We start from the raw sequence: 57671 nt of genomic DNA, 5'->3' as shown, positions 1-57671 counted from the left end.
CACGGTGCGCTGCTCCACCAGTTTCAAGGCGCGCTGGCGTTGGCTGACCAGTACGTAAAGCAAGGCACTGAGCAAGAGACTGAGCAGCACGCCCATGGTCAGGATCATGCTCATCGAAGAGTGGTTGGCCTGGTCGAATACCTTACTGGCACGCAGGCTCAGGATGTAGACATGGTCGCCCAGGGTGATCCGGCGCGCAGCGGCCAGGCCGCTGTCGCCCACCGAATTACTGGAGGCATACAGCACACGTTCCTGATCATCTGAGGTGTCGACGATCTGCATCACCAGATTGTCGCGTGTCGACTTGGGCAAACCCTCGGCCACCAGCTGACGCATGCTGATCACCGCCATCACAAACCCGTAGGGCTCGGCGTCCGGGGTTTTGCTCACCGGCGACACTAACAACACGCCGGCTGCGTAGGCGGGCTCCACCCCCACCAGTTGCATCGGCTGGGACACTGCCGGCTTGCGACTTTTTTGCGCACGCTCAAGGACCGATCGGCGCAGGGGCTGGGCCAGCAGGTCAAACCCCAGGGGTGAGCCCAGCAGGCTCTGGGTCTGGCTGTACAGCACCGGGACGTACTCATCGCGCTCGGGGGCCGCGGCCAAATTGCCCGCCGCATTGAGTTCACGGATCACAAAAGGGCTGCCGCGCTGTCGGGAGATCTCTTGCTCAAACGGAGCGCGTTGCTCGCGAAATACCCGGGGCGCCCACGCATAGGCGCGGGTATGCAACAGCAAGGGCTGGGCGAAGCCGTCGAACTCTTCGCGAGAGACATCAGCGGAGTTGATGAAGAAACGCCGCAGGCTGCCCAGGCGTTGCTCCTGGTCCTCGAAACGCTCCTGAATGCGTGTAGAACGTTCATTGACCAGCAACTGGAAACGCTGGCGCACCTGTTGCTGATAAAGGTCGGCAGCCGCCCACGCGACAACCGCCGTCAGCGCGCAGCCTGCCAGTAATACCACCAATGCCACCAGCCAAGCCGACGCCTGCTCACTGATAAAGCCTAGGATTTTCGGGCGGGCAGCGGGTAAAGGCATAGGCAACACTCACAACGCCAGCGTGCGGGGGTGTCACTTTGGCTAGGGATTAAGTTATAGCCATCGGTCCGGAATTTGACCAGCGTAAAAAAGCCGCAAACCTGGAAAATTCAGGTTTGCGGCTTTCAGGTGCACTGCGCTGCGGCAATCAGCGCGCGGTGATTTTCCAGGCCCGGTGGATCTTCGCGTTACGTGCGAAATCCGGGTCGATGGTCTTGTCGCTGATTTCCTCGACCGCATAGCGTTCGCTGAGGTTGTCCTCCAACTGGAACTTGCGGAAGTTGTTGGAGAAGTACAGCACGCCGCCCGGTGCCAGGCGGGCCATGGCCAGGTCAAGCAACTGCACGTGGTCACGCTGCACGTCGAAGATGCCTTCCATGCGCTTGGAGTTGGAAAAGGTCGGCGGGTCGATGAAGATCAGGTCGAACTCATCGCGGCTGGCCTCCAGCCAGGCCATCACATCACCCTGCTCCAGGCGGTTCTTGTCGGAGAAACCGTTGAGGGAGAAGTTGCGACGCGCCCAGTCCAGGTAGGTCTTGGACAGGTCGACGCTGGTGGTGCTGCGCGCGCCGCCCTTGGCCGCGTGCACACTGGCGGTGGCGGTGTAGCAATACAGGTTGAGGAAGCGCTTGCCGGCGGCCTCTTTCTGGATGCGCAGGCGCATCGGACGGTGGTCGAGGAACAGACCGGTGTCCAGGTAATCCGTGAGGTTGACCAGCAACTTCACGCCGCCTTCGCTGACTTCGGTGAACTTGCCCTGGGCGCTCTGACGCTCGTACTGCTTGGTGCCGCTCTGACGCTCGCGACGCTTGACCACGACGCGGCTCTTGTCGATGTTCAGCGCCTGGGGAATGGCCGCCAGCGCATCGAACATGCGCGCGGAGGCTTTTTCCGGGTCGATGGATTTCGGCGCGGCGTATTCCTGCACGTGCACCCAGTCGTGGTACAGGTCGATGGCCATGGAGTATTCCGGCATATCGGCGTCGTACACGCGGTAGCAATCCACGCCTTCGCGCTTGGCCCACTTGCCCAGCAACTTGAGGTTTTTCTGCAGGCGGTTGGCGAACATCTGCCCGCCTTCACTCAAGCGTGCCTGCTCGACCACAGGAGCCGGGGCCGGCTTGATCGGGTTACCGTTCTTGTTGTACTGGCGCTCTTGCGGCTCGGCCGGGGCTTGATCGTAGGCGGCTTGCTCACGTTCGGCCTGACGCTGCTCGGGCGTGCGGCGCTCGCCCGTGACGAATTGGTCCGGGTTGACCTTGATCAGCAGCAATTTGCACGGCAAGGCACCGTTCCAGAACGAATACTGCTTGTGGCTGCGGATCCCCATGCGCTTGCCCAGGTCCGGCGCGCCGGTAAACACCGCCGCTTCCCAGCCCATACAGGCCTGGCGCAGGCGCTCGCCGAGGTTCTGGTAGAGGTACAACAGGCTGGCTTCATCACCCAGACGCTCACCGTAGGGTGGGTTGCAGATCACCAGGCCTTTCTGGTTCTGGTCCGGGCGCGGCTCGAAGGTGCCGACTTCGCCCTGGTACACCTTGATCCAATGGCTAAGGCCTGCGCGTTCGATGTTATTGCGTGCCGGCTGGATAAGACGAGGATCAGCCTCGTAGCCCCGAATCCACAGCGGGGTTTTGTTCATGCCGACGGCGGCACGTTCAGCGGCCTCGGCATGCAGTTTCTTCCACAACGCCGGGACGTGACCCAGCCAGGTGGTGAAGCCCCACAGTTCACGATTGAGGTTGGGCGCCATGTCGGCAGCGATCATCGCGCCTTCCACCAGGAAGGTGCCCACACCGCACATCGGGTCGGTCAGCGCGCCGCCCTCGGCGGCAATGCGCGGCCAGCCGGCACGGATCAGGATCGCGGCCGCCAGGTTTTCCTTCAACGGTGCGGCGCCCTGCTGCAGGCGGTAACCGCGCTGGTGCAGGCTGTGGCCGGACAGGTCGAGGGACAGGATCGCCTCGCCACGGTCCAGGCGCAGGTGAATACGCAGGTCCGGGTTGATCTTGTCGATGGACGGGCGTTCGCCGGTCGGGGTGCGCAGTTTGTCGACGATCGCATCCTTGACCTTCAGCGCGCCGAAGTGGGTGTTGTCGATACCGGAACCATGGCCACTGAATTCCACCGCCAGGGTGCCATCCGGGACCATGTGGTCAGCCCATTCGATATCCAGCACACCGTGGTAGAGGTCTTCGGCGTCCTTCATCGGGAAGCGCTTGAGTACCAGCAGCACACGGTTGGCCAGGCGCGACCAGAGGCACAGGCGGTAGGCGGTTTCCATATCGGCCATGCCGCGCACGGCCGAGGTGTGCTCGCGGGCGTCCTCAAGGCCAAGCCCGACGGCTTCCTCGATCAGCAGGCCTTCAAGGCCCTTGGGGCAGGTGAGGAAGAGTTCAAAACGGTCCGACATGGGCATTCCAGGCTTTTCAGCAATAAGTGAACGGGCGACGCATCGCCGGCTCGGTTTTCAATCAAGCACTTTTCTCGAAGAGTGCTCGCGTGGCACGAATGTGCCGTTCCACCCCGGCTGCCGGGCTTTTGGGCCTTGAATTGACGGGGCAGATAAACAATTGGCTGTAACAGAAAGTAATATTCCGACCCTTCGTCGAATAATAACCGACTGCAACGGGCGGACATTCTCACTAAAGGATTAAACCTATCCGCTTCGCAAGGCACATCATAGCTGGCTTTTCCCGATAAATGGGGCGAAAAGCCATCCCAGCTTATGGCTATAGCATCGTTATCGTTACGTGCTTATGACAAAACGATCATTGAATCCATGTGACCTATTGGTTAGAACTCAACACAGGTTGGCGCCGTAACGACGCCGACACATTGGCTCGCCACGCCGGCAGCGAGCCCACCAACGGCAGAAAAACTCTGCCCGGCCTCGGATGAGGCTGAAGGATATCAAGACAGTCAACAAGTGAGGGAAACACCCTATGAGAAGACTTAAGCGTGATCCGTTGGAAAGAGCATTTTTACGCGGATATCAATATGGCGTTCATGGAAAATCCCGTGAGCTTTGCCCTTTTACTCTACCGTCGGTACGCCAAGCCTGGATCAATGGCTGGCGAGAAGGACGCGGCGACAACTGGGACGGTATGACTGGCACTGCGGGCATCCACAGACTCAACGAACTTCACGCCGTCGGCTAATCAGGGCACTTAATTCCGACACGACACTTTTGAAGCTGTAATGACTTAACCACGCACGCCCCATTCGGGCGGCGGGCTTCGGCCCAGGGGCTCCTTATGGAGCCCTTTTTATTGCTGCTCTTGTAGTGAGCGGGCTTGCCCCGCGCTGCGGTGTGTCAGGCGGCTCAAACTTACCTGACACACCGCCGCGCGGGGCAAGCCCTAATGCCAGTCAGTTAAGCGATAGAACGGACGATGAATAACTTGTGGGAGGGGGCTTGCTCCCGATGAGGGTGTGCCAGCCAGCAGTTTATCGACTGACCCACCGCTATCGGGAGCAAGTCGAATCGTCGCACCGCCCCTCCCACAGTGACAGCGTTAAGCCTTAACTGACTGGCATTAGGGCGAGCCCGCTCACTACAAAGAGCGCGGTGAGCTCAGCGCGACGCAAGCCCGCTCGCCGCGATCGCATCCACCGCCTCGCGAATCAGCGCCGGCCCTTTGTAGATGAAACCGGAGTACAACTGCACCAGGCTGGCGCCGGCCGCGATCTTCTCGGCAGCATGCTTGCCTTCGGTGATACCGCCCACGGCAATGATCGGCAAACGCCCGGCCAGCTCAGCCGCCAGCACCTTGACGATATGCGTGCTCTTGTCCCGTACCGGCGCACCCGACAGGCCACCCGCCTCATCCCCATGCGCCAGACCCTCAACACCGACGCGGCTGAGGGTCGTGTTGGTCGCGATCACCGCGTCCATGCCCGAGTCCATCAGGGCCTGAGCCACCAGCACGGTTTCTTCATCACTCATGTCCGGGGCAATCTTGATTGCCAAAGGCACGCGCTTGCCATGACGCACCGCCAGGTCTTCCTGGCGCTGGCGCAAGGCTTCGAGCAATTGCTTGAGGGAGTCACCGAACTGCAGGCTGCGCAGGCCCGGGGTATTCGGCGAACTGACGTTGACGGTGACGTAGCTGGCATGGGCGTAGACCTTGTCCAGGCAGATCAGGTAGTCATCCACCGCACGCTCCACGGGCGTGTCGAAGTTCTTGCCGATATTGATCCCCAGGACGCCCTTGTACTTCGCCGCCTGCACCCGCGACAGCAGATGATCGACCCCCAGGTTGTTGAAGCCCATGCGGTTGATGATCGCCTCGGCTTCCGGCAGGCGGAAGATGCGTGGCTTGGGGTTACCCGGCTGCGGGCGCGGGGTCACGGTGCCGATTTCGACAAAGCCGAAACCCAGCTGCGCAAAACCGTCGATGGCCGCGCCGTTCTTGTCCAGGCCCGCAGCCAAGCCGACCGGGTTAGGGAACTCGAGCCCCATCACCGACACCGGCACTTTCGCCGCAGCCTTGCATACCAGGCCATTGAGACCCAGGCGGCCACCGGCACCGATCAAGTCCAGGGACAGATCATGGGAGGTTTCCGGGGAAAGTTTGAACAACAGCTGGCGGGCCAGGGTATACATGGGCGGGCTAGACTCGGATGGCGGCGAAAGGTGGCGGCGATTATAGCCGGGGTCATAGGCCGCATGCGAGGCGTGCGGCCCAATCGTCAGTAGCGATTGGCGACCAACGCCTCATAGCGTGCCCAGATCTTCTGTGCGTATTGCAGGCGCAATGCATCGCGCTTGGCCCCTGCCCCCGCGCCCACGTTGTAGGAGCCGACGGCCGTCCAGTTGTAGCCGAAGCGTTGGATAAACTCGGCGAGTATCGAGGCGCCGACCTCGACAGACAGGCAAGGCTCATTCAGCAGCCGCTCTTCGGTGATGCCCAGCTTGCGCAAGCGCGGCAAATGGATGCTGTTGATCTGCATCAAGCCGATATCACGCGTGCCATTACGGTTGGCGTAGTTCATCGCCCCGGCACGATAACCCGACTCGACGGCAGCAATGGCCTGGAGCAACTCCGGTTCGAGGTCATAGCGACCGGCAACCTCCTCCCAGCAATAAGCCAACGCCGTCTGGCTGCCCATCAACAGGCTAAACAACACGGCTTGGCCCCACCGCTTATACATGGCTCAACTGCCCACAGCCCGGACACACGTGCGTCAATCGCCCACGCTCAGACCCTTCAACCTGCACCGGACAGGTAAAACGATAGCCTCGGCCGTAGATCGTCTTGATAAACGCCTTGTCGCCGCGCAAATGCTTGCGCAAGGCATAGATGCAGCGCGTCAGTGACTCCTCAGCCACTTCCCCGCGGGGCCACACCCGCTCCAGCAAACGGTCCTTGGTCACCAGCGTGCCGGCCGAGGCCAGCAGCAATCGCAGCACCTGCCCTTCCTTGGGTGGCAACTGAATATCTGCCTCCCCGCCTGTCAACCGGCCATCAGGGTGCAGGGTCCAGTGAGCAAAGACGAGGGTCTGCGTCGCGTGCTCAATCATCACGGGCATGCGCACCTCTGCATCCGACTACTGACATTCCAATCCTTATTTCCTGTACCGGCTCGCCGCCAACCTCACGACTATAAAAACCTGTCTTACAGCCCGCGTTAGGAAAAAACCCATTCGAACGGCGCTTTTTGGCCACTACCGGTAAGACAATTCGCTGCCGAGCGAATAAACAACGCAGGTTCACGGAGGCGGCTCGCGCCCGGGTCGGACAAACGCACGCTGCACGCGCTCATACTGCACCGCAGTCAAGGGCGGCGGCCCAGACGCCGGCGTGGGCTCACCTTGAGCCATGCCCACTCGCCAGACCGAAATCTCATTCGGTCGCTTGGGGACATCCAGTTCGGCAACCAGCTTTTCGATCAGCCGCACCTGGGCAGGCGTGCCCTTGATCAACAGGCTGTTGGTATCCGGGTAGGCGGTCAGGGCAAGGCTCCCGTCGGCCAGTAACCTTTTCTGCTCGCTGGACAACAGCGCCTGAATCATTGATGCCATCCCTGGCGAACGCACCGGGTTGGCGCCGGCCCCGTACTGACGATCCTCCACATGCGTGTTGAACACCTGCACCACTGCCAATGAGAACTTACCCAGGCGCACATCTCGGCGTGGCCGGTCCATCAATTGGGCCAGCCGCAACACTTGCTCGACATAGTTCGGCGGCCCCGACACATAAAACGTGCGCGCCCCGTTCTCACGCAGGGGATAGCGCGACTCATCCAACCCCGTACGCCGCATTGCCCGACGCATCCCGTCGACAGCAATATGGCGCAGCCCTACCGCCAGGCTTCTCGCCTCTGCGGCAGCGTAGACGTATAGCCCTTGCCCATCGCTATGCCAGATCAGGTCTTCCTGCCGGGCCAGCGCCTCCAGGGCCTGTTGCGGCGCGCTGAAATCGAACGCCCCGCTCACCCGTCTGCCAGCCACTTCCCGAGTGGTCACGACAGGCAAGCCCAGTGCCACCGACAGCTCGCCCAACAGCGCCTGCAGGCTTTCATCCCTGGCCTGATAAGCCTCGGCCCAGGCCGCGAAACAGCCCAGCAACAGCACCGCGCACAACAGCCCGTTGCGCAACCGGAGGCGGAGCCTCGTTGCAGGGGAATCAGCATGCACCTTGGGTTTTCCTCGGCAGAGCGGCGTTAAGAGGCGGCCATACTGAAAGGCAGGCAGCGCTCAATCTTGATGAAAAACTGACGGCAGCCCGTGGCATGTGCCTTGCTATGCACTCTGTATCTGAGCGCGCACCAACGACGGAGCGGGCTTACGGACAAAGGCGTCGTTACCCTGCAATGGCCTGCGCGGCCATCTGTAGGAACGGCGCTTTTTTGTGAGAGAAAAAGGTAGGTGTTGATGAAGAGTTCAGATCCGCTGGCCTGGGTCAACGGCAGCGACGCTCCGGAAAAAAGCAGCCTCGACCTGGGCTTCATGGCCTTGACCGATTGCGCCTCCCTGGTGGTCGCCGCCACTCAGGGGTTTGCCCAGCCGTATGGGCTCACACTCAACCTCAAGCGCCAGGCATCCTGGGCCACTCTGCGCGACAAACTGGTCAGCGGCGAGCTGGACGCCGCCCACAGCCTGTACGGGCTGATCTATGCGGTACACCTGGGCATTGGCGGCGTAACGCCTACCGAGATGGCCGTGCTGATGGGGCTCAACCAGAACGGTCAGAGCATCAACCTGTCCCACGATTTACAGCAGCAAGGCGTGGTCACTCCTGAGGCATTGGAACGCCACGTGCACCAAGGCCGAACAAAACTGACCTTCGCCCAGACCTTTCCCACAGGCACCCACGCCATGTGGCTGTATTACTGGCTCGCGAGCCAGGGCATTCATCCCCTTAAGGATGTCGACAGCGTGGTCGTACCGCCGCCGCAGATGGTCGCGCACCTGCAAGCCGGGCGAATCGATGGTTTTTGTGTCGGCGAACCCTGGTGCGCCAGCGCGGTACAACAACGCCAGGGCTTTACCCTGGCTACGACCCAGGCGATCTGGCCGGACCACCCGGAAAAAGTGCTCGGCTGCACCCAGGCTTTCGTCGATCAGTACCCCAACACGGCGCGTGTGCTGGTGATGGCCATCCTGGAAGCCAGCCGCTTCATCGAAAACAGCCAGGAAAACCGGCGCTCCACCGCACAGCTGCTCAGCGCCCGCGACTACCTCGACGCACCGCTCGATTGCATAGAGCCGCGCCTGCTCGGTGTGTATGACGATGGCCTGGGCAACCGTTGGCAAGATCCCCATGGGTTGCGCTTTTTCGCCGAGGGCGAGGTGAACCTGCCGTACCTGTCCGACGGCATGTGGTTCATGACCCAATTCCGCCGCTGGGGCCTGCTGCGGGAAGACCCCGACTACCTCGGCACGGCGCGTCAGGTGCAGCAACTGAAGCTGTATCGCCAAGCCGCCCAAGCGGTGGGCGTGCACGCGAACAACGAAGACATGCGCAGCAGCCAGTTGATCGACGGCAAGGTCTGGGACGGCTCCGATCCCGCCGCTTACGCTCGCAGCTTCCGCCTGCACGCCATGGCCGAACCTGCGAACCGCCAGGCTCTGCGCTGACAGGAGGTGCCCGATGTTGCGAATCCTGTTGATCAACGACACCCCGAGCAAGGTCGGCCGGCTCAAGGCCGCACTGACCGAGGCCGGTTTCGAGGTGATCGATGAGTCCGGCCTGACCATCGACCTGCCCGCGCGCGTCGAAACGGTGCGCCCGGATGTGATCCTGATCGATACCGAGTCGCCCGGCCGCGATGTGATGGAGCAAGTGGTGTTGTTAAGCCGCGATCAGCCACGGCCGATCGTGATGTTCACCGACGAGCATGATCCGAGCGTGATGCGCCAGGCGATCAAGTCCGGCGTCAGCGCCTATATCGTCGAAGGTATCCAGGCCCAGCGCCTGCAACCGATCCTCGATGTGGCCATGGCGCGTTTTGAGAGCGACCAGGCCCTGCGCGCCCAGCTCCAGGCACGGGACCAGCAGTTGGCCGAGCGCAAGCGCATCGAACTGGCCAAGGGCATGCTGATGAAAATGAAGCACTGTAATGAAGAAGAGGCCTACACCCTGATGCGCCGCCAAGCCATGAGCCGCCAGCAAAAACTGATTCAGGTGGCGGAACAGATCATCGCCATGAGCGAGTTGCTTGGCTGAACTGGCGCAGCTCTTGCTAAGCATTCATCACAGGTAACCAACGGCGGTTGCCCCTCCACGACAAAGACGTCGCCCACCCGGTTTGCCCTCGCAAACCCGGTGGCGGCGTTTTTTCGTTTTGGCCCCAGCGCATGGGGCGGATGGGGCGGCCACGGTCGGCAGCTCCATCACTCGGCCTTCTTACAGACTCCCAACCGTTGAGGTGCGTGATGAAATCAAGCTTCTGGAAATCCGGGCACACCCCGACCCTGTTCGCCGCGTTCCTGTATTTCGACCTGAGTTTCATGGTGTGGTACCTGCTCGGCCCGCTGGCGGTGCAAATCGCCGCCGACCTGCACCTGACCACCCAGCAACGCGGCCTGGTGGTGGCCACGCCGATCCTGGCGGGCGCGGTGCTGCGCTTTGTCATGGGCATGCTGGCCGACAGGCTGTCGCCCAAGACCGCCGGGCTGATTGGCCAGGTGATTGTGATCAGTGCCTTGTTCGGTGCCTGGAAACTGGGGATCCACAGCTACGAACAAGCCTTGTTGCTGGGCGTATTCCTGGGCATGGCCGGTGCGTCGTTTGCAGTGGCGCTGCCCTTGGCGTCCCAATGGTACCCTGCGGAACACCAGGGCAAGGCCATGGGCATCGCCGGCGCAGGTAACTCCGGCACGGTGTTCGCCGCCTTGCTGGCACCGGTCCTCGCGGCGGCGTTCGGCTGGAGCAACGTGTTCGGCTTTGCGCTGATTCCGTTGGTGCTGACCCTGATCGTCTTCGCCTGGCTCGCCCGCAACGCCCCCGAACGCCCGAAACCCAAAGCCATGGCCGACTACTTCAAGGCGCTGGGCGACCGTGACAGTTGGTGGTTCATGTTCTTTTACAGCGTGACTTTCGGCGGTTTTATCGGCCTGGCCAGCGCCCTGCCCGGCTACTTCAACGACCAGTACGGCCTGAGCCCGGTGACCGCCGGTTACTACACCGCCGCCTGTGTCTTCGGCGGCAGCCTGATGCGTCCGCTGGGCGGTGCCCTGGCTGACCGTTTCGGCGGGATTCGCACCCTGCTCGGCATGTACAGCGTGGCCGCGATCTGCATCGCCGCGGTGGGCTTCAACCTACCCAGTTCCTACGCTGCATTGGCGCTTTTCGTGTGCACCATGCTCGGCCTCGGTGCCGGTAACGGTGCGGTGTTCCAGTTGGTGCCCCAGCGCTTTCGCCGTGAGATCGGCGTGATGACCGGCCTGATCGGCATGGCCGGCGGCATCGGTGGTTTCGCCCTGGCGGCGGGCATGGGGGCGATCAAGCAAAGCACCGGCAGTTATCAGATGGCGCTGTGGTTGTTTGCTAGCCTTGGCGTATTGGCCTGGTTCGGCCTGTACGGCGTCAAACGGCGCTGGAGGACCACCTGGGGCTCGGCTGCCGTGACCGCCGCGCGCGTCTGATGAGCCTGCAACTGAGCGTCGCCCAGGCCAGCGCCATCGGCCCACGGGCGGAAAACCAGGACGCGCTGCGGGTGGTCACTCCCGTGGCGGAGTTGGCCGCAAGCAAAGGCTATTTATGTGCCATGGCCGATGGCGTCAGCCAATGTGCCGACGGCGGCCTGGCCGCACGCTCGACCTTGCAGGCCCTGGCCTTGGACTATTACGCCACGCCGCAAACCTGGGGCGTGGCCCAGGCGCTCGAACGGTTACTGCTCGCCCAGAATCGCTGGCTGCAAGCCAACGGCGGCGGCCAGCCGTTGCTGACTACCCTCAGCGCCCTGGTGTTTCGTGGGCAACGTTTCACCCTGGCCCATGTGGGAGACTGTCGGGTGTATCGCTGGCTCGACGACCAATTGTTGCGCATCAGCGAAGATCACGTGTGGGAACAGCCGGGCATGCAGCATGTGCTCAAGCGTGCTCTCGGCCTGGATCAACACCTGGTGCTGGACTTTCTCGACGGCGAACTGCGTGCAGGCGAATGCTTCCTGCTGCTCAGCGATGGCGTCTGGGCCACCCTGGGCGACCACAGCATCCGTACCATCCTGCGTGAGCAAAGTGATCTCGATACGGCGGTCAACACCCTGGTCAACGCCGCGCACCTGGCCGGCAGCCTGGACAATGCCAGCGCCCTGCTGGTGCGTGTCGACCAACTCGGCGGCGCCACGCTCGGCGATGCGTTGGTGCAGTTGCAGCAATGGCCGTTGCCGCCGCTGCTGAAAGCCGGGCAACGGTTTGAAAGCTGGCAGGTTGAAGGGGTGCTGGCACAAAGTCGACAGTCCTTGCTGTACCGGGTGCACGACGCCCAGCAGCAGCCGTGGTTACTGAAAACCCTGCCGCTGGACTGCGACGATGACAGCGACGCGGGCCAGGCTCTGCTGTCGGAAGAATGGTTTTTGCGCCGGGTGGCCGGGCGCGCCTTTCCTGAAGTACACGCAGCCGGCGAACGTCAGCATTTGTACTATGTGATGCGTGAATATCCGGGGCAGACCCTGGCCGAGCTGTTCCGGCGCCAGGGCCCTCTGCCCCTGGCCCAATGGCAATCCATTGCCGAGCGTTTGCTGCGCGCGGTGGGCCTGTTGCACCGGCGGCAGATCCTGCACCGCGACATCAAGCCGGAAAACCTGTTGCTGGGCGACGATGGTGAGCTGCGTGTGCTGGATTTCGGCTTGGCCTACTGCCCGGGGCTGTCGGAAGACCGCGCCCACCTGCTGCCCGGCACGCCAAGCTTTATCGCGCCCGAGGCGTTTAACGGCGAACGCCCTACCGCCCAGCAGGATTTGTATAGCGTTGGCGTCAGCCTGACGGGGCACTACCCCTACGGCGAGATCGAAGCCTTCCAACGCCCCCGATTCACCCAGGCCATCAGCGCCAGCCGCTATCGCCCTGACCTGCCGGACTGGCTGCCGCTCAGCCTGGAGCGAGCCGTGGCGGCGTCACCCGCGCAACGTTATGAAACCGCCGAAGAATGGCTGCTGGTGCTGGAACAGGCCGAGCGCCGTGAGTTGAGCGTGCGGCCACGCCCGCTGCTGGAGCGTGAACCGCTGAAAGTCTGGCAAACCCTGGCAATGCTCTCGTTGCTGATCAATCTGGTGCTGGGCTACTGGCTGCTGCACCACTAGAGGGCGATTCCTCCTCGCCGATCGACAGTAAACCCAATAAAACCGGGGGTGGGCCAACTTGGCACAGCCACTGCATTAACTGATTCAAGAACATACATATAGCCCGCCCTTCAACGTTGAAGGGCGAGCTTCCCGAGAGAACGGGACCGGACAAAGGCGTCCTCGCTAGATCACTGGCGGGGGCGCCTTTTTTGTTTGCGCACGATTTGTCGAGCCATTGCGGAGAACGACATGAAAAAACTCAAATTGGTCATGATCGGCAACGGCATGGCCGGGGTTCGCACCCTGGAAGAATTACTCAAACTGAGCAGCGAGCTGTACGACATCACCGTGTTCGGCGCTGAGCCGCATCCCAATTACAACCGCATCCTGCTATCGCCGGTGCTCGCCGGTGAACAGACCTTCGAAGAGATCGTACTCAACGACCTGAGCTGGTACCTGGACAACGACATCAAGCTGCTGCTCAACCGCAAAGTGGTGCAGATCGATCGCGTCAAACGCATCGTCATCGCCGAGGACGGCACCGAGGCCGAGTATGATCGCCTGCTGATCGCTACCGGTTCCACGCCATTTATCCTGCCGATTCCCGGCAACACCTTGCAGGGCGTGATCGGCTATCGCGACATTGCCGACACCCAAGCCATGATCGACACCGCCAAGACCCACAAGCACGCGGTGGTCATCGGCGGCGGCCTGCTCGGCCTGGAAGCCGCCAATGGCCTGATGCTGCGCGGTATGCAGGTGACCGTGGTGCATATCGGCGAATGGCTGCTGGAGCGGCAACTGGACAAGACCAGCGGCCAGTTGCTGCAAACCGAACTGGAAAGCCGTGGCCTGGTGTTTCGCCTGTGCGAACAGACCCAGGCCCTGCACGACGCCGGCAATGGTCGCGTCGGCTCGGTGCAGTTCAAGAACGGCGACATCATCCCGGCCGACCTGGTGGTGATGGCGGCCGGCATCCGCCCCAACACCGAACTCGCGGAAAAATCCGGCATCCCCTGCAACCGTGGGATTCTGGTCAACGATACCCTGCAAACCTATGACCCGCGCATCTACGCCATCGGCGAATGCGCCAACCATCGGGGTACCGCTTACGGCCTGGTCGCACCGCTGTTCGAACAGGCCAAGGTCTGCGCCAATCACCTGGCCCAACTCGGCTTTGCCACCTACAAAGGCTCGGTCACGTCGACCAAGTTGAAAGTCACCGGTATCGACCTGTTCTCCGCCGGCGATTTCATGGGCGGCGAAGGCACCGAGACCATCACCCTCTCCGACCCGATTGGCGGCGTGTACAAGAAACTGGTGATCAAGGACGACATCCTGGTCGGCGCCTGCCTGTACGGCGACACCGCCGACGGGGGTTGGTATTTCCGGCAGATCCGTGAGAACCACGCCATCGGCGAGATCCGCGATCACCTGATGTTTGGCGAAAACGCGCTGGGAGACGTCGGCCATCAAGGCCAGGACAAGGCCATGAGCATGGCCGACAACGCCGAGGTCTGCGGCTGCAACGGCGTGTGCAAGGGCACCATCGTCAAGGCGATTCAGGAACACGGGCTGTTCAGCGTCGACGACGTCAAAAAACACACCAAGGCAGCCAGCTCCTGCGGTTCCTGCGCCGGGCTGGTGGAACAGATCCTGATCAACACCGTGGGTGGCGCCGCCGACGTCAAACCCAAAAGCGAAAAAGCCATCTGCGGTTGCAGCGACCTCAACCACGGACAGATCCGCCAGGCCATCCGCGACCAGCACCTGCTGACCATCGCCGGCACGATGAGCTACCTGAACTGGCGCACGCCCAACGGTTGCGCCACCTGCCGGCCGGCGTTGAACTACTACCTGATCTCGACCTGGCCCGGCGAGGCCAAGGACGATCCGCAATCGCGCCTGATCAACGAACGTGCCCACGCCAACATCCAGAAAGATGGCACCTACTCCGTCGTCCCCCGGATGTGGGGCGGCGTGACCAATCCGTCGGAGCTGCGCCGTATCGCCGATGTGGCCGACAAGTACAACGTACCGATGGTCAAGGTCACCGGCGGCCAACGCATCGACTTGCTTGGCGTCAAGAAACAGGACCTGCCTGGTGTGTGGAAAGACCTCGACATGCCCTCGGGCCACGCCTATGGCAAATCCATCCGCACCGTGAAGACCTGCGTCGGCAGCGAGTTCTGCCGCTTCGGCACGCAGAACTCCACACAGCTGGGCATCGAGCTGGAGCACGACCTGTTCAATATGTGGTCGCCGCACAAGGTCAAGCTGGCCGTCTCCGGTTGCCCACGCAATTGCTCGGAAGCGGGCATCAAGGACGTCGGCATCATCGGTGTCGACTCCGGGTGGGAGATGTATATCGGCGGCAATGGCGGGATCAAGACAGAAGTCGCGGAGTTCTTCGTCAAGCTGAAAACCGCCGAAGAAGTCCGCGAGTACAACGGCGCGTTCCTGCAGTTGTATCGCGAAGAAGCCTTCTACCTGGAGCGCACCGTGCACTACCTGCAACGGGTCGGCATGGAGCACATCAAAAAAGCCGTACTGGAAGACCCGGCCCGACGCCGAGCGTTGAATGAGCGCCTGCAATTTTCGCTGTCGTTCGAACAGGACCCGTGGAAGGAGCGCCTGGAGCAGCCCCAATTGAAAAAGGAGTTCGAGGTCATCCCCGTCAAACAGCTGGAGGTGTCGGCATGAACTGGCTGGATATCTGCGCCCTCGATGAAATCAACGCCCTGGGCTCGCGCATCATCCAGGGGCCTAAAGGCGATATTGCGATTTTTCGTACCAGTGACGATGAAGTCTTCGCCCTCGACGACCGCTGCCCGCACAAGGGCGGGCCGCTGTCCCAGGGTTTGATCTACGGCAAACGCGTAGCCTGCCCGTTGCACAACTGGCAGATCGACCTGGCGTCCGGCGAAGCCCAGGCGCCGGATATCGGCTGCGCCCACCATCACCCCGCACGCGTGGAAAACGGCCGGGTGATGCTGGCCCTGCGGGACGCAGGTTGATGAACCGCCAGGTTACCGCGTCCACCTGCTGTTATTGCGGGGTGGGTTGCGGCGTGCTGATCGAGCATGACGGCGTACAGATCCTCGGCGTGCAAGGCGACCCGAGCCATCCGGCCAACTTTGGCAAGTTATGCAGCAAGGGCGCCAGCCTGCACCTGACCGGTGACCTGGCTGCTCGCGCCTTGTACCCCGAACTGCGCCTGGGCAAAGACTTGGCCCGTGCGCGCACCGATTGGGACACGGCCCTGGAACACGCCGCCAACGTATTCGCCGACACGATCGCCGAACACGGGCCGGACAGCGTGGCGTTCTACATTTCCGGGCAATTGTTGACCGAGGATTACTACAGCTTCAACAAACTGGCGCGGGCGCTGGTGGGCACCCACAACATCGATAGTAACTCGCGGCTGTGCATGTCTTCGGCAGTGGTCGGCTACAAACGCAGCCTGGGTGCCGACGCACCGCCGTGCAGCTATGAGGACCTGGAAAACAGCGACTGCGTCATGATCGTCGGCAGCAATATGGCCTACGCGCATCCGGTGCTGTTCCGACGCTTGGAAGAAGCCAAGGCGCGGCGCCCACAGATGAAAGTGCTGGTGATCGACCCACGGCGCACAGACACCTGCGACCTGGCTGACCTGCACCTGGCGATTTTACCGGGTACGGATGTGGCGTTATTCCATGGGATCTTGCATCTGTTGCTGTGGGAAGACTGGATCGACCGCGACTTTATCCAGGCCCATACCGAGGGGTTGGCACCGCTGAAGCGGCTGGTGCATGACTACACGCCGCAGATGGTCACGCAATTGTGCGGAATCAGCGTTGAGCAATTGCGCCTGTGCGCGCAATGGGTGGGTACCTCCAGCAGTTTCCTGTCGTTGTGGTGCATGGGGCTGAACCAATCCACCGCCGGCAGTGCGAAAAACAGCGCCTTGATCAACCTGCACCTGGCCACCGGGACCATTGGCCGGCCGGGCTGCGGCCCGTTTTCCCTGACCGGCCAACCCAACGCCATGGGTGGCCGCGAGACCGGCAGCCTGGCGAATCTGTTGCCGGGCCATCGTGAAGCGGCCAACCCGCAGCATCGGGCTGAAGTCGCCGCGTATTGGGGGGTTGATTCATTGCCGCAGCCAACCGGATTGACCGCGATCGAACTGTTCGAGCAGATCCAGGCCGGCAAGATCAAGGCGTTGTGGGTTGCCTGTACCAACCCCGCACAATCGCTGCCGGACCAGAACCGCGTACGCGCAGCCTTGGCCGCTTGCCCGTTCGTGGTTCTGCAGGAAGCTTTTCGCACCACGGAGACGGCCGCTTATGCCGACCTACTGCTGCCTGCGGCCAGTTGGGGAGAAAAGGAAGGCACCGTGACCAACTCCGAGCGACGTATTTCCCACGTCCGCCAAGCCATCGTCCCACCGGGAGAAGCACGACCCGATTGGGCCATTACGCTGGATTTCGCACAGCGCCTGGAAAAGCGCTTGCGGCCGGGCTTGGCCAGCCTGTTTGCGTTCGAACAACCGGCGCAGATCTTTGATGAATACAAAGGGCTGACGCGCCATCGTGACCTTGACCTGTCGGGTGTCAGCCATGCCCTGCTCGACCGGATCGGGCCGCAGCAGTGGCCGTTTCCGACGGGCGCGCATGCCGGAACAACGCGCCTGTACAGCGATGGCGTGTTCCCAACCGATAGCGGGCGCGCGCAGTTTGTCGCTGATCCTTACCGCGCGGCCAAGGAGCAACGCGACGCCCGCTTCCCGCTGACCCTGATCACCGGCCGCCTGCGCGACCAGTGGCACGGCATGAGCCGCACCGGCACGGCGGCCCAGTTGTTTGGGCATGTCAGCGAAGCGTTGTTGGGCCTGCATCCCGATGAATTGCGCCGCCATCGCTTGAAGGATGGTGATCTGGTCAGCCTGAAAAGCCGCCGTGGCAGCGTGATCGTCGCGGTCAGCAGCGATGACAGCGTGCGTCCGGGCCAGGCGTTCCTGCCCATGCATTGGGGCGACCGCTTTCTCAAGGGTGGCGTCAACACCCTTACGCAGCCGGCGTTTGATCCGTTATCGAAACAACCGGAACTGAAGCACAGTGGGGTGCGCCTGGAAGCGGTGCAACTGCCGTGGCAGTTGTTCGCGCTGATCGAAGGCAATGTGCAGCAACACTTTGAGGCGCTGCGCCCGCTATGCGAGGACTTTGCCTACGTCAGTTTGACTCTGGTCGGACGTGAACGCCCGGCATTGCTGGTGCGCGCCGCGCATGGCGAGGCGCCCGACTTGTCGCTGCTGACCCGTATCGACGCACTCCTCGGCCTCAATGACGGCCCTGTCATGGCTTATGACGACCCACGCCGCTCGATCGGCAAACGCGTGAAGATCGAGCAAGGCCGCATCACCGCCCTGCGCCTGGCAGGGGAAACCCTGGCGCGGCACTGGTTGCAAAGCCTGTGGCTGGAAGGTCGCGCCGATGATCAATTGCGGCGATGGCTGCTGGCTCCATTAAGTGCACCGCCCGGGGGTGCGGCGGCCAGCCTCAAGACCCTGTGCAACTGCAAGAACGTCAGCGAAAGCGCGGTATGTGCCGGCATCGCCCGCGGCCTGGGCCTGGAAGGGCTCAAACAAGCGCTGGGCTGCGGCACCCAATGTGGTTCCTGTGTACCGGAAATCAAACGTCTTTTGGCCGGCAACCCGCAGCCATTCGCCATTAATGTGTGAGGAGAAGAACATGAACGCAAAAGTCTGGCTGGTGGGCGCAGGGCCTGGCGATCCGGAACTGTTGACCCTCAAGGCGGTGCGGGCCTTGCGTGAGGCGGATGTGGTGCTGATCGATGATCTGGTCAACCCACAGGTGCTGGAGCATTGCCTGGATGCGCGGGTGATCACCGTCGGCAAGCGCGGTGGCTGCCGTTCGACGCCACAGGATTTTATCCATCGCCTGATGCTGCGTTATACGCGCCAGGGAAAATGCGTGGTGCGGCTCAAAGGCGGCGATCCATGCATCTTTGGCCGGGGCGGTGAAGAAGCGGTGTGGTTGCGCGAGCGCGGCGTCGATGTGGAGTTGGTCAACGGGATCACGGCAGGGCTGGCGGGTGCGACGAATTGCGATATCCCGTTGACCTTGCGCGGTGTGAGCCGTGGCGTAACGCTGGTCACGGCGCATACCCAGGACGACAGCAGCCTGAACTGGCGGGCACTGGCCGAGGGAGGGACGACGTTGGTGGTGTACATGGGAGTAGCGAAGCTGGAGGAGATTCGTCAGCAATTACTCAACGGCGGCATGGCCGTCGATATGCCCGTGGCGATGATCGAAAATGCCTCCCTGCCCCAGCAACGCGAATGCCGCAGCACGCTGGCGCGGATGCACTGGGAGGCGCAAGCATTTGCCCTCAAGAGCCCGGCAATTCTGGTGATCGGCAGCGTCGCTGCGGCTGCACAGGCGGCCTGCATTGCCGTATCAGCCAGCGCCTGAGGCATATTGCAGGCGAAAAAAAACCCGGCCTGAGCCGGGTTTTTTTACCACTCAGTAATTACTGAGCAGCTTGAGCTTCTACCGAGGCTTCTACGCGACGGTTGATAGCACGACCAGCTTCAGTTGCGTTGTCAGCAACTGGGCGGGATTTGCCGTAACCAACGGAGCTTACACGGTTAGGAGCAATACCGTCTTTGACCAGAACTTGCTTAACAGCGTCAGCACGACGCTGGGACAGCTTCTGGTTGTAAGCGTCTGGACCTACGGAGTCAGTGTGACCTTCAACCACGGTGGTGGTGTTAGGGTACTGCTTCATGAAGTCAGCCAGGTTTTTCACGTCGGCGTAGCTGTTAGGCTTAACAACGGCCTTGTCGAAGTCGAACTTAACGTCCAGCTCAACACGAACAACCTGAGCAACTGGAGCTTCTGGCTCTGGAGTTGGCTCTGGAGCTGGTGCTGGGGTAGGAGCTGGAGCGACTGCGCCAGCGTTACCGCCGAAGTTCACGCCCAGGCCGACCAGTGCGGAGTAGTCCCACTTGCCGTTGTCCAGTGCGTAGTCAGCTTCAACACCGGCACGAGCGTACAGGTTGTTGGTGAAGTAGTACTTCACGCCAGCGCCAGCGATAGCCAGGGTGGACTGGTCGCGACCGCTGTGGCCGTCAGCTTTGACGTTGGTACGGCTCTGGTGACCGAAACCGCCTTCTACGTATGGACGCAGGCTGTCTACGCCAGCTTGACCGAAGTGATACTGGGCAACCAGGCTGCCGGTATCGCCTTTGATCTTCTGGTTACCAGTACCGTCGTTCGAACGGGTGTGGTTGGTAGTGTCGTAGGACAGGTTCAAGGACAGGTCGTCGGTCAGGAAGTAACCGATGCGAGCGCCAGGGTTGAAGCCGTCTTCGATGTGCTTAACGCTATCGTTGTACTGCTTCTTGTAGAACAGCTCGCCTTCAACTGCGCCTTGGCCTTGTGCCAGTGCGCCGAAAGAAGAAGCGGCAATAAGAGTACCAATGGCCAAGCCCAAGGTGTTTTTCAGTTTCATCCGTTAAATCCCCATCTGGTGATTGTAAAGCAGTCCCACAAACCGGGGGACAACTCGGCGACAAGTCTAACAGAACTTGCCTACACGTAAGAGATATTTGCCACGCACTAAGTTTCAGTCTCGCCCGCAAATTTCTCACGTAATTTATCAAGAGCACGCTTGTAACGCATTTTTGTAGCACTCAAACCCATATGCATGATGTCAGCGATTTCCTGAAACTCCAGCTCTGCGACAAATCGTAGCACCAGAATTTCACGGTCTATCGGGTTCACATGCACCAACCAGCGATCAAGTCCGCCCTTCTCCTCGGGTGCCGGCGCCTTCTCTTCAGACGCCTCCTCAAGGGGGTCAAGACTCAAAGCGTCCATCAATCGACGCTTTCGCCGCTCCTTACGATACTGCGTGATGCACTCGTTGTACGTGATGCTGTAGAGCCATGTCTTGAACTTCGATTTGCCCTCGAAGTTCTTCAGGCCATACAGCACCTTGAGCATCACTTCCTGACAGACATCATCCGCATCTCTATCGTTCCCTAAATACCTTGAACAAACGTTGAACAGAGTGCGTTGATACCTGCGCATCAATTCTTCGTACGCACGTGTTACGTGAAACAGCTCCGTGTGCGAGCGCGCGACCAACTCCTCATCAGAGAGCTCACGGGGGTCGTAGCGCGTAGACAGCGTTTGGGCTTTATTCAAAACAAGTCGTGCCGACAGTCAGGTCAATGTCCGCCACAATCCGGTCAGCCGGGTTTGCGGCGGCGTACATTAGCAGGATTTGCCGTATTAGCGGCTATTGACCTGCTGTTCCAGGAGAATCCGATTGGACAGCGACACCAGGTCGCCGTCATCGGTCAGCACCGTCGTCTTGACCGTGCCGATCTCCTCGATTTGCCCTTCAACCTCGCCAACACGCACGTGTTGCCCAACCTGATACAGCTCACGCACATAGATTCCCGCAAGAATCTGCCCGGCAATTTCCCGGCTTCCCAACCCCATTGCCAGCGCAACGGCCAGACCAACGGTAATCAAAACAATCACAATCACATGGTTGAGCAGGTCAGTCTTGACCTCCAACTGGCTGATCGCGACGGAAATACTGATGATGATCACCAGCCCCTGGGCGATTCGCCCCAGGCCTGCCGCGTAGTCCAGGCCCACGCCTTCAGCCGCTCCGCGCACCAGCCCATTAGCCAGTTGCGCCAGCAGAACGCCTACCAGCAGCACCAGCGCGCCGCCAAAAACCTTCGGCAAATACAGCGCCAGCATGTCGAGCGTAGCTGAAACTCGCTCAAGTCCAAGGGATTGCGCCGCAGAAACCAGGAAAATCAGCAAAACAAACCAATAAACGATCTTGCCGATCAACGTGGAGATCGGCACTTGCAGCCCTGCGCGCCCCAGCAGTTTGGTCAGGCCAGTGCCAGCCATCAAGCGGTCCAGCCCCAATTTGGCGAGCAATTTGGACAGCAGGGTGTCGAGCAGCTTGGCCACGACAAAGCCCAGCAACACCAGAACCAGGGCACCAAACAGGTTGGGAATGAAATTCGCCACCTTGGTCCATAGTGCGGTCATCGCGGTGACCAGGCTCTGGGTCCAGAGATCAAGTTCCATATTCAATCAGCCTTATCAGCAGTGCGAGCAAGAGTTTCACGGCGGGAAACCGGCGACACATGGGCCGAACCATTGTTCAGGGCCATCATCAGCGCCGGCAACCAGCGACCCAACAGACCGAACAGGTCGCCCGCCCCTACCTGGCGGTTGGCGGTTTTCAAAACGCGGCCCAGGCAGGCATCGTCATCACGGTTGGATGGCGATGCATTGAGCATGTCACGCAAAGACTGTTCGAACGGATCGTGCATATAGACCTCTCGCAAGTGTTTTAAAAGACGAGGGTTAAATTCTTGGGGTCACATAAGACCCTTGCTGCGTTCAGGTCATATTCAGGTCAAACCCAGCGTAATCGTCGAAAAAGCCACCATTGCCCCAGTGCAACGGCCACCATCATCAGGCAGGCAATCAAGAATCCGTAGGGGTTTCCCGCAAAGGGTATTCCACCCACATTGATGCCCAGCAGGCCGGTCAAAAAACTCATCGGCAGAAAAATCCCGGTGATGATCCCGAAGCGGTACATGGTGCGGTTCATGCGCACGCTCAAGCGCCGGTCCTCGGTCTCAAGCACAAGCCCCACGCGCTCCCGAGCCAATTCGAGCTCTTCCAGGTAACGGGTCAGGCTGTTGTGTAATTCGTTCCAGTAGTCGGCGTCGTCATCACAAAACCACGGCAATTTGATGCGCGTCAGTTGCGCAAAAATATCCCGTTGTGGCGCCAGAAAACGCTTCAGCCCGGCTGCGCGTCGGCGAATCTGCAAGACGCTGCCATGCTCCGGAGTATACCGTTCGTCGGCATCGAGTTTTTCTTCCTCGGAGTCGACGATTTCAGACAGGTCCGTGACCAGATCCTGCACTTTATTGGTCAGATACTGCGCCATATAAAGGATGAGCTCGGACGCCGTTTTCGGCCCATTGCCCTCCGCCAATTGCACCAGCAACTCATCGGTGGCGCGCAACGGCCGCAGACGCAGGGAAATGACCCGGTCGGCCGCCGCAAAAATACGCACCGAGACCATGTCTTCAGGCTCGGCACCTGGATTGAGGTTGACCCCACGCAGGAACAGCAGCAATTCAGCATCCGGCAACGGCAACAGGCGTGGACGAGTGTTCTCCTCCAGCAGCAGGTCACAGGCAAACTCGCTCAGACCACTGGATTTACGCAACCAGGTCTGGGTCTGGGGGTGACTGCGATCCCAATGCAGCCACAAGCTTTCCTGGGGCTGCAAGTGCAAATCATCGAGCTCAGTCCGGGCAATCGAACGCGCACCGCCTTTACCGTCCAGCACCAGGGCATGCACCAAACCCCACTGCGCGTTTTCTTCCTCGAACATCCTGACCCCTATGGCTACTGCGGTTTATTCAGGCATTTTCAGCGGGCTGGGCGACACAATCACGCCGTTGTTGTCGGCGTAGATGTACTCACCCGGGCGGAATGTCACGCCCGCAAAGGTCACCACCACGTTCAGGTCGCCGATGCCGCGCTTGTCGGTCTTCATCGGATGCGACGCCAGCGCCTGCACCCCCAGGTCGGTCTGGGCGATAACGTCGACGTCACGGATACAACCGTAGATCACCAGCCCTTCCCAGCCGTTTTTCGCAGCTTTCTCGGCGATCATGTCGCCCAGCAACGCCCGGCGCAGCGAACCGCCACCATCGACCACCAGCACCTTGCCGGCGCCTGGCTGGTCGGCCTGTTCCTTGACCAGGGAGTTGTCTTCGAAGCATTTGATGGTGACGATTTCGCCGCCAAAGGAGTCTCGCCCGCCGAAGTTGCTGAACATCGGCTCAACCACCTGCACCAGTTCCGGGTAGGCATCGCACAGGTCGGGGGTCACGTAATGGTTCATCGAGAAACTCCTGTCATCAAAGTAGAGGTTCAACATCCCATGGTGTACATCAGGAAAACGCGCCACAACAGGCTTTTTTTAAAGACTGCGCGGTTGACGGCGGCCATGATCAGACCCGCTTGGCCGCAACGCAATACCCGTTGCGCGACTGAATATGACCAGAAGCGTTTAACGCGTCATATCTTAGCCGCAACCACTCACAAGTGAAACGCCCTTGGCAGAGCGCTTCGTCAAACCGCTGCGTCCACTTCGGACTGTGCGCCGGACAAAGGTGTCAGCGGGTCTCTCAACCAGCGTGCCACCAATGGCCAGACCTCGGCCTGCGCAGGCTTGCTGACCAGCATCTGCACATGCCCGAAATCACCGCTAAACCCTTGCTGACGCCCCAGGCAGAGGTACTGGCGATGTTCAGAGCCGACCTGCTCGAACAGCTTGCGGCAGGCCCAGTCCGGGTCTTGCCGATCACCCGCAGCGCTCACTGCCAGCAATGGCACATCAACCTCGGCCAAGCCTTTCCACCAGTCGCGCTCGGCATCGCCAAAGCGCCCGAACAGGCCATGCCAGCGCATGGTTTCAAGCATGATACCGATAGGCTCGTCTTCCGGGCCGCGCTTGAGCCTTGGGCCGGACAACTGGCCCAGGCGCTTCAAAATCAAGCGCGCGCCCCACTCCACCGCAGGGATTTTCAGCGGCCAGTAGGTGCGGCTGACCTGGCAACCAAACAATGCCACGGAAGCCGCTGCAGGTGCGCCCAAGTGCTGGCCACCCAGGGCCGCCGCCAGGGTCGTAGCGCCCAGGGAATGCCCGATCCAGTGGGGAATCTGCCCACTCTGCTCACGCACGAACGCGCCAATGGCCGGCACGTCGTAGCGCGCGTAATCGGCGACACGGTTTTTGGCGTAGTCGTGATTGCGCTTGGACAGGCCATGGCCACGCATTTCCGGGATCCATACATCAAACCCCTGGCGTGCCAGATAGGCACCCAGGCCGATACCTTTGGGCGAGTACCAGAAGCGCCGATTGGAAAAACTGCCGTGCAGCAAAATAATCGGCGCGCCCCGGTTTTCCGGGACATCAGCCAGGCCCAAGCGGGTCACGGCCAGCTCGACAGTACCGTCCGGGCTGTTGCCGGGTTTGAGGCGATACACATCTTCACTCAGGTCGCCGCGACGTTCAGCGCTGATCAGGGCGACGGGAAACAGGTTGCTGCTGCTTTGCATAATGCTCTTGCACAAAAAAGGGCGGCGTCCGCAAGGATTCCCGCCCTGTACAGATAAGAATGCCGGTCACCCGCAACGAGTGACCGGCACTTTTGACGCGTCGACCTTAGGCGGACGCTTGGCCTTCAGCCAGGAAGAACCAGGTTTCCAGTACGGAGTCGGGGTTCAGCGAGACACTTTCGATGCCCTGTTCCATCAGCCACTTGGCCAGGTCCGGGTGGTCGGAAGGCCCCTGGCCGCAGATACCGATGTACTTGCCGGCCTTGTTGCAGGCCTGGATAGCGTTGGCCAGCAGCTTCTTGACCGCCGGGTTACGCTCATCGAACAGGTGGGCGATGATCCCGGAGTCACGGTCCAGGCCCAGTGTCAGCTGGGTCAGGTCGTTGGAGCCGATGGAGAACCCATCGAAGAACTCCAGGAACTCTTCGGCCAGGATGGCGTTGGACGGCAGCTCGCACATCATGATCACGCGCAGGCCGTTTTCGCCACGGGACAGACCGTTTTCAGCCAGCAGGTCGACGACCTGGCTCGCCTCGCCCAGGGTACGCACGAACGGCACCATGATCTCGACGTTGGTCAGGCCCATCTCGTTGCGCACGCGCTTGAGGGCGCGGCATTCAAGCTCGAAACAGTCACGGAAGGTTTCGCTGATGTAACGCGAGGCGCCACGGAAGCCCAGCATCGGGTTTTCTTCTTCCGGCTCGTAGAGCTTGCCGCCGATCAGGTTGGCATATTCGTTGGACTTGAAGTCCGACAGGCGCACGATGACCTTTTTCGGGTAGAACGCCGCCGCCAGGGTGCTGATGCCTTCCACCAGCTTCTCGACGTAGAAGCCCACCGGATCGTTGTAGCCGGCGATGCGCTTGTCGACGCTTTCCTTGATCTCCAACGGCAGGCCGTCGTAGTTCAGCAGCGCCTTGGGGTGCACGCCGATCATGCGGTTGATGATGAACTCCAGGCGGGCCAGGCCCACGCCGGCGTTCGGCAGTTGTGCAAAATCGAAGGCGCGATCGGGGTTGCCGACGTTCATCATGATCTTGAACGGCAGGTCGGGCATGGCGTCGATGGAGTTTTGCTTGATGTCGAAGCCCAGCTCGCCTTCAAAGATAAAACCAGTGTCGCCTTCGGCGCAGGACACGGTCACGCCCTGGCCGTCCTTGAGCAACTGGGTGGCGTTGCCACAACCCACCACGGCAGGGATCCCCAGTTCACGGGCGATGATCGCCGCGTGGCAGGTACGCCCGCCACGGTTGGTCACGATGGCGCTGGCGCGCTTCATGACCGGTTCCCAGTCCGGGTCGGTCATGTCGGAAACCAACACGTCGCCTGGCTGGACTTTGTCCATTTCGGACACGTCCTTGATGATGCGTACCTTGCCTGCGCCGATGCGCTGGCCAATCGCACGGCCTTCAACCAGCACAGTGCCGGTTTCCTTGAGCAGGTAGCGCTCCATGACATTGGCCGACGTGCGGCTTTTCACGGTTTCCGGACGGGCTTGCACGATGTACAACTTGCCATCGTCACCGTCCTTGGCCCATTCGATGTCCATCGGGCACTTGTAGTGCTTTTCGATGATCATCGCTTGCTTGGCCAGTTCGCTGACCTCCTGGTCGGTCAGGCAGAAGCGCGCACGCTCGGCCTTGTCGACTTCAACGGTTTTCACCGAACGACCGGCCTTGGCCTCGTCGCCGTAGATCATCTTGATGGCCTTGCTGCCCAGGTTACGGCGCAGGATGGCCGGGCGGCCTGCTTCGAGGGTGCCCTTGTGTACGTAGAACTCGTCCGGGTTGACCGCACCCTGTACGACGGTTTCACCAAGGCCGTAGGCGCCGGTGATGAACACCACGTCACGGAAGCCCGATTCGGTGTCCAGGGTGAACATCACGCCGGCGGTACCGGTTTCAGAACGCACCATGCGCTGCACGCCGGCAGACAAGGCCACCAATTTGTGGTCGAAACCCTGGTGTACGCGGTAGGAAATCGCGCGATCGTTGAACAATGAAGCAAACACTTCCTTGGCGGCCCGAATGACGTTTTCCACGCCACGGATATTCAGGAAGGTTTCCTGCTGGCCGGCGAACGAGGCGTCGGGCAAGTCTTCGGCGGTAGCCGAGGAACGCACGGCGACCGCCATGTCCGGGTTGCCGGCCGACAGGGCGGCGAAGGCGGCACGAATTTCTTCGTTAAGTTTCTCGGGGAACTCGGCTTCCATGATCCACTGGCGGATCTGGGCACCGGTCTTGGCCAGCGCATTGACGTCATCAACGTCCAGGGCATCCAGCGCGGCGTGGATCTGAGCGTTGAGGCCGCTCAGTTCGAGGAAATCGCGGTAAGCCTGGGCCGTGGTGGCGAAACCACCGGGCACCGACACACCAGCGCCTGCAAGATTACTGATCATCTCGCCGAGGGATGCGTTCTTGCCCCCCACGTGCTCTACATCATGGACGCCGAGCTTATCGAGGGAAACTACGTACTCTACCAAGGTGATCTCTCCACTAACTGTGTTGGAAAAGCTCAGGACGCTGGCGGCTCATAGAGGAGCAAACGCCTGCGCTTGTGGCCTGGACCTGGAAAATAAGTGAGAATGCGGCCCACTGCGGGACAGCAAAATCGCGCCTATCATATCCAAGATTCGCCATCAGCTTAAGGCCCAGGGCTCAAATGAAACGATCTGCTTTCTTTATTTCCGACGGCACGGGCATCACCGCCGAGACATTGGGTCAGAGCCTGCTCGCGCAGTTCGAAAACGTTACCTTCGCCAAATTCACGCGGCCCTATATCGACAGCGTGGATAAAGCGCGGGCCATGGTACAACAAATCAATCTGGCGGCTGAAAAAGACGGTTTCCGTCCGATCATTTTCGACACCATCGTGAATCAGGATATTCGTGAGATCCTGGCGACTTCGAATGGTTTCATGATCGATATTTTCTCGACCTTCCTGGCCCCTCTGGAACAAGAGCTGAGTGAACATTCCTCATACTCCGTGGGCAAATCCCACTCCATTGGGCACAACTCCAACTATATGGAGCGTATCGAGGCGGTGAATTTCGCCCTCGACAACGACGACGGCGCCCGCACCCACTACTACGACAAGGCCGACCTGATCCTGGTGGGCGTGTCGCGCTGCGGCAAAACGCCTACCTGTCTGTACATGGCCATGCAATTCGGTATCCGCGCCGCCAACTACCCGCTGACCGAGGACGACATGGAACACCTGACGCTCCCGGCAGCCTTGCGTGCGCATTCGCACAAGCTGTTCGGCCTGACCATCGACCCGGACCGTCTCACCGCCATTCGTAACGAGCGCAAGCCTAACAGCCGCTACTCCAGCTATGCCCAGTGTGAGTTCGAAGTGCGCGAAGTGGAAAATCTGTTCCGTCGGGAGAACATTGCGCACATCAATTCCACGCATTTCTCAGTGGAAGAGATCTCGGCAAAGATTCTGGTAGAAAAAGGCGTAGAACGCCGCTTCAAATAACCCCGCTGATGCTTGTAGTGAGCGGGCTTGCCCCGCGCTGGGCGGCGAAGCCGCCCCAACAAGGACGCCGCGGTGTTTCAGAAAAACCGAGGTATCTGGTTTTGGGGCGGCTCCGCCACCCAGCGCGGGGCAAGCCCGCTCACTACAATTAATGCCTACAGGTGAAAACGACCGCCGCCCTGGCCCAATGCGGTGGCCAACGCGTCAAACCCCTCTCGCAACAACTGATCATCCCCTGACGTATTGCAGATGCTCGCCCGAATGAACTGCGGCACTGCGGTTTGCCCCACCGCAAATGCCTCGGCCGTAGCGATCAGGTAGTTGTTCTGCTTGAGCTCCGCTTCGATTTCCGATGCACGCCACGGCTCCGGCACCTCGATCCAGAAGTGTGGGCTGTTGGGGTGGGTGCGATATTGCAGGCCAGCCAACAAACCTTGCACCAGCGCCTTGCGGCGGCTGATCTCATTGATCTGCTGGCGCAGCAGGTATTCCGCCGTGCCGTTTTCAATCCACTGGGTGGCCAGTTCCAGGGTCACCGGCGTGGCCATCCAGCAGGTAGAACGCAGCGCCGCCGAGATACGGCTGACCAGGGCCGGCGGCGCATGCACATAACCTACACGCAACCCGGCAGACACAGCCTTGCTCAGGCTGCTGATCAGAATCGTACGCTCAGGGGCGAAATAGCTGAGGGGCGGCGGCCGGTCTTCCACCAGCACACCGTGGGCTTCATCTTCAAGAATCAGCAGATTGTGTTCACGGCACACTTTGGCCAACGCTTCTCGACGCGCCACCGAGAGCACCGCAGTGGTGGGGTTCTGGATGGTCGGCGTGCAGTACAGCGCCGAAACGCGGTGATTACGACAGACTTCGTCCAGCGCGCTCGGCAGCACGCCCTCCTCGTCCATTTCCAGGCCGATGAGGCGGATGCCCAGCATGCGCGCGGCGGTAATGAGCCCCGGGTAAGTCAGCTGTTCGGTGACCACCGTATCACCGGCCCGTAACAGCGCCATCATCGAGCACAGCAAGCCATGCTGGCCGCCATTGACGCAAATGACCTGCTCGGGAATCGGGTGGAAATCGCGCTGCACCAGCCATTGCGCGCCGGCCTCGCGATAGCGTGGCAGGCCGGCGTCCGGCGTGTAGGCACTGATGTCCTGGAGGAACTTGGCGTTGGTCGACAGGGTTTGGAAGCTCTGGGCCAGGAACACCGTCTCCTGCCCGGGGATGTGCATGTTGCGGCTCATGTCGAAGTACTGGCGCGGCTCCTCGCTGAAGTTGCGAAAACCTTCATCGCGCTGGCGCTCCATCCCACGCTTGCGCACGAAAGTGCCGTCACCGACCCGCGCCACAACCAACCCCAGGCGTTCCAGTTCGCCGTAGGCCCGGCTGATGGTGCCGATCGTCACACCCAGGTTGTCGGAAAGCACCCGATGGGGCGGCAGTTTTCTTCCTGGTTCAATCAAGCCTTCGAGGATGCCCCGTTCCATGACATCAGACAGGCGTTTGTACTTCACGCCCTGCCCGTTGGACAACCCCTCACGCATAATTGACACCATGTCAATATTTGTTTTGACAGCCATCTTTCGCCCTAATAGTGTGCTTTTACGGGTTCAATCGCCGAATTTTACAACTCATTACAAGCTCAATATAGAGTTCAATTCCGGCTCAGGGAAGCAATAAACGATGCCAATGTCCGCCGTTCTCGAAAACACCGCCAAGATCAAAACCCAAAAACAGTGGCTGGCCGGGTTGATCACCAGTGTGATGTTCCTGATCGTGTGCCTGAGCTGGGGCACCACGTGGCTGGGCATCAAGATCGCCGTGGAGAGCGTGCCACCGCTGACCTCCGCCGGCCTGCGCTTTCTGATCGCCTTCCCGTTGTTCCTGTGCTTTGCGCTGGTACGTCGCGAGCCGATCCTGTTTCCCCGGGAGAGCCGCTGGTTCTTCGTGTTTGTGACCCTGTCCTATTTCAGCGTTCCTTATTACTTGCTCAACTACGGCGAGATGCACGTCTCGTCCGGCCTCACCGCCCTGCTGTTCAGCTGCATGCCGGTGTTTATCCTGATTTTCTCGGGGCTGTTCCTGCGCGAGCGCATCTACTTCTCCCAGGTGGTCGGTATCGGCATCGGCTTCGCCAGCCTGTACATGATCATCAAGAGCCAGGGCCTGCACCTGGACCACGCTGAATTCCTCGGCGTGCTGGCGATCCTGAGCGCGGCGATCATGCATGCGCTGTGCTATGTCATCACCAAGCAAAAAGGCAGTGCCATCAGCGTGATCACCTACAACACCCTGCCCATCGGCATCGCCGGGCTGATGTTGTTCGTCGCCGGCCTGTGGTTTGAGACGCCCACGTTTGACCAGATCACCCTGCGTTCCTGGGGAGCCCTGTTCTACCTGGGGCTGGTCGCGTCGGTGGGCGGGTTCATCGTGTACTTCATGCTGCTCAAGCGTTTGAGCCCGATCATCCTGTCGTTCGTGTTCATTATCTTTCCGGTGTTCGCGGTGATCATCGGCGCGTGGTACGAGGGCGTGGCGATTTCCCGGGACCTGATGCTGTACTCGGCCATCCTGCTGGCCGGCTTTGCAATCACCAAGTTGCCGATTGAAAAACTCCTGGCCAAGAAACCTTGAACGTCCCCCCGGCCCCTCAACATCAGCCACGCGAGAGAAACATGGACGTCCTGCGCCCAACCGCCCTGGAACAGATCTACGCCCACGCCAGCCGCAGCTACCCCGAAGAATGCTGTGGTTTTGTCTTCGCCGACGGCAGTGTGTACCTGGGCAGCAATATCCAGAACGAGCTGCATCGCAAGAACCCAGAGATGTACCCACGCAGCGCGGCCAACGGCTACACCTTTTCCGTAGCCGACACCCTGCTGATGAACAAGGCGTTTCGCAGTGATAACCCGGTGGTGGTGATCTACCACTCCCACCCGGATGTGGGCGCCTATTTCAGTGACGAAGACCAGGACAAGGCGCTGTTCCTGGGCGAGCCGATCTACCCCGTCAGCTATCTGGTGGTGGACGTTCGCCAGGGCCAGGCCCTGGGATCAAAGCTGTTTGCCTGGGATGGCAAGCATTTCGCCCTTAACCCTTTCAACGACCTGCACACGGAGTTGTCCATGAACGCTGTCTCTTTCCCCGACATTCTGGTTCGCGTGGCCAAGCTGCCGGAATCGACCCTTGAGGGCGCCGGATCGACATTGCGCGAAGTCATTGAAAACCTTTGCAGCCACTACCCGCAGTTACGCGCGCATCTGTTTCATGAAAAAAACAACCAGCTCAAGGAGCACTTCCTGTTCACCGCCGAAGAAGAACTGATCGGTGCCGATGAGCCCCTGCCGGAACAGGCCAGGATCGAAGTGCTGTTGGCCACCTCCGGCGGCATGGATATCGATGCCCTGAGCAACGAGGAAGTGCAGCGCTACGTGCGCCACATCACCCTGCCCGGCGTCGGCCGCGAGGGCCAACTGAAGTTGAAAAACGCCAAGGTGCTGATCATCGGCACCGGCGGCCTGGGCTCGCCCATCAGCCTGTACCTGGCGGCGGCCGGCGTCGGCACCCTGGGGCTGGTCGACTTCGATGTGGTGGAAAGCAGCAACCTGCAACGCCAGATCGTCCACGGCAACAGCACACTGGGCATGCCCAAGGTCGAGTCCGCCCGGCAACGCTTGCTGGACCTCAATCGCCACATCCGGATCAACGCCCACGACACCGCCCTGAATGCCGACAACGCCCTCGAGTTGGTGGGCGCCTACGACCTGGTGATCGACGGCACCGACAATTTCGACACGCGCTACCTGGTCAACGATGCCTGCGTGCAGTTGGGCAAACCCCTGGTGTACGGCGCCATCTACCGTTTCGACGGGCAAATCAGCGTGCTCAACTATCAAGGCGGGCCGTGCTACCGCTGTCTGTTTCCCTCGGCCCCTCCCGCGGAGTTGGCGCCCAATTGCAGCGCCGGCGGTGTGATCGGCGTATTGCCGGGGGTGGTGGGGATGATCCAGGCCACCGAGGCGATCAAGTTGCTGATCGGTATCGGTGAGCCTTTGTCCGGCCGCTTGATGCGCTTCGACGCGCTTGCGATGAAGTTCAGCGAAATCCGCTTCAAACGTCGCGCCGACTGCCCCTGCTGTTCGGACCTGCGCCACAGCGACAGCGTCGCGCCGGCCGTCTGCGCCGACGCCATGCCGAGCCGCCCCTCCCTGGCCGAAGAACGCTACATCAAGCCACGCGTACTCAAACAAGTGCTCGACCACCACCGCAGCGCCGACGTCCTGCTGGATGTGCGCGATGCCAGTGAACTGGAGGTGTGCAAACTGCCGGGCGTGGTGCACATCCCCCTGGCCGAACTGGATGGGCAGCTCGACAGCCTCAGTCGCGACAACACCCACTACCTGATCTGCTACGCCGGCACCCGTGCCGAGCAAGCGGCAAGCACCTTGCTGGCGGCAGGTTTTGCCAATACCAAGGTCCTGCAGGGCGGTATGAAACACTGGGTGCGCGACGTCGAACCCGACATGCCGTTGTATTGATCCGGGGATCGACTGATGTTGCATAACTCCATTCTCGACGTCATCGGCCAGACGCCAATCGTGCGCCTGGCGCAGTTTTCCGAAGACCTCGGTATCGAGGTCTACGCCAAGCTCGAATCCCTCAACCCGGGCGGCAGCCACAAGGCGCGCATCGCCCTGGGCATGATCCTCGACGCCGAACGCCGGGGCGTGCTGATCCGCGACTCCGGGCAAACCATCATCGAGCCCAGCGGCGGCAATACCGGCATTGGCCTGGTGATGGCCGGCAATGTGCTGGGCTACAAAGTCGTGCTGGTGATCCCCGACAACTACAGCCCCGAAAAGCAAAAGCTGCTGCGCTTGTACGGGGCCAAGGTGGTGCTGTCGGACAGCCGCCTGGGCAACAACTCCCACGGCGAAAAATGTATGGAGCTGCAGTTGGAAAACCCCAACTACGTGATGCTCAACCAGCAACGCAACGGCGCCAACCCGCAAACCCACCGCGACACCACCGCGCCGGAAATCCTCCGCGCCTTCGGTGAACAGCGCGTGGATTACTTCGTCAGCGGCATCGGCACCGGCGGCCATATCACCGGTATCGGCGAAACCCTCAAGGCGGCCTGGCCGCATATCCGTGTCATGGGGGTGGAACCTGAAGAATGCGACCTGCTCAAGGACCGCCACGCGCCGCACGGTATCCAGGGCCTGTCGATCGGGCTGATCCCGAGCATTCTCAACCTGGAGGTACTGGACGGCATGCTCAAGGTGTCGCACCAGGCCTGCGTCGACATGATCAAACGCATCATGCGCACCGATGCCATCAGCCTGGGTTTGTCGTCGGCCGCCAACATGGTCGCCATCGCCCAACTCGCTCCTGAATTACCACCCGAAACGGTGGTGTTGACCATGGTCTACGACAATGCTGACAGCTACCTGCCCAGTTTCGAATAACCGGTTACCCAACCAACCAGAATGCGGGGGGACCTCCATGGGGGGCTTTATCGACATGCAACAGTTGCACGATGAGTTGCTCACCCATCTCATCAAGACCCTGACGCCTGCGCAGATGAAGCAACTGGAACCGCATCTGGCACCCTTGATCCAGAATGCCGCCCAATCGGTTGCCGAAGACCTGATCGCCTACGCCTATCGCGACCCGGCTTCGCGTGGGCGCGGCGAGTTGATCCTGGAGTCCTATGCCTCGTTCAAGGCGGTGCTGTTCTACCGGCTCGCGCATTTGGTATGGCACTTCCCCGACAACCCCAACGGCGTGTTTTCGCGCATAGCCCTCAAGCTCAGCAACCAGGGCAAGATCCTCTCCGGTGCCGAGATTCATCCGGCGGCGCGTATCGGTCGGCGCTTTGTGCTCGACCACGGCTACGGCACGGTGATCGGCGAAACCTGCGAGATCGGCAATGACTGCTACATCCTCTGCGGCGTCACGCTGGGCGCTCGGGGTATCGCCAACAACCCGGATGGCAAACGCCACCCACGCCTGGGCAACAACGTCGAAGTCGGCTCCGGCGCCCGGGTGCTGGGCTATGTCTTGATCGGCGACAACGTGTTCATCAGCCCTTCGTGCGTGATCACCCAGGACGTTCCCGCAGGCACCCGGGTCAGGGTGGTCAACCAGGTGCAACTGCAAAAAAATGTTGAAACGGACCACACCCACTATCTCGGCGCCTTCGCGCTGGATGAACGCCTGCACGTGGTCGGCGAAGTCAACGCCAGCCACAACGTGACGGTGCTGGATGCCGACTTTCATCCGTTGCGGGGCGTGATGCTGGAGCCCACGGTAAAAGAGCGCCACCACCTGCAATTTCGCCTGCGCCGCACCGACATCGGCGAACAACTGCCGCGCCTGCCGCTGAACCTGAAAATCTGCGGGTCGGAATTTGAAATCACCCTGCTCTCCCCCCCTGGCTTGAGCGCAATGGTGCGTCACCTGTTGCAAGCCAGCCCATTGATCGTTGGAGGATGAACATGTCCGTACACACCATGGAAACCCTGGCGCTGTTCGACAGCGCGCCCTACCAGAACGCCTTCAGCGCGCGGGTGATTGCCGTCAGCGAACAGGGCATCGCCCTGGAGCACACGCTGTTCTACCCCACAGGCGGCGGGCAGCCGGGCGACACTGGGCACCTCACCCTGGCCGACGGCACGCGGGTCGACGTGGTGGGCACCGTGCGTGACCCGGTACTGCGCTCGATTATCTGGCACCAGGTGGAGCGCTGCCCCGAGCAATTGACTGCCGGCGTGCAGGTAGACGCCAGCCTCGATTGGGAACGGCGCTACCAGCACATGAAGATGCACACCTGCCTGCACCTGTTGTGCTCGCTCATCGATGCGCCCGTGACCGGCTGCAGTATCAGCGCCGATAAAGGCCGCCTGGATTTCGACCTGCCGGAAATGACCCTCGACAAAGACAGCCTCACCCGCGACCTCAACGCGCTGATCGAGGCAGCCCACCCGGTTAAAACCCTGTCGATGCCCGCCTCGGAATACTCGACCTTGCTGCAGATCACCCGCACCCAGGCGGTGGCACCTCCGGTGATCCAGGGTTCGGTGCGGGTCATCGAGATTGCCGGCATCGACATCCAGCCCTGCGGCGGCACCCATGTGATCAACACCGAGGAAATCGGCAAGGTGTTCTGCGAGAAAATCGAGAAGAAGAGCAAGCACAACCGCCGGGTCATCCTGCGGTTTGAATAACGCCCAACTGATAGTTCGTACAGGAAACTGACAGCAAATTTACGCGTTTGTAACATTCAGAAACGTACAATTCCCCCAGCAGCGCATCTTCCCCAGGTGCGCCGTCCTGACTCATGGAGAGAGAGCCCCCAGCCTTCTCCGTGGGTGCTTGTAGAGAAGCTAAGCTCAAACCCACCACGCCCTTCTGAACCTGAACGCTGCAGGAACGTCTGCCTATGAGCAACTGCATATGAACAAAGTGTTCCGTCATTACATTCCGGCGTCCTCTCTGCGCCTGCTGCCCAACCGCTGGGACCTGGTCGCCCTGCCGTTGGTGATCGGTTTTCTGCTGTTTTTCTCCATCACCGCCCGGGAGACCTGGGCTCCCATCGCAACCCTGCAAAGCGAAGTCATCTCCCTGGACCCGGCCAACCTGCCGGAATACGCGATGCGCACCACACTGCGCATGCTCGCGGCGATGGTGGCCGCGCTGATTTTCACCCTGCTGTACGGCACCCTGGCCGCCAAAAGCCGGCGCGCCGAGAAACTGCTGGTGCCGGTGCTCGATATTCTGCAATCGGTGCCAGTACTCGGTTACATCTCGTTTACCGTGACGTTCTTCCTGTTGCTGTTTCCCGGGCGCGTGCTCGGCGCGGAGTTCGCCGCCATCTTTGCGATCTTCACCAGCCAGGCCTGGAACATGACGTTCAGCTTCTATCAGTCGCTGCGCATGTTGCCCCATGACCTGGTGGAAGTGTCCACCAGCCTGCGCCTCTCCGGCTGGCAGAAATTCTGGAAGCTCGACGTTCCTTTCGCCATGCCGGGGCTGGTGTGGAACATGATGATGAGCATGTCCGGCGGCTGGTTTTTCGTGGTGGCTTCCGAAGCCATCACCGTCGGCGACAAAACCATCACCCTGCCGGGCGTAGGTTCATACCTGGCCCTGGCCATCGCCCAGAAAGACCTGCACGCCGTGGGTTATGTGATCCTGGCGATGATCGCGGTGATCCTGATCTACGACCAGTTCCTGTTCCGCCCGCTGGTGGCCTGGGCCGACAAATTCCGCATGGAAACCACCGCCTCCCAGGGCAGCTCGCCGCAATCCTGGGTGCTGAACCTGATCCAGCGCACCCGCGTCGTGCAACGCATACTGCGCCCGATCACCCGTACCTTCAGCCGCCTGGGCAACAAGCGTTTCAGCCTGGCGGGGAGTGCATTCAAGGCATTGCCGACCGAGACGCCCGCCGCGTCGAAGCTCATCGACTGGGCCTGGGGCACACTGATCGCGCTGATGGCCGCGTATGCGCTGTACCACATCGTGCAGTACGTCGGCACCGAAGTGACCCTCGCCGAAGTCGGCCACGTGGTGGTGCTGGGCCTGATTACCTTGCTGCGGGTGGCCGGGCTGATCCTGATTGCCTCGTTGATCTGGGTGCCCCTGGGCGTGATGATCGGCCTGCGTCCGAGCCTGGCGGAGAAAATCCAGCCGTTGGCACAGTTCCTTGCGGCGTTTCCGGCGAACCTGCTGTTCCCGGTGTTCGTCATCGTGATCCTGCATTTCCATCTCAACCCGGACATCTGGCTGAGCCCGCTGATCGTGTTGGGCACCCAGTGGTACATCCTGTTCAACGTGATTGCCGGCGCCAGCGCCTTCCCCAATGACTTCAAGGAAGCCGCCGCCAACTTCCGCATTCGCGGCTGGCTGTGGTGGCGCAAGGTGATACTGCCGGGGATTTTCCCGTACTACGTCACCGGCGCGATTACCGCCTCGGGCGGTGCCTGGAACGCCAGCATCGTGTCCGAGTACGTGTCCTGGGGCCAGGACAACGTGGTCGCCCACGGGCTGGGTGCCTATATCGCACAAACCACAGCCGCCGGGGACTTCCCCAAGATCGCCCTGGGCGTGGTGGTGATGTCGATCTTCGTGGTGGCGTTCAACCGCGCGGTCTGGCGACCGATGTACGCCATTGCCGAAAACAAACTTCGTCTGAATTAATGGGATTCGCTGTGATGAATACCTATACCGAACACACTGCCGACACCCCAGAAATTTACTCGCTGAAGAACGTGAACCGGGTCTTCGGCAAAGGCAAGGAAGAGCTGCAAGTGCTCAGCGGCGTAGACCTGAGCCTGCACGAAGGCGAGATCGTGGGCATGCTCGGCCGCTCAGGCTCAGGTAAATCGACGCTGCTGCGCATTATTGCCGGCCTGATCCAACCGTCGTCGGGGGACGTGAAATACCACGGCAAACCGCTGACCGGCCCGGCCGAAGGCGTCGCCATGGTGTTCCAGACGTTTGCGCTGTTTCCCTGGCTGACCGTTCTGGAAAACGTGGAAGCCGGCCTGCAAGCCCTGCAAGTCGAGCGCAAGGAGGCCCGCAAGCGCGCCTTGGCCGCCATCGACCTGATCGGCCTGGACGGTTTCGAAAACGCTTACCCCCGTGAATTGTCCGGCGGTATGCGCCAGCGCGTAGGTTTTGCGCGTGGCCTGGTGGTCAACCCGACCCTGTTGCTGATGGACGAACCGTTCTCGGCCCTCGATGTACTCACCGCCGAAACCCTGCGCACCGACTTGCTGGATTTGTGGAGCGGCAAGCAACTGCCGATCAAGTCGATCCTGATCGTGACCCACAACATCGAGGAAGCGGTGCTGATGTGCGACCGCATCCTGGTGCTGTCGTCCAACCCCGGGCGCGTGGTCGCCGAGATCAAGGTGCCGTTTGCGCACCCGCGCAACCGGCTGGACCCGACTTTCCGGCAAATGGTCGACGACATCTATGCCCTGATGACCGACCGACGCAGCGCCGATGCGAGCGTCGGCAAGCCCGAACTGAAGATGAGCAGCCTGCTGCCGGAAGTGTCCACCAACCTCATGGCCGGCCTGATCGAAACCCTGGCCGCCGAGCCCTACAACGGCCACGCCGGCCTGCCCAACGTGGCCGAACGGGGCCTGTTGGAAGTCGACGACCTGTTCCCGGTCGCGGAGATGCTGGAACACCTGGGCTTTGCCGAACTCAAGGGCGCCGACATCACCCTCACCGACGCCGGCAAGCTGTTCGCCGACTACGGCACCCAGGAACGCAAGACCCTGTTCGCCGAACATTTGATCCAGCACGTACCGCTGGCCGCGCGCATTCATCAGGTATTGCTTGAACGCAGCGGGCACCGTGCCCCTCGGGTGCGCTTCGAGCAAGAGCTGGAGGATTCGATGACCGAAGCGTTCGTGGAAAAAACCCTGGAAACCGTGGTGGCGTGGGGACGCTATGCGGAGATTTTCTCCTACGACGACCACACCGAGACGTTCAGCCTGGAGGATGTCGAGGGCAGCATGTAAACCGAGAACACCATTTTAAAAGTGGAAGTGGGCTTGCTCCCGATAGCGGTGGGTCAGCGAAATTTGGATTGGCTGGCACACCGTCATCGGGAGCAAGCCCCCTCCCACACTGGATTGATGTCGGGCTTTAGAAGGCGTCGCCGGGTATGCGCACGTAGCCTTCCATCAACACCCGTGCACTGCGGCTCATGATGGCTTTCTTGACGACCCATTCACCCTCTACCTGGCTGGCCTCAGCGCCCACGCGCAACGTGCCGGACGGATGCCCGAAGCGCACCGCATTGCGCGCCACGCCGCCGGCCGCCAAGTTGACCAAGGTGCCGGGAATCGCCGCCGCCGTGCCAATCGCCACCGCCGCCGTGCCCATCATCGCGTGATGCAACTTGCCCATGGACAGCGCGCGCACCAGCAGGTCTACATCGGCAGCCTTGATCGCCTTGCCGCTGGATGACACGTAATCCGCAGGCTTGGCCACAAACGCAACCTTCGGCGTGTGCTGGCGTTGAGCGGCCTGCTCCAGGTTCTCGATCAGCCCCATGCGCAGTGCGCCGTAGGCCCGCACGGTCTCGAACATTGCCAGGGCTTTCGGATCGCTGTTGATCGCGCCTTGCAGCTCGGTGCCGGTATAGCCAAGGTCTTCGGCGTTGATGAAGATCGTCGGGATACCGGCATTGATCAACGTCGCCTTGAAGGTGCCGACACCCGGCACTTCCAGGTCGTCGACGAGGTTACCGGTGGGGAACATCGAACCGCCGCCGCCCTCTTCTTCCGCCGCCGGGTCCATAAACTCCAGCTGGACTTCGGCAGCCGGGAAGGTCACGCCGTCCAGTTCAAAGTCACCGGTCTCCTGCACGGCGCCGTCGGTGATCGGCACATGGGCGATGATGGTCTTGCTGATATTGGCCTGCCACACCCGCACCACCGCCACGCCGTTGTGCGGTATGCGGGCCGGGTCGACCAGCCCGGCGCTGATGGCGAACGAACCCACCGCCGCCGACAGGTTGCCGCAATTGCCGCTCCAGTCGACAAAGGGTTTGTCGATGGAGACCTGGCCGAACAGGTAGTCCACGTCGTGATCGGCGCGGGTACTTTTCGACAGGATGACCGTCTTGCTGGTGCTCGATGTGGCGCCGCCCATGCCATCAATCTGTTTGTCGTACGGGTCGGGGCTGCCGATCACCCGTAGCAGCAAGGCGTCGCGCGCGGCGCCCGGCACCTGCGCCGCTTCGGGCAGGTCCTTGAGGCTGAAAAACACCCCCTTGCTGGTGCCGCCACGCATGTAAGTGGCGGGGATCCTGATTTGCGCTGCGTGTGCCATGGTTATCCTCTTCAGGCGGTGGCCGCCGATTCCAGGAAGTCCTGGGCGAAGCGCTGCAACACGCCGCCCGCCTCGTAGATCGATACTTCTTCGGCGGTGTCCAGGCGGCAAGTCACCGGCACTTCGACACGTTCGCCATTTTTGCGATGGATCACCAGCGTCAGTTGCGCACGCGGGGTGCGTGCACCGACCACGTCATAGGTTTCGCTGCCATCGATGTTCAACGTGTGACGGTCGGTGCCGGGCAGGAACTCCAACGGCAGCACGCCCATGCCCACCAGGTTGGTGCGGTGGATGCGCTCGAAACCCTCGGCAACAATCGCTTCCACACCGGCCAGGCGCACGCCCTTGGCCGCCCAGTCGCGGGAGGAACCCTGGCCGTAGTCGGCACCGGCAATGATGATCAGCGGTTGCTTGCGCTCCATGTAGGTTTCGATGGCCTCCCACATCCGCGTGACTTTGCCTTCCGGCTCGATGCGCGCCAGGGAGCCCTGCTTGACCTTGCCGTTTTCAACCACCATTTCGTTGAACAGTTTCGGGTTGGCAAAGGTGGCACGCTGCGCGGTCAGGTGGTCGCCGCGATGCGTCGCGTAAGAGTTGAAGTCGACTTCCGGCAGGCCCATTTTCGCCAGGTATTCGCCTGCGGCGCTGTCGAGCATGATCGCATTGGAGGGTGACAGGTGGTCGGTGGTGATGTTGTCCGGCAGCACCGCCAGCGGGCGCATACCCTTGAGCGGCCGCGCACCGGCCAGCGCGCCTTCCCAATACGGCGGGCGACGGATATAGGTGCTTTGCGGGCGCCAGTCGTACAGCGGCGCGACTTTCGGCCCGGTGTCTTCGTGGATGGCGAACATCGGGATATAGACCTGGCGGAACTGCTCCGGCTTGACCGAAGCCTTGACGACCGCGTCGATCTCTTCGTCGCTCGGCCAGATGTCTTGCAGGCGGATTTCCTTGCCCGTGGCATCCAGGCCCAGCACGTCCTTCTCGATATCGAAACGGATGGTGCCGGCAATCGCATAGGCCACCACCAACGGCGGCGAGGCGAGGAAGGCTTGCTTGGCGTACGGGTGAATACGTCCGTCGAAGTTGCGGTTACCCGAGAGCACGGCCGTGGCGTACAGGTCGCGATCGATGATTTCCTGCTGGATCACCGGGTCAAGGGCGCCGGACATGCCGTTGCAGGTGGTGCAGGCAAACGCCACCACGCCAAAGCCGAGCTTTTCCAGTTCATGGCCCAGGCCGGCTTCTTCCAGGTACATGGCCACGGTTTTCGAACCCGGCGCCAACGAAGATTTGACCCAGGGTTTGCGCGTCAGCCCCAGCTTGTTGGCGTTGCGCGCCAGCAGGCCGGCAGCGATCACGTTGCGCGGGTTGCTGGTGTTGGTGCAACTGGTAATGGCCGCAATGATCACCGCGCCGTCGGGCATTTGGCCGGGAACCTCGTCCCACTCGCCGCTGATGCCTTTGGATGCCAGGTCCCGGGTCGCCACGCGCGCATGCGGGTTGCTCGGCCCCGCCATGTTGCGCACGACGCTGGACAGGTCAAAGGTCAGGCCACGCTCGTATTGCGCGCTCTTCAGGTCATCGGCCCATAGGCCGGCGTGGCGGGCGTATTGCTCCACCAGGGTGACTTGTTCGTCTTCGCGGCCGGTGAGCTTCAGATAGGCGATGGTCTGTTGGTCGATGTAGAACATCGCCGCCGTGGCGCCGTATTCCGGGGCCATGTTGGAGATGGTCGCACGGTCGCCCAGGGTCAGCGCCGAAGCCCCTTCACCGAAGAATTCCAGCCACGCCCCCACGACCTTCTGTTTACGCAGAAACTCGGTCAGCGCCAGCACCATGTCGGTGGCGGTGATACCCGGTTGCAGCTTGCCGGTCAGTTCGACGCCGACGCTTTCCGGCAGGCGCATCCATGAGGCGCGGCCCAGCATCACACTTTCGGCTTCAAGGCCGCCGACGCCGATGGCGATCACGCCCAGTGCGTCGACGTGCGGCGTATGACTGTCAGTGCCGACGCAAGTGTCCGGGAACGCCACGCCGTCGCGCACCTGGATCACCGGAGACATTTTCTCCAGGTTGATCTGGTGCATGATGCCGTTGCCTGGCGGGATCACATCGACGTTCTTGAACGCCTTCTTGGTCCACTCGATAAAGTGGAAACGGTCTTCGTTGCGACGGTCTTCGATGGTGCGGTTTTTTTCGAATGCCTGCGGATCATAACCACCGGCTTCGACGGCCAGGGAGTGGTCGACGATCAGTTGGGTCGGCACCACCGGGTTCACCTGGGCCGGATCGCCGCCTTGCTGGGCGATGGCATCGCGCAGGCCGGCAAGATCGACCAGGGCGGTCTGGCCGAGGATGTCGTGGCACACCACGCGCGCGGGGAACCAGGGGAAATCGAGGTCGCGCCGGCGTTCGATCAACTGGCCCAGGGACGCGTTGAGGGTGGCCGGGTCGCAGCGGCGCACCAGGTTCTCGGCGAGTACGCGGGAGGTATAAGGCAAGGTGGCGTAGGCGCCAGGCTTGATTGCATCGACTGCCGCACGAGCGTCGAAGTAATCCAGGCGACTGCCGGGTAGCGGTTTGCGAAATTCAGTGTTCATCGTCAGGACTCGGTCACGGTGGCTACAAAAGGAGAACCGGCGTGCATCCGGAATTGGAATGAGATCCAAATGTGGGAGCGGGCTTGCTCGCGAAAGCGGACTGTCAGTCGATACATCTGTAGCTGACCGCTATCGGGAGCAAGCCCCCTCCCACATTTGATCCGGTTACCCATTCAGGACCGCCAATCTCCCATTCAGCGACGTTCGATTGGCACGAACTTGCGCTGTTCGACGCCTATGTATTCGGCGCTTGGACGGATGATGCGGTTGTTGGCACGCTGCTCGAACACATGCGCGGCCCAGCCGGTCAGGCGCGAGCAGACGAAGATCGGGGTGAACAGCTTGGTCGGGATCCCCATGAAGTGGTAGGCCGAGGCATGGTAGAAGTCGGCGTTGGGAAACAGCTTCTTCTGCTCCCACATGGTCTTGTCGATGGCTTCGGACACCGGGAACAACACGGTGTCGCCCACTTCGTCAGCCAGCTTTTTCGACCAGCCCTTGATCACTTCATTACGCGGGTCGCTGTCTTTGTAGATCGCGTGGCCGAAGCCCATGATCTTGTCCTTGCGCGCCAGCATGCCGAGGGTGCCTTCGACGGCCTCCTGCGCGGACGAAAAACGCTCGATCATTTCCATCGCCGCCTCGTTGGCCCCCCCGTGCAGCGGGCCGCGCAACGAACCGATGGCCGCCGTGACGCAGGAATACAGGTCGGACAGGGTCGACGCACATACGCGGGCAGTGAAGGTCGACGCGTTGAATTCATGCTCTGCGTACAGGATCAGCGACACGTTCATCACTTTGACGTGCAGATCGCTGGGCTTCTTGCCGTGCAGCAGGTGCAGGAAGTGACCACCGATGGTCGGCTCATCTGTCACGCAATGGATGCGTTGGCCGTCGTGGCTGAAGCGATACCAGTAGCACATGATCGCCGGGAAAGCGGCGAGCAGGCGGTCAGTGACGTCGCGCTGCACGCTGAAATCCTTCTCCGGCTCGATATTGCCCAGGAACGAGCAACCGGTGCGCATCACGTCCATCGGATGGGCATCGGCGGGGATACGCTCCAGCACTTCCTTGAGGGCTTGCGGCAGGTCACGCAGCTTGCTCAACTTGGCGCTGTAGGCGGCCAATTCGGCTTTGCTCGGCAACTCGCCGTACAGCAGCAGGTAGGCGACTTCTTCAAACTGTGCCTCGGCGGCCAGTTCGCGCACATCGTAGCCGCGATAGGTCAGGCCGGCACCGGCCTGGCCCACGGTGGACAGTGCGGTCTGCCCGGCGACCTGGCCACGCAGGCCGGCGCCACTCAGTACTTTTGCTTCAGCCATGTTCGTTCTCCAATCTTGAATTTATTAGGGAGGCATGCCGCGTTACTTTTTCGCGGCAAACAACGCGTCGAGCTTCTGCTCGAAGGTGTGGTAGTCGATGCGATCGTAAAGCTCCATGCGGGTTTGCATGGTGTCGATCACGTTCTGTTGGGTACCGTCGCGACGGATCGCGGTGTAGACGTTCTCGGCGGCCTTGTTCATGGCGCGGAAGGCCGAGAGCGGGTACAGCACGATGGAAACATCGGCAGATTTCAACTGTTCGGTGGTGTACAGCGGCGTCGCGCCGAACTCGGTAATGTTAGCCAGGATCGGGGCCTTCACACGGGAGGCGAACAGCTTGTACATCTCCAGCTCAGTGATGGCTTCCGGGAACACCATGTCGGCACCGGCCTCGATGCAGGCCGCGGCACGCTCCAGGGCGGACTCCAGCCCCTCCACCGCCAGCGCGTCGGTGCGCGCCATGATCACGAAGCTGTCGTCGGTGCGCGCGTCCACGGCGGCCTTGATGCGGTCGACCATTTCCTGCTGGGACACGATTTCTTTGTTCGGACGATGGCCGCAGCGCTTGGCGCCCACCTGGTCTTCGATATGGATGGCCGCCGCGCCGAACTTGATCATCGACTTGACGGTACGCGCCACGTTGAACGCCGAGGAACCGAAACCGGTGTCCACGTCCACCAGCAGCGGCAAGTCGCACACATCGGTGATGCGGCGCACGTCGGTCAGCACGTCATCCAGGCCGGTAATCCCCAGGTCCGGTACGCCCAGGGAACCTGCAGCCACCCCGCCACCCGACAGGTAGATCGCCTTGAAGCCGGCGCGCTTGGCCAGCAGGGCGTGGTTGGCGTTGATCGCGCCGACCACCTGCAAAGGCTGTTCGCTGGCGACCGCGTCACGGAAACGCTGGCCTGGAGTGCTGTTGTTAGTGGAACTCATGACTCACCTCGTTAGGGGGTAGTGTCTGGAAAGTGACGGGCGATGTTGCGTTTGGAGGCACCGATATGACGGCGCATCAACAACTCCGCCAGTTCACCGTCACGATCGGCGATCGCGTCAAGAATGCGGTGATGCTCGGCAAAAGCCTGGCGTGGACGATTGGGCGTCGCGGAGAACTGGATGCGGTACATGCGCACCAACTGGTACAGCTCGCCGCAGAGCATTTGGGTCAGGGTGCGGTTGCCGGCGCCCTGGATGATCCGGTAATGAAAGTCGAAGTCGCCTTCCTGCTGGTAATAACCGAGGCCGGCCTGGAAGGCTTCGTCGCGTTCATGGGTGTGCAGTACCTGGCGCAACTCCTCGATTTCGGCGTCGGTCATGCGCTCGGCGGCCAGGCGACAGGCCATGCCTTCGAGGGACTCGCGGATTTCATAGAGTTCGATCAGCTCGGCATGGCTCAGGGACACCACCCGGGCGCCGACATGCGGCACACGCACCAGCAGGCGCTGGCCTTCCAGACGGTGGATCGCTTCACGCAGCGGGCCACGACTGATGCCATAGGTGCGCGCCAGTTCCGGTTCGGAGATCTTGCTGCCGGGGGCGATCTCACCCTTGACGATGGCGGCCTGGATACGCCGGAAGACGTTCTCGGACATGGTCTGGGAATCGTCTTGCGCCATCACTGGGCTTTCCAGTTGATCCAGCATATTGTCGACACCTTTAAAAGCAATGCCGCAAAAACTAGCTAATCAGCCCCTGATAGTCAAAGAATAAATACATATTGTCGACAATCGTCTAATAACCCCTGTCGCACCTTCCAGGGGCATGGCCGCCTGCCAGCGCTGGCGTCGCAAAAGCATCATGTTAGAATGCCCGCCGCTTTCGCCTGACATCTCCTGATGAAACGGCGCACGAGGGAGTTTGCGCAGCAATGCCAGTCGCCTTGAATTGAACATCGCATGGCACCGCCTCAGGATTTATGAGACTCAAGCCCTTCCTTCTATTGATTTGCCTGATGTGCGTATCGGGTCTTGGCGCAGGCGCCGAGAAGACCGTGTATGGCCTGAATGAATACGCCAAACTGGCCGGGATCGACCTGGAAGTGGCGGCCAAACTCGACACCGGCGCCAAGACCGCGTCGCTCAGCGCCCGCGATATCAAGCGCTTCAAGCGCAATGGCGAATCCTGGGTGCGCTTTTACCTGGCCATCGACACCGCCCATTCCCACCCCATCGAACTGCCCCTGGCCCGCGTCAGCAAGATCAAGCGCCGCGCCGGTGACTACTCACCCGATGAGGACAAGCACTACACCGCCCGCCCGGTGATAGCCCTGGATGTCTGCATGGGCACCACGATACGCAGCATCGAAGTGAACTTGACTGACCGCAGCGCATTCCAATATCCGCTGCTGATCGGCTCCGAAGCGTTGAAACGCTTTGATGCGCTGGTCGACCCCAGTCTCAAATACGCAGCGGGCAAACCTGCCTGCGCCGCCGACGCTTATACCGCCGAGTAAACCGAATGCGCTCTCTGACCCTGCACCTGAAAATCCTGATCACCATTCTGGTGGTGCTGGGTATTTCGGTCACCGCCTACCAGATTTTCGTGTTGGGTATTCCGGTGACCGAGGACGCCACTGACGACCTGTGGAACATCGACGCCAAGGTCGAGTTCGTCGCCAACCCCAAGGACCCGGTCAAAATCTCGATGTTCGTGCCGCCGCTGAGCCGCGACTTCGTCAGCCTCAATGAAAGCTTCATCTCGAACAACTATGGGGTGAGCGTCAACCGTACCGATGGCAACCGCAAGGTGACCTGGTCGGCACGCCGGGCCAAGGGCAAGCAAACCCTGTACTACCGCCTAGTGCTGACCAAGCGCTACAGCGGCGAAAAGCTCAAGGTCAAGGGCCCGACCTTCCGCGACAGCATTGCCGTGGAAGGCCCGGAAAAGATCGCCGCCGAAGCCTTGCTCGCGCCGATCCGCCAGCACTCGGCCGACGTCGAGACGTTTATCGGCGAGGCCATCAAGCGCACCAACAACCTCAACGACGATAATGTGAAGCTGCTGCTGGCCGGCGACCCGTCGACACCGCACAAGGCCAAGATCGTCGAGCTGCTGCTGTCGATTGCCCACGTGCCGATCGAAAAGGTGCACACCCTGCGCCTGGTGGCCGACCAACCGCAGACCCCGGAGCTGTGGCTGCGCAGTTTCAATGGCAATGACTGGCTGTACTTCAACCCGGAAACCGGCGAACAGGGCCTGCCGGCCGACCGCCTGCTGTGGTGGACCGGCGATGAAAACCTGATCACGGTAGAGGGCGGCAAGAAAGCCGCCGTGACCTTCAGCCTGAACAACAGCGAAATGAACGCCATTCGCCTGGCCAAGCTGACCGATGAGAACACCGACGCCAACTTCCTCGAATACTCACTGTACGGGCTGCCGCTGCAAACCCAGCAGACCTTCATGATCATGGTGATGATCCCGATCGGCGTGCTGGTGATCCTGATCCTGCGCAACCTGATCGGCCTGCAGACCCTGGGCACCTTTACCCCGGTGCTGATCGCCCTGGCGTTCCGCGAGACGCAGCTGGGCTTCGGTATTGTGTTATTCACCATCATCACGGCGCTGGGCCTGTCGCTCAGGTCGTACCTGGAACACTTGAAACTGCAGATGCTGCCCAGGCTGTCGGTGGTACTGACCTTCGTGGTCGTACTGATCGCGGCCATCAGCCTGTTCAGTCACAAGCTGGGGCTGGAACGCGGGCTGTCGGTGGCGCTGTTCCCGATGGTGATTCTGACCATGACCATCGAACGCCTGTCGATCACCTGGGAAGAGCGCGGCGCCACCCATGCACTGAAAGTGGCGATCGGCACACTGTTCGCCGCAACCCTGGCGCACCTGATCATGAGCGTGCCGGAACTGATCTACTTTGTGTTCACCTTCCCGGCGATCCTGTTGATCCTGGTCGGTTTCATGCTGGCCATGGGGCGTTATCGCGGCTACCGCCTGACCGAACTGGTGCGTTTCAAGGCCTTCCTCAAGGCTGATTCATAATGTTCGGCTTCTGGAAAACCTGGAAGGCCCTGGAGGCGCGGGGGATCATGGGCATCAACCGGCGTAACGCCGACTATGTGCTCAAGTACAACAAGCGCAGCCTGTATCCGATTGTGGATGACAAGATCATCACCAAGGAACGCGCCATCGCCGCCGGTATCCATGTGCCGGAAATGTACGGGATCATTTCCACCGAAAAGGAAATCGACAAGCTCGACGAGATCCTCGATGGGCGCAGCGACTTCGTGATCAAGCCGGCCCAGGGCGCCGGCGGTGACGGCATCCTGGTGGTCGCCGACCGCTTTGAAGGGCGCTATCGCACTGTATCCGGCAGGTTGCTGACCCATGAAGAAATCGAACATCAGATTTCCAGCATCCTCACCGGCCTGTATTCCCTGGGTGGCCACCGCGATCGCGCCTTGATCGAATACCGCGTGGTGCCCGACCAGATCTTCAAAAGCATCAGCTACGAAGGCGTGCCGGATATCCGCATCATCGTGCTGATGGGCTACCCGGTCATGGCCATGCTGCGCTTGCCCACTCGCCAGTCGAGCGGCAAGGCCAACCTGCACCAGGGCGCGATCGGCGTCGGCGTCGACCTGGCGACCGGCGTGACCCTGCGCGGTACCTGGCTGAACAACATCATCACCAAACACCCCGATACCACCAATGCCGTGGACGGTGTGCAACTGCCCTACTGGGATGGTTTCATGACACTCGCCGCCAGCTGCTATGAGTTGTGCGGGCTGGGTTATATCGGCGTGGACATGGTGCTGGACCAGGAAAAAGGCCCGCTGATCCTTGAGCTCAATGCCCGGCCAGGGCTGAATATCCAGATCGCCAACGACTGCGGCCTGACCCTGCGTACCCATGCGGTAGAAGCGCGGCTGGAAGCGTTGAAGTCGGCCGGCGTGACGGAAACCCCGCAGGAGCGGGTGAAAATCGTGCAGGAAATGTTTGGGCATATCCCACCGGTTGAAGGCTAAATGCTGACTTGTGCCGTACACCCACTGCCCTACCGGGCCAACCCAGCCGAGTATTTTGCGGCGATTCGCCACGCGCCTGGGGCCGTGCTGCTGGACAGCGGCCGACCTGCGGCCGAGCGTGGGCGCTATGACCTGCTCAGCGCTTGGCCGCAAGCGACGCTGACGGTATTACCTGACGAGCGTGGTGACGGTTTCCTGCAGCGCTTGCGGGAAAACCTTGCGCAACTGGGTCGGGCGGATCTGCCTGCCGGTTATGAACTGCCCTTTACCGGCGGGCTGATCGGCTACCTGAGCTATGACTTTGGTCGGCACCTGGAGCCAATGCCGCACCTTGCGGCGGATGACTTGCACCTGCCGGATGCGCGCTTCGGCCTGTATGCCTGGGCGCTGATCAGCGATCATCAAGCACAAACCAGCCAGCTTGTATTCCATCCGGCATTGGCCGACAGCGAGCAACAACGCTTGATCACGCTGTTCGGCCAACCGGTGGCCGAGCCAGGGGCGCCCTTCACGCTGCAGGGGCCCATGGCGCCCGACCTCAGCGCCGAGGCGTACCGGCAGGCCATCGTGCGCATCCAGGATTACATCCAGGCCGGCGACTGCTACCAGGTCAACTTCACCCAGCGCTTCCGGGCCTCCTGCGCTGGCGACCCGTGGATCGCTTACTGTGCGCTGCGCCAAGCCTGCCCGACGCCCTTCTCCGGCTTCCAGAGCCTGCCGGACGACGGCGCGGTACTGAGTCTGTCGCCCGAACGTTTTGTGCACATCAGCGAGCGCCGGGTCGAAACCCGCCCGATCAAAGGCACACGCCCCCGCGGCTCGACGCCCGAAGACGACGCCGCCAACGCCGCCGAGTTGCTGGCCAGCCCCAAGGACCGTGCCGAAAACCTGATGATCGTCGACCTTTTGCGCAACGACCTCGGCCGCACCTGCCGCATCGGCTCGGTGAAAGTACCGGAGTTGTTCAGCCTGGAAAGTTACCCCAACGTGCACCACTTGGTGAGCAGCGTCACAGGGGTGCTGGCCGACGACAAAGATGCCCTCGACCTGATCGCCGGCAGCTTCCCCGGCGGCTCCATCACCGGCGCCCCGAAGATCCGCGCCATGCAGATCATCGACGAACTGGAACCGACGCGGCGCGGTTTGTACTGCGGTTCGCTGATGTACCTGGACGTGCGTGGCGAGATGGACAGCTCCATCGCCATCCGCAGCCTGCTGGTCAAGGATGGGCAGGTGTGCTGCTGGGGCGGCGGCGGGATAGTCGCTGATTCAGAGTGGGAGGCGGAGTATCAGGAATCGCTGACGAAGGTGCGGGTGTTGCTGCAAACGTTGGAAAACCTTTAGCGTCCCGGCCAACCCAGCGTCTCGAAAGAAAAGATCCCGGCAAGAAAAAATCTGAATCAGAACACCCGTGGACCGGGTGCGAGTTGCAGGTTAGCGTCCAGCTCTGACCGTCCAACCGCCGTCTGTGAAGGATCACATGAAGCGATTAAACACTCGCCAGAAATCATTTCCGAGATTGCATCCCAACCTGACCCCACCTATCATCTCCCAAATTGGGAGGTATCAGCGATGCGGATAATCGCTCTATCAACCTTACGGGTATTCTGGGAAAGCCACCCAGCGCAGATCGACGCCAAAACGCCACTGGTCGAACTGTTTCGTCATATGGAGAAGGCCATTTACCCGACACCCCAAGCACTCAAAGCGGAGCTCAGAACAGCGAGCATTCTCAAAGGTGGCAGGGTTGTTTTCAACGTGGGCGGCAACAAGTATCGAGTGATCATGGCGATCGATTATCAGCGTCAGCTGGGGTTCATACGTTTCGTAGGAACCCACGCGCAGTACGACCAGATCAACGCGGAGACCGTGTGATGAACATCAAACCTATTCATTCTCAGGAAGACCTGACCGCTGCGCTTACGCGTATTGAACAACTCTGGGGAGCTGAAAACGGCTCACCGGCGGGAGACGAGCTGGAAATCCTCGCAATACTCGTCGAAAAATACGAGGCAGAGCATTACCCCATGCCACCTTCCAACCCCGTGGAGGCCATCAGGTTTCGCATGGAACAACTTGGCCTGACCGCCCGCGACCTGGAGCCCTTTATCGGCACCAGTGGGCGGGTGTCCGAGGTGCTGAACCACAAGCGTAAGCTCAGCCTGTCAATGATCAAACGCCTGCATGAAGGCTTGCGCATTCCCTATGAGAGTTTGCTGGCAGACGCCTGATCGAGGGTGTCGTTACAGGCTCAACGCCCGATTCGACGCCTTGATAAATTCTTTCTTCAAATCCTCAAACGTATGCACCGCCGGGAACTGCGGGAACTCACGAATCACGTTTTGCGGCGCATGAAATAGAATCCCACGGTCCGCTTCGCCCAGCATACTGGTGTCGTTGTAGGAGTCACCTGCGGCAATCACGCGGTAGTACAAGCTTTTGAAGGCCAGTACCGACTGGCGCTTGGGGTCTTTCTGGCGCAATTGGTAGCTCACCACCCGGTCATTTTCATCAGTGATCAGGCGGTGGCACAGCAAGGTCGGGAACCCCAGTTGGCGCATCAGCGGCTGGGAGAATTCGTAGAAGGTGTCTGACAGGATCACCACCTGGAAACGCTCACGCAGCCAGTTCACGAACTCGATGGCGCCGTCCAGAGGTTTGAGCGTGGCGATCACTTCCTGGATATCGGCGAGCTTGAGCCCGTGTTCGTCGAGGATCCGCAGGCGTTGCTGCATCAGCACGTCGTAGTCGGGAATATCGCGGGTGGTGGCCCGCAGGGACTCAATACCGGTTTTTTCGGCGAAGGCGATCCAGATTTCCGGAACTAGCACCCCTTCCAGGTCAAGACAGGCAATTTCCACAAGACACTCCCGTTGGTTGTTATAAGTTGAGCGAGTACAAGGACTGCCGAACTCTAGCGATTCAAGCCCGTCGCCGCAACGCAGGGTGGATTTGATACCATCACTCCCCTATAGAGCGCTCAGCGCCACTGACCTGTAGGAACCGTCCTGATGAACCAAGCCTTCGACGTCGCCGAACTCGCCGCGACTTATGCCAACAAATCCGCCCAGGATATTCTCAAGCTGGCATTCAGCCAGTTCGGCGATGACCTGTGGATTTCCTTCAGCGGTGCCGAGGATGTGGTGCTGGTCGATATGGCTTGGAAGCTGAACAAGAACGTCAAGGTCTTCAGCCTCGACACCGGCCGCCTGCACCCGGAGACCTACCGGTTCATCGAGCAGGTGCGCGAGTTCTACAAGATCGACATCGAATTGATTTCGCCCGACCAGAGCAAGCTGGAACCTTTCGTCAAGGAAAAGGGCCTGTTCAGCTTCTACAAGGACGGCCATGGCGAATGCTGCGGCGTGCGCAAGATCGAGCCGCTGCGCCGTAAACTCGCCGGCGTGAGCGCCTGGGCCACCGGCCAGCGACGCGACCAGAGCCCCGGCACCCGCAGCCAGGTGGCGGCGCTGGAAATCGATAGCGCGTTTTCCACACCGGAGCGCACCCTGTACAAGTTCAACCCGCTGGCTCAGATGACCAGCGAAGAGATCTGGGGTTACATCCGCATGCTGGAGTTGCCGTATAACAGCCTGCATGAGCGCGGTTTCATCAGCATCGGCTGCGAGCCCTGCACCCGCCCGGTACTGCCTAACCAACATGAGCGCGAAGGCCGCTGGTGGTGGGAGGAGGCAACCCAGAAGGAATGCGGGCTGCATGCGGGGAATATCATCAGCAAGGCATGAAGCTGAGGCTGTAAAAAAGACTGTGGGAGGGGGCTTGCTCCCGATAGCGGTGGTTCAGCCAGATTGCTGGTTACTGACACATCGCTATCGGGAGCAAGCCCCCTCCCACATTTGTTTTGTGTTACCCATAAAAATGTACACATAGATGTAACGATCGGTGCCATTTATGTGTGCATCTTTTTCGTCAAAGCACCAAAACGTAACACCCGCGCCCTTGCATTATTTTGCTCGGAATCAGCTCGTGCTGCCTTCAAAAAATAAATACCTGTTCAAATGGTCAATTTATATCTATTTAAATTCAGTTAGTTATCAAAAACCCCTATAAAAAAGAAATTAGACACCCGTTTAATAGATCGAAAACTGGCACGCATGTGGCTTAAGGTGAAATAGGTTTTGTATACAATAAATACAAATCATACATACACTTTGCCATCCGCGGCTCGCTCGCAGATGCGCTGGAGCCTGCCGGAATGCGTACAAGTCTTTCGAATAACATCGCACTGGATCTGCCCTCCTCCGCCCTGAAACCCGAGGCTACAAGCCCTGGCCCCCTGGTGCTCAGCCCGCGCCTGCACAACAAAGACCTGGCACCCACCAAGCGCGAAGGCCGACGCTGGGGGCGCTACAGCATTTTTGCGCTGTGGACCAACGATGTGCACAACATCGCCAACTATTCATTCGCCATCGGCCTGTATGCGCTGGGGCTCGGCGGTTGGCAGATCCTGTTATCCCTGGGTATCGGCGCGGCACTGGTGTACTTCTTCATGAACTTGTCGGGGTTTATGGGGCAGAAAACCGGTGTGCCGTTTCCGGTGATCAGCCGTATCAGCTTCGGTATCCATGGCGCACAGATCCCCGCGTTGATTCGCGCGGTCATTGCGATTGCCTGGTTTGGTATCCAGACCTACCTGGCGTCGGTGGTTTTCCGCGTGTTGCTATCGGCGATTCATCCAGGCTTTGCCGACTATGACCACAACTCGATCCTCGGCTTGTCCACCCTGGGCTGGGTGTGTTTCGTGACGATCTGGTTCGTGCAGTTGGCGATCCTGGCGTATGGCATGGAAATGGTGCGTCGCTACGAAGCCTTCGCCGGGCCGGTGATCCTGGTGACCGTGGCCTCATTGGCCGGTTGGATGTATTTCCAGACCGCGGGTGATATCGCCTGGTCGATCCGCGAGCCGCTGAGCGGCGGCGAGATGTGGCGCAATATCTTTGCCGGCGGCGCGTTGTGGCTGTCCATCTATGGCACGCTGATCCTTAATTTCTGCGACTTCGCCCGCTCTTCACCGTGCCGCAAGACCATCCTGGTGGGCAACTTCTGGGGCTTGCCGGTGAACATCCTGGTATTCGCGGCGATCACCGTGCTGCTGTGCGGCGGCCAATTCCAACTCAATGGCCGCGTGATCGAAAGCCCTACCGAAATCATCGCCGCCATCCCCAATACCTTCTTCCTGGTGCTGGGCTGCCTGGCCTTCCTGATCGTCACCGTGGCGGTGAACATCATGGCCAACTTCGTGGCACCTGCCTTCGTGCTGAGCAACCTGGCGCCCAAGTACCTGAACTTCCGTCGCGCCGGGTTGATCAGCGCCACCGTGGCGGTGCTGATCCTGCCGTGGAACCTCTACAACAGCCCGCTGGTGATCGTGTATTTCCTCTCCGGCCTGGGTGCGCTGCTGGGGCCGTTGTACGGAGTGATCATGGTCGATTATTGGCTGATCCGTAAAAGCCGGGTGGATGTGCTGCAGCTGTACAGCGAAGATCCCAACGGTGCTTATTACTACAGCCACGGGGTCAATTTGCGCGCAGTGGCGGCGTTTGTGCCTGCGGCGGTGATCGCGATTCTGCTGGCGCTGTTGCCTGGTTTTGCCGGTGTCGCGCCGTTTTCCTGGTTGTTTGGCGCCGGTATTGCAGGGTTGCTGTACCAGTTGATCGCCAAGCGCCAAGCGTTCTACGCCGATGTCAGCGGCGAAAGCATTGCAGTCGATAACGTCAGTCACTAATCAAGGACACTCCATGCGTATCCTCGTGGTCAACGTCAACACCACCGAATCCATCACCGACACCATAGCCCAACAGGCGCGGGCCGTGGCTTCGCCCGGCACCGAGATCGTCGGGCTCACCCCCTACTTCGGCGCAGAATCGGTAGAAGGCAATTTTGAAAGTTACCTGGCGGCCATTGCCGTGATGGATCGGGTGATGGCCTACGACCAGCCATTCGATGCGGTGATTCAGGCCGGTTACGGCGAGCACGGCCGTGAAGGCTTGCAGGAGTTGCTGAATGTGCCGGTGGTGGACATCACCGAAGCGGCCGCCAGCACTGCGATGTTCCTGGGCCACGCCTATTCAGTGGTGACCACCCTGGACCGCACCGTGCCGCTGATCGAAGACCGCCTGAAACTCGCAGGCTTGTACCAGCGTTGTGCCTCGGTGCGGGCCAGTGGCATGGCGGTATTGGAGCTGGAAGAAAACCCGTTGGCCGCGATGGAGGCCATCGTGCGTCAATCGGAACTGGCCATCAGTGAAGACAAGGCCGAAGTGATCTGCCTGGGTTGCGGCGGCATGGCCGGGCTGGACGAACAGATTCGCCGGCGCACGGGCGTACCGGTGGTGGATGGCGTGACAGCGGCGGTGACCATTGCCGAGTCGCTGGTGCGACTGGGTTTGTCGACGTCGAAGATCCGGACCTACGCAACGCCACGACCGAAGAAAGTGATTGGCTGGCCGGGCCGGTCCTGATGCCCGTCAGTGGAGGCTTAACGCTGTCACTGTGGGAGGGGGCTTGCTCCCGATGGGCCGCGCAGCGGCCCCTGCTTTGGGTTTGAAAGGGCTGGGCCTGCTGCGCAATCCATCGGGAGCAAGCCCCACATTCAGACTGCGCTGAACCTTCGCCCCAGCCCCTGCTCGGCAAACTGCTCGATGATGAAATCCACAAATACCCGGGTCTTGCCGGGCAGCAGTTTGTGTTCGGCGTAATAGAGTGAAATGTTGCCGTCGTCGACGTACCAATCAGGCAGTACCCGCACCACCTCACCGCTGTCGAGGAACGGCACTGCCATCGGCATGCTCACCAGCGCAATGCCTAAACCCTGGGCACTGGCGCAGCACGCCGCCTCGGAGTCGCTCATGGTCATGCCCGGCTTGAGCACCAGCGGGCGATGCTCGCGCTCCCGACTGGTGAGTTGCCAGGAGCGCACGCGGCCTGTCTGCGGCGAACGGATCAAGATGCCGCTGCAGCTCGCCAGATCTTCGGGATGCAAAACGGGCGGGCACTGTGCGAGGTAGGCCGGCGCCGCCACCAACACCCGATGGGCCGGCGTGAGCTTGCGTGCAACCACCCCTTGGGGCAATTCGAATCCACCGCCGATCGCCGCGTCAAAACCCTGGCCGATCAAATCGACTTGGCGGTTATCAAAATGCCAGTCCGGCCTGATATCCGGAAAGCGCTGCATGAACTTGCCCAGCAACGGCACCACGTACCGATTACCGAACACCGTGCCCATGCTGACCTTGAGCGTGCCCACCGGGCGCCCCTGCGCACTGGCCAGGTTGGCCACGGCATTTTGAATGGTGGTGAGGCTGGCGCCGACTTCTTCGAGAAACAGCTGGCCGGCTTCGGTCAAGGTCAGGCGCCGGGTGCTGCGCTGGAACAAGCGCACCCCCAGGCGCGCTTCCAGCTTGGCAACACTTTTGCCCACCGCCGCCGGGGTCAGGCTCAGGTGCCGGGCGGCTTCGGCAAAACTGCCGCCTTCAGCGCTGCGCACAAAGCATTCGATACCGCCAAAGCTCTCCATATCGTCCCACTCTAAACTTTTGGTTTACACAGACTATAGCAATCACGGTCTACCGGGCGCGATGGCCCAGGCCGATACTCGCTTCCAACCACAAGGCATTCCGCCTTGAACAGCTCGGAGATCGACATGACCACACAAAACCTCAGCGGCAAAGTTGCCTTGATCCAAGGCGGTTCCCGCGGCATCGGCGCCGCCATCGTCAAGCGCCTCGCCGCGCAAGGTGCAGCCGTCGCCTTTACCTACGTCAGCTCGGCTGACAAGGCGCAAGCATTGCAGAACAGCGTGATCAGCGAAGGCGGCAAAGCCTTGGCGATTCATGCCGACAGCGCCGATGCCACGGCGATACGCCAGGCGGTCGACACCACCGTTGCAGCGTTCGGCGGCCTGGACATCCTGGTGAACAACGCCGGTGTGCTGGCCATCGGGCCGCTGGAAGAGTTCAAGCTGGAAGATTTCGACCAGACCCTGGCGATCAACGTGCGCAGCGTGTTTATCGCCACTCAGGCAGCCGCCAAACACATGAAAGACGGTGGCCGCGTGATCAACATCGGCAGCACCAACGCCGAGCGCATGCCGTTTGGCGGTGGCGGGCCGTATGCCATGAGCAAATCCGCGCTGGTGGGGCTGACCAAAGGGCTGGCACGGGACCTGGGGCCGCGTGGCATCACCGTCAACAACGTACAGCCTGGGCCGGTGGACACCGACATGAACCCGGCGAACAGTGATTTTGCAGATAGTTTGATTGGGTTGATGGCGGTGGGTCGGTATGGGCATGTTGAAGAGATTGCCAGCTTCGTCGCTTATCTTGCGGGGCCGGAAGCCGGCTATATCACAGGCGCCAGTCTGACTATCGATGGTGGTTTCAGCGCTTAAACCACTGTGGGAGGGGGCTTGCTCCCGATGGCGATGTGTCAGTC

At 60.9% G+C, this 57671-nt stretch carries 49 protein-coding genes (1 of these 49 running past the window's edge); 27 read left to right on the top strand and 22 right to left on the bottom strand.

Features of this window, described 5'->3' with window-relative positions:
• Nucleotides 1-1041, bottom strand: the 5' end (the start) of a protein-coding gene (locus tag ACQRBT_RS15370; RefSeq protein ID WP_412047103.1) for a sensor domain-containing diguanylate cyclase. The gene continues 1398 nt to the left of window position 1, outside the view; only the first 1041 of its 2439 coding nucleotides appear in the window; the start codon lies at nucleotides 1039-1041; the stop codon falls past the left edge of the window.
• A gap of 148 nt (nucleotides 1042-1189) precedes the next feature.
• Complete coding sequence (gene rlmKL / locus ACQRBT_RS15365; protein ID WP_090369306.1) at nucleotides 1190-3454, bottom strand: bifunctional 23S rRNA (guanine(2069)-N(7))-methyltransferase RlmK/23S rRNA (guanine(2445)-N(2))-methyltransferase RlmL; 2265 nt, start codon at nucleotides 3452-3454, stop codon at nucleotides 1190-1192.
• A gap of 532 nt (nucleotides 3455-3986) precedes the next feature.
• On the opposite strand from rlmKL, the gene rmf reads away from it, so the two are divergent.
• Nucleotides 3987-4202, top strand: coding sequence for a ribosome modulation factor (gene rmf / locus ACQRBT_RS15360; protein ID WP_002553055.1), 216 nt, complete (start codon nucleotides 3987-3989; stop codon nucleotides 4200-4202).
• Nucleotides 4203-4618: 416 nt separating this feature from the next.
• Here the strand turns inward: rmf and ACQRBT_RS15355 are convergent, their stop codons facing one another.
• The 4 genes from ACQRBT_RS15355 to ACQRBT_RS15340 all read right to left on the bottom strand — a co-directional run bounded on the left by ACQRBT_RS15355 (nucleotide 4619) and on the right by ACQRBT_RS15340 (nucleotide 7645).
• Nucleotides 4619-5650: a quinone-dependent dihydroorotate dehydrogenase gene (locus ACQRBT_RS15355; RefSeq protein ID WP_060756211.1), complete on the bottom strand. Its 1032-nt coding sequence runs from the start codon at nucleotides 5648-5650 to the stop codon at nucleotides 4619-4621.
• Between the two features lie 86 nt (nucleotides 5651-5736).
• Entirely contained in the window at nucleotides 5737-6198 is a 462-nt protein-coding gene (locus ACQRBT_RS15350; RefSeq protein ID WP_412047102.1) for a transglycosylase SLT domain-containing protein, read from the bottom strand.
• Nucleotides 6191-6577, bottom strand: a complete 387-nt coding sequence (locus tag ACQRBT_RS15345) for a winged helix-turn-helix domain-containing protein (RefSeq protein ID WP_090369303.1) — start codon at nucleotides 6575-6577, stop codon at nucleotides 6191-6193. The genes ACQRBT_RS15350 and ACQRBT_RS15345 overlap by 8 nt, the downstream gene beginning before the upstream one ends.
• 180 nt (nucleotides 6578-6757) lie before the next feature.
• Nucleotides 6758-7645 (bottom strand): secretin N-terminal domain-containing protein, encoded by an 888-nt coding sequence (locus ACQRBT_RS15340; protein WP_412047101.1) that lies wholly within the window; start codon nucleotides 7643-7645, stop codon nucleotides 6758-6760.
• Between the two features lie 276 nt (nucleotides 7646-7921).
• Between ACQRBT_RS15340 and ACQRBT_RS15335 the strand changes: the two genes are divergently transcribed.
• The 8 genes from ACQRBT_RS15335 to cobA all read left to right on the top strand — a co-directional run bounded on the left by ACQRBT_RS15335 (nucleotide 7922) and on the right by cobA (nucleotide 19256).
• The gene (locus ACQRBT_RS15335; RefSeq protein WP_412047100.1) at nucleotides 7922-9127 is read left to right on the top strand and encodes a CmpA/NrtA family ABC transporter substrate-binding protein; all 1206 of its coding nucleotides are present in this window, start codon (nucleotides 7922-7924) and stop codon (nucleotides 9125-9127) included.
• Between the two features lie 13 nt (nucleotides 9128-9140).
• On the top strand, nucleotides 9141-9716 hold the full coding sequence (locus ACQRBT_RS15330) for an ANTAR domain-containing response regulator (protein ID WP_060756216.1): 576 nt from the start codon (nucleotides 9141-9143) through the stop codon (nucleotides 9714-9716).
• Nucleotides 9717-9925: 209 nt separating this feature from the next.
• Nucleotides 9926-11137, top strand: a complete 1212-nt coding sequence (locus tag ACQRBT_RS15325) for a nitrate/nitrite transporter (protein WP_060756217.1) — start codon at nucleotides 9926-9928, stop codon at nucleotides 11135-11137.
• Nucleotides 11137-12795 carry a protein kinase domain-containing protein gene (locus tag ACQRBT_RS15320; RefSeq protein WP_412047099.1) on the top strand — a complete coding sequence of 553 codons (1659 nt, stop codon included), beginning with the start codon at nucleotides 11137-11139 and terminating at the stop codon, nucleotides 12793-12795. The genes ACQRBT_RS15325 and ACQRBT_RS15320 overlap by 1 nt, the downstream gene beginning before the upstream one ends.
• Before the next feature lie 231 nt (nucleotides 12796-13026).
• Nucleotides 13027-15480, top strand: coding sequence for a nitrite reductase large subunit NirB (gene nirB, locus ACQRBT_RS15315; RefSeq protein WP_412047098.1), 2454 nt, complete (start codon nucleotides 13027-13029; stop codon nucleotides 15478-15480).
• Nucleotides 15477-15794, top strand: coding sequence for a nitrite reductase small subunit NirD (gene nirD / locus ACQRBT_RS15310; RefSeq protein WP_060756220.1), 318 nt, complete (start codon nucleotides 15477-15479; stop codon nucleotides 15792-15794). Before nirB ends, nirD begins: the two co-directional genes overlap by 4 nt.
• Nucleotides 15794-18502 (top strand): molybdopterin-dependent oxidoreductase, encoded by a 2709-nt coding sequence (locus tag ACQRBT_RS15305; protein ID WP_412047097.1) that lies wholly within the window; start codon nucleotides 15794-15796, stop codon nucleotides 18500-18502. The genes nirD and ACQRBT_RS15305 overlap by 1 nt, the downstream gene beginning before the upstream one ends.
• Nucleotides 18503-18512: 10 nt before the next feature.
• A complete protein-coding gene (gene cobA / locus ACQRBT_RS15300) occupies nucleotides 18513-19256 on the top strand; it encodes a uroporphyrinogen-III C-methyltransferase (RefSeq protein ID WP_412047096.1) in 744 nt (247 codons plus the stop codon).
• Nucleotides 19257-19314: 58 nt separating this feature from the next.
• On the opposite strand, the gene ACQRBT_RS15295 is transcribed toward cobA, so the two are convergent.
• The 8 genes from ACQRBT_RS15295 to ppsA all read right to left on the bottom strand — a co-directional run bounded on the left by ACQRBT_RS15295 (nucleotide 19315) and on the right by ppsA (nucleotide 27456).
• Nucleotides 19315-20298, bottom strand: a complete 984-nt coding sequence (locus tag ACQRBT_RS15295) for an OmpA family protein (RefSeq protein WP_244700068.1) — start codon at nucleotides 20296-20298, stop codon at nucleotides 19315-19317.
• 107 nt (nucleotides 20299-20405) lie between these two features.
• Nucleotides 20406-20996: an RNA polymerase sigma factor SigX gene (gene sigX / locus ACQRBT_RS15290; RefSeq protein WP_003193286.1), complete on the bottom strand. Its 591-nt coding sequence runs from the start codon at nucleotides 20994-20996 to the stop codon at nucleotides 20406-20408.
• An 87-nt stretch (nucleotides 20997-21083) separates the two neighbouring features.
• Nucleotides 21084-21908: a mechanosensitive ion channel family protein gene (locus ACQRBT_RS15285; RefSeq protein ID WP_017527459.1), complete on the bottom strand. Its 825-nt coding sequence runs from the start codon at nucleotides 21906-21908 to the stop codon at nucleotides 21084-21086.
• Between the two features lie 2 nt (nucleotides 21909-21910).
• Nucleotides 21911-22156, bottom strand: coding sequence for a CrfX protein (locus tag ACQRBT_RS15280; RefSeq protein WP_412047095.1), 246 nt, complete (start codon nucleotides 22154-22156; stop codon nucleotides 21911-21913).
• An 86-nt stretch (nucleotides 22157-22242) separates the two neighbouring features.
• A complete protein-coding gene (locus tag ACQRBT_RS15275; protein WP_090369287.1) occupies nucleotides 22243-23238 on the bottom strand; it encodes a zinc transporter ZntB in 996 nt (331 codons plus the stop codon).
• Nucleotides 23239-23262: 24 nt separating this feature from the next.
• The gene (gene rraA / locus ACQRBT_RS15270; protein ID WP_017527456.1) at nucleotides 23263-23754 is read right to left on the bottom strand and encodes a ribonuclease E activity regulator RraA; all 492 of its coding nucleotides are present in this window, start codon (nucleotides 23752-23754) and stop codon (nucleotides 23263-23265) included.
• Nucleotides 23755-23984: 230 nt separating this feature from the next.
• Complete coding sequence (locus ACQRBT_RS15265; RefSeq protein WP_244700071.1) at nucleotides 23985-24974, bottom strand: alpha/beta fold hydrolase; 990 nt, start codon at nucleotides 24972-24974, stop codon at nucleotides 23985-23987.
• Nucleotides 24975-25080: 106 nt separating this feature from the next.
• Nucleotides 25081-27456 carry a phosphoenolpyruvate synthase gene (gene ppsA, locus ACQRBT_RS15260; RefSeq protein WP_060756227.1) on the bottom strand — a complete coding sequence of 792 codons (2376 nt, stop codon included), beginning with the start codon at nucleotides 27454-27456 and terminating at the stop codon, nucleotides 25081-25083.
• Between the two features lie 179 nt (nucleotides 27457-27635).
• Between ppsA and ppsR the strand changes: the two genes are divergently transcribed.
• Nucleotides 27636-28454 (top strand): posphoenolpyruvate synthetase regulatory kinase/phosphorylase PpsR, encoded by an 819-nt coding sequence (gene ppsR / locus ACQRBT_RS15255; protein ID WP_003175525.1) that lies wholly within the window; start codon nucleotides 27636-27638, stop codon nucleotides 28452-28454.
• A 155-nt stretch (nucleotides 28455-28609) separates the two neighbouring features.
• Here the strand turns inward: ppsR and ACQRBT_RS15250 are convergent, their stop codons facing one another.
• The gene (locus ACQRBT_RS15250) at nucleotides 28610-30034 is read right to left on the bottom strand and encodes a PLP-dependent aminotransferase family protein (protein WP_060756228.1); all 1425 of its coding nucleotides are present in this window, start codon (nucleotides 30032-30034) and stop codon (nucleotides 28610-28612) included.
• A 160-nt stretch (nucleotides 30035-30194) separates the two neighbouring features.
• Here ACQRBT_RS15250 and ACQRBT_RS15245 point away from each other — a divergent pair, with 160 nt between their 5' ends.
• The 7 genes from ACQRBT_RS15245 to ACQRBT_RS15215 all read left to right on the top strand — a co-directional run bounded on the left by ACQRBT_RS15245 (nucleotide 30195) and on the right by ACQRBT_RS15215 (nucleotide 38995).
• Nucleotides 30195-31088, top strand: coding sequence for a DMT family transporter (locus ACQRBT_RS15245; protein ID WP_161549611.1), 894 nt, complete (start codon nucleotides 30195-30197; stop codon nucleotides 31086-31088).
• 41 nt (nucleotides 31089-31129) lie between these two features.
• Nucleotides 31130-32992, top strand: coding sequence for a molybdopterin-synthase adenylyltransferase MoeB (gene moeB / locus ACQRBT_RS15240; RefSeq protein ID WP_412047094.1), 1863 nt, complete (start codon nucleotides 31130-31132; stop codon nucleotides 32990-32992).
• 15 nt (nucleotides 32993-33007) lie between these two features.
• On the top strand, nucleotides 33008-33922 hold the full coding sequence (locus tag ACQRBT_RS15235) for a PLP-dependent cysteine synthase family protein (RefSeq protein WP_060756231.1): 915 nt from the start codon (nucleotides 33008-33010) through the stop codon (nucleotides 33920-33922).
• Between the two features lie 37 nt (nucleotides 33923-33959).
• On the top strand, nucleotides 33960-34952 hold the full coding sequence (locus ACQRBT_RS15230) for a serine O-acetyltransferase (protein WP_090369277.1): 993 nt from the start codon (nucleotides 33960-33962) through the stop codon (nucleotides 34950-34952).
• 2 nt (nucleotides 34953-34954) lie between these two features.
• On the top strand, nucleotides 34955-35683 hold the full coding sequence (locus ACQRBT_RS15225) for an alanyl-tRNA editing protein (protein ID WP_060756233.1): 729 nt from the start codon (nucleotides 34955-34957) through the stop codon (nucleotides 35681-35683).
• A gap of 229 nt (nucleotides 35684-35912) precedes the next feature.
• Entirely contained in the window at nucleotides 35913-37658 is a 1746-nt protein-coding gene (locus ACQRBT_RS15220) for an ABC transporter permease (RefSeq protein ID WP_412047093.1), read from the top strand.
• 14 nt (nucleotides 37659-37672) lie between these two features.
• Nucleotides 37673-38995 (top strand): AAA-associated domain-containing protein, encoded by a 1323-nt coding sequence (locus ACQRBT_RS15215; RefSeq protein WP_060756235.1) that lies wholly within the window; start codon nucleotides 37673-37675, stop codon nucleotides 38993-38995.
• 127 nt (nucleotides 38996-39122) lie between these two features.
• On the opposite strand, the gene prpF is transcribed toward ACQRBT_RS15215, so the two are convergent.
• From prpF to ACQRBT_RS15190, 5 genes are all read right to left on the bottom strand, one after another.
• On the bottom strand, nucleotides 39123-40313 hold the full coding sequence (gene prpF / locus ACQRBT_RS15210; protein WP_411985830.1) for a 2-methylaconitate cis-trans isomerase PrpF: 1191 nt from the start codon (nucleotides 40311-40313) through the stop codon (nucleotides 39123-39125).
• 11 nt (nucleotides 40314-40324) lie between these two features.
• Entirely contained in the window at nucleotides 40325-42919 is a 2595-nt protein-coding gene (gene acnD, locus ACQRBT_RS15205) for a Fe/S-dependent 2-methylisocitrate dehydratase AcnD (protein ID WP_412047092.1), read from the bottom strand.
• Between the two features lie 194 nt (nucleotides 42920-43113).
• Nucleotides 43114-44241 (bottom strand): bifunctional 2-methylcitrate synthase/citrate synthase, encoded by a 1128-nt coding sequence (gene prpC / locus ACQRBT_RS15200; protein WP_060756238.1) that lies wholly within the window; start codon nucleotides 44239-44241, stop codon nucleotides 43114-43116.
• Nucleotides 44242-44283: 42 nt separating this feature from the next.
• Nucleotides 44284-45177, bottom strand: coding sequence for a methylisocitrate lyase (gene prpB, locus ACQRBT_RS15195; protein WP_060756239.1), 894 nt, complete (start codon nucleotides 45175-45177; stop codon nucleotides 44284-44286).
• 11 nt (nucleotides 45178-45188) lie between these two features.
• Nucleotides 45189-45884, bottom strand: a complete 696-nt coding sequence (locus ACQRBT_RS15190) for a GntR family transcriptional regulator (RefSeq protein WP_060756240.1) — start codon at nucleotides 45882-45884, stop codon at nucleotides 45189-45191.
• Nucleotides 45885-46156: 272 nt separating this feature from the next.
• Between ACQRBT_RS15190 and ACQRBT_RS15185 the strand changes: the two genes are divergently transcribed.
• The 6 genes from ACQRBT_RS15185 (at nucleotide 46157) to ACQRBT_RS15160 (ending at nucleotide 51448) form a co-directional block, all read left to right on the top strand.
• Complete coding sequence (locus ACQRBT_RS15185; protein ID WP_060756241.1) at nucleotides 46157-46693, top strand: ATP-dependent zinc protease family protein; 537 nt, start codon at nucleotides 46157-46159, stop codon at nucleotides 46691-46693.
• 5 nt (nucleotides 46694-46698) lie between these two features.
• Nucleotides 46699-48231 carry an inactive transglutaminase family protein gene (locus ACQRBT_RS15180; protein WP_060756242.1) on the top strand — a complete coding sequence of 511 codons (1533 nt, stop codon included), beginning with the start codon at nucleotides 46699-46701 and terminating at the stop codon, nucleotides 48229-48231.
• On the top strand, nucleotides 48231-49217 hold the full coding sequence (locus ACQRBT_RS15175; RefSeq protein ID WP_060756243.1) for an alpha-L-glutamate ligase-like protein: 987 nt from the start codon (nucleotides 48231-48233) through the stop codon (nucleotides 49215-49217). The genes ACQRBT_RS15180 and ACQRBT_RS15175 overlap by 1 nt, the downstream gene beginning before the upstream one ends.
• Nucleotides 49218-50561 carry an aminodeoxychorismate synthase component I gene (gene pabB / locus ACQRBT_RS15170; RefSeq protein ID WP_412047091.1) on the top strand — a complete coding sequence of 448 codons (1344 nt, stop codon included), beginning with the start codon at nucleotides 49218-49220 and terminating at the stop codon, nucleotides 50559-50561.
• 228 nt (nucleotides 50562-50789) lie between these two features.
• Entirely contained in the window at nucleotides 50790-51092 is a 303-nt protein-coding gene (locus tag ACQRBT_RS15165) for a type II toxin-antitoxin system HigB family toxin (RefSeq protein WP_198762768.1), read from the top strand.
• Nucleotides 51092-51448, top strand: coding sequence for a helix-turn-helix domain-containing protein (locus ACQRBT_RS15160; protein WP_412047090.1), 357 nt, complete (start codon nucleotides 51092-51094; stop codon nucleotides 51446-51448). The genes ACQRBT_RS15165 and ACQRBT_RS15160 overlap by 1 nt, the downstream gene beginning before the upstream one ends.
• Nucleotides 51449-51460: 12 nt before the next feature.
• On the opposite strand, the gene thrH is transcribed toward ACQRBT_RS15160, so the two are convergent.
• Nucleotides 51461-52078 carry a bifunctional phosphoserine phosphatase/homoserine phosphotransferase ThrH gene (gene thrH, locus ACQRBT_RS15155; protein ID WP_198762769.1) on the bottom strand — a complete coding sequence of 206 codons (618 nt, stop codon included), beginning with the start codon at nucleotides 52076-52078 and terminating at the stop codon, nucleotides 51461-51463.
• A 150-nt stretch (nucleotides 52079-52228) separates the two neighbouring features.
• On the opposite strand from thrH, the gene ACQRBT_RS15150 reads away from it, so the two are divergent.
• From ACQRBT_RS15150 to ACQRBT_RS15140, 3 genes are all read left to right on the top strand, one after another.
• Nucleotides 52229-52963 carry a phosphoadenylyl-sulfate reductase gene (locus ACQRBT_RS15150; protein WP_198762770.1) on the top strand — a complete coding sequence of 245 codons (735 nt, stop codon included), beginning with the start codon at nucleotides 52229-52231 and terminating at the stop codon, nucleotides 52961-52963.
• A 470-nt stretch (nucleotides 52964-53433) separates the two neighbouring features.
• Entirely contained in the window at nucleotides 53434-54963 is a 1530-nt protein-coding gene (locus ACQRBT_RS15145) for an NCS1 family nucleobase:cation symporter-1 (RefSeq protein ID WP_412047089.1), read from the top strand.
• A 13-nt stretch (nucleotides 54964-54976) separates the two neighbouring features.
• Nucleotides 54977-55699, top strand: a complete 723-nt coding sequence (locus ACQRBT_RS15140; protein WP_060756248.1) for an aspartate/glutamate racemase family protein — start codon at nucleotides 54977-54979, stop codon at nucleotides 55697-55699.
• A 131-nt stretch (nucleotides 55700-55830) separates the two neighbouring features.
• Here ACQRBT_RS15140 and ACQRBT_RS15135 read toward each other — a convergent pair whose 3' ends face one another.
• Nucleotides 55831-56754: a LysR family transcriptional regulator gene (locus ACQRBT_RS15135; protein WP_412047088.1), complete on the bottom strand. Its 924-nt coding sequence runs from the start codon at nucleotides 56752-56754 to the stop codon at nucleotides 55831-55833.
• A gap of 126 nt (nucleotides 56755-56880) precedes the next feature.
• Between ACQRBT_RS15135 and ACQRBT_RS15130 the strand changes: the two genes are divergently transcribed.
• Complete coding sequence (locus ACQRBT_RS15130) at nucleotides 56881-57627, top strand: 3-oxoacyl-ACP reductase family protein (RefSeq protein ID WP_090372328.1); 747 nt, start codon at nucleotides 56881-56883, stop codon at nucleotides 57625-57627.
• The last annotated feature ends 44 nt before the right edge of the window (nucleotides 57628-57671 follow it).

Origin of the sequence: Pseudomonas sp. R19M (assembly GCF_050312585.1) — a bacterium.
GTDB classification, from domain to species: Bacteria; Pseudomonadota; Gammaproteobacteria; order Pseudomonadales; family Pseudomonadaceae; genus Aquipseudomonas; species Aquipseudomonas palleroniana.
The sequence above is the reverse complement of the archived record's forward strand: the minus strand, read 5'-3'. Positions and strand labels throughout refer to the sequence as shown.

Coding starts and splice junctions, on each gene's coding strand:
- rlmKL (WP_090369306.1), bottom strand. CDS start 3,454: ATGTCGGACCGTTTTGAACTCTTCCTCACCTGCCCCAAGGGCCTTGAA.
- rmf (WP_002553055.1), top strand. CDS start 3,987: ATGAGAAGACTTAAGCGTGATCCGTTGGAAAGAGCATTTTTACGCGGA.
- ACQRBT_RS15355 (WP_060756211.1), bottom strand. CDS start 5,650: ATGTATACCCTGGCCCGCCAGCTGTTGTTCAAACTTTCCCCGGAAACC.
- ACQRBT_RS15350 (WP_412047102.1), bottom strand. CDS start 6,198: ATGTATAAGCGGTGGGGCCAAGCCGTGTTGTTTAGCCTGTTGATGGGC.
- ACQRBT_RS15345 (WP_090369303.1), bottom strand. CDS start 6,577: ATGCCCGTGATGATTGAGCACGCGACGCAGACCCTCGTCTTTGCTCAC.
- ACQRBT_RS15335 (WP_412047100.1), top strand. CDS start 7,922: ATGAAGAGTTCAGATCCGCTGGCCTGGGTCAACGGCAGCGACGCTCCG.
- ACQRBT_RS15330 (WP_060756216.1), top strand. CDS start 9,141: ATGTTGCGAATCCTGTTGATCAACGACACCCCGAGCAAGGTCGGCCGG.
- ACQRBT_RS15325 (WP_060756217.1), top strand. CDS start 9,926: ATGAAATCAAGCTTCTGGAAATCCGGGCACACCCCGACCCTGTTCGCC.
- ACQRBT_RS15320 (WP_412047099.1), top strand. CDS start 11,137: ATGAGCCTGCAACTGAGCGTCGCCCAGGCCAGCGCCATCGGCCCACGG.
- nirB (WP_412047098.1), top strand. CDS start 13,027: ATGAAAAAACTCAAATTGGTCATGATCGGCAACGGCATGGCCGGGGTT.
- nirD (WP_060756220.1), top strand. CDS start 15,477: ATGAACTGGCTGGATATCTGCGCCCTCGATGAAATCAACGCCCTGGGC.
- ACQRBT_RS15305 (WP_412047097.1), top strand. CDS start 15,794: ATGAACCGCCAGGTTACCGCGTCCACCTGCTGTTATTGCGGGGTGGGT.
- cobA (WP_412047096.1), top strand. CDS start 18,513: ATGAACGCAAAAGTCTGGCTGGTGGGCGCAGGGCCTGGCGATCCGGAA.
- ACQRBT_RS15295 (WP_244700068.1), bottom strand. CDS start 20,298: ATGAAACTGAAAAACACCTTGGGCTTGGCCATTGGTACTCTTATTGCC.
- ACQRBT_RS15285 (WP_017527459.1), bottom strand. CDS start 21,908: ATGGAACTTGATCTCTGGACCCAGAGCCTGGTCACCGCGATGACCGCA.
- ACQRBT_RS15280 (WP_412047095.1), bottom strand. CDS start 22,156: ATGCACGATCCGTTCGAACAGTCTTTGCGTGACATGCTCAATGCATCG.
- ACQRBT_RS15275 (WP_090369287.1), bottom strand. CDS start 23,238: ATGTTCGAGGAAGAAAACGCGCAGTGGGGTTTGGTGCATGCCCTGGTG.
- rraA (WP_017527456.1), bottom strand. CDS start 23,754: ATGAACCATTACGTGACCCCCGACCTGTGCGATGCCTACCCGGAACTG.
- ACQRBT_RS15265 (WP_244700071.1), bottom strand. CDS start 24,974: ATGCAAAGCAGCAGCAACCTGTTTCCCGTCGCCCTGATCAGCGCTGAA.
- ppsR (WP_003175525.1), top strand. CDS start 27,636: ATGAAACGATCTGCTTTCTTTATTTCCGACGGCACGGGCATCACCGCC.
- ACQRBT_RS15250 (WP_060756228.1), bottom strand. CDS start 30,034: ATGGCTGTCAAAACAAATATTGACATGGTGTCAATTATGCGTGAGGGG.
- moeB (WP_412047094.1), top strand. CDS start 31,130: ATGGACGTCCTGCGCCCAACCGCCCTGGAACAGATCTACGCCCACGCC.
- ACQRBT_RS15235 (WP_060756231.1), top strand. CDS start 33,008: ATGTTGCATAACTCCATTCTCGACGTCATCGGCCAGACGCCAATCGTG.
- ACQRBT_RS15230 (WP_090369277.1), top strand. CDS start 33,960: ATGGGGGGCTTTATCGACATGCAACAGTTGCACGATGAGTTGCTCACC.
- ACQRBT_RS15225 (WP_060756233.1), top strand. CDS start 34,955: ATGTCCGTACACACCATGGAAACCCTGGCGCTGTTCGACAGCGCGCCC.
- ACQRBT_RS15220 (WP_412047093.1), top strand. CDS start 35,913: ATGAACAAAGTGTTCCGTCATTACATTCCGGCGTCCTCTCTGCGCCTG.
- ACQRBT_RS15215 (WP_060756235.1), top strand. CDS start 37,673: ATGAATACCTATACCGAACACACTGCCGACACCCCAGAAATTTACTCG.
- prpF (WP_411985830.1), bottom strand. CDS start 40,313: ATGGCACACGCAGCGCAAATCAGGATCCCCGCCACTTACATGCGTGGC.
- acnD (WP_412047092.1), bottom strand. CDS start 42,919: ATGAACACTGAATTTCGCAAACCGCTACCCGGCAGTCGCCTGGATTAC.
- prpC (WP_060756238.1), bottom strand. CDS start 44,241: ATGGCTGAAGCAAAAGTACTGAGTGGCGCCGGCCTGCGTGGCCAGGTC.
- prpB (WP_060756239.1), bottom strand. CDS start 45,177: ATGAGTTCCACTAACAACAGCACTCCAGGCCAGCGTTTCCGTGACGCG.
- ACQRBT_RS15190 (WP_060756240.1), bottom strand. CDS start 45,884: ATGCTGGATCAACTGGAAAGCCCAGTGATGGCGCAAGACGATTCCCAG.
- ACQRBT_RS15185 (WP_060756241.1), top strand. CDS start 46,157: ATGAGACTCAAGCCCTTCCTTCTATTGATTTGCCTGATGTGCGTATCG.
- ACQRBT_RS15180 (WP_060756242.1), top strand. CDS start 46,699: ATGCGCTCTCTGACCCTGCACCTGAAAATCCTGATCACCATTCTGGTG.
- ACQRBT_RS15175 (WP_060756243.1), top strand. CDS start 48,231: ATGTTCGGCTTCTGGAAAACCTGGAAGGCCCTGGAGGCGCGGGGGATC.
- pabB (WP_412047091.1), top strand. CDS start 49,218: ATGCTGACTTGTGCCGTACACCCACTGCCCTACCGGGCCAACCCAGCC.
- ACQRBT_RS15165 (WP_198762768.1), top strand. CDS start 50,790: ATGCGGATAATCGCTCTATCAACCTTACGGGTATTCTGGGAAAGCCAC.
- ACQRBT_RS15160 (WP_412047090.1), top strand. CDS start 51,092: ATGAACATCAAACCTATTCATTCTCAGGAAGACCTGACCGCTGCGCTT.
- ACQRBT_RS15150 (WP_198762770.1), top strand. CDS start 52,229: ATGAACCAAGCCTTCGACGTCGCCGAACTCGCCGCGACTTATGCCAAC.
- ACQRBT_RS15145 (WP_412047089.1), top strand. CDS start 53,434: ATGCGTACAAGTCTTTCGAATAACATCGCACTGGATCTGCCCTCCTCC.
- ACQRBT_RS15140 (WP_060756248.1), top strand. CDS start 54,977: ATGCGTATCCTCGTGGTCAACGTCAACACCACCGAATCCATCACCGAC.
- ACQRBT_RS15135 (WP_412047088.1), bottom strand. CDS start 56,754: ATGGAGAGCTTTGGCGGTATCGAATGCTTTGTGCGCAGCGCTGAAGGC.
- ACQRBT_RS15130 (WP_090372328.1), top strand. CDS start 56,881: ATGACCACACAAAACCTCAGCGGCAAAGTTGCCTTGATCCAAGGCGGT.